The organism is Helicobacter fennelliae (genome assembly GCF_900451005.1).
Classification (GTDB): domain Bacteria; phylum Campylobacterota; class Campylobacteria; order Campylobacterales; family Helicobacteraceae; genus Helicobacter_B; species Helicobacter_B fennelliae.
The window spans coordinates 746,727-804,397 of record NZ_UGIB01000001.1; the positions used below are offsets into that span (position 1 = coordinate 746,727).

At 32.8% G+C, this 57,671-nt stretch carries 60 protein-coding genes and 2 pseudogenes (2 of these 62 cut by a window edge); 14 read left to right on the forward strand and 48 right to left on the reverse strand.

Annotated features, from left to right (window positions below):
• The 9 genes from recA to DY109_RS11115 form a co-directional block, all read left to right on the forward strand.
• Positions 1 to 93, forward strand: partial view of a recombinase RecA gene (gene recA / locus DY109_RS03570; RefSeq protein ID WP_023949193.1) — the end only. 948 nt of this gene lie to the left of the window's left edge; only the last 93 of its 1,041 coding nucleotides appear in the window; its start codon lies off the left edge, out of view; it ends in the stop codon at positions 91 to 93.
• Between the two features lie 34 nt (positions 94 to 127).
• Entirely contained in the window at positions 128 to 1,405 is a 1,278-nt protein-coding gene (gene eno, locus DY109_RS03575) for a phosphopyruvate hydratase (protein ID WP_023949191.1), read from the forward strand.
• A complete protein-coding gene (locus DY109_RS03580) occupies positions 1,402 to 1,662 on the forward strand; it encodes a hypothetical protein (protein WP_023949190.1) in 261 nt (86 codons plus the stop codon). Before eno ends, DY109_RS03580 begins: the two co-directional genes overlap by 4 nt.
• Positions 1,659 to 2,300, forward strand: a complete 642-nt coding sequence (locus tag DY109_RS03585) for an AMIN domain-containing protein (protein ID WP_023949189.1) — start codon at positions 1,659 to 1,661, stop codon at positions 2,298 to 2,300. The genes DY109_RS03580 and DY109_RS03585 overlap by 4 nt, the downstream gene beginning before the upstream one ends.
• 54 nt (positions 2,301 to 2,354) lie before the next feature.
• Positions 2,355 to 2,858, forward strand: coding sequence for a shikimate kinase (locus DY109_RS03590; protein WP_034550174.1), 504 nt, complete (start codon positions 2,355 to 2,357; stop codon positions 2,856 to 2,858).
• A gap of 183 nt (positions 2,859 to 3,041) precedes the next feature.
• Positions 3,042 to 3,443: a hypothetical protein gene (locus DY109_RS03595; protein WP_235148595.1), complete on the forward strand. Its 402-nt coding sequence runs from the start codon at positions 3,042 to 3,044 to the stop codon at positions 3,441 to 3,443.
• Between the two features lie 158 nt (positions 3,444 to 3,601).
• Entirely contained in the window at positions 3,602 to 6,373 is a 2,772-nt protein-coding gene (locus tag DY109_RS03600) for a valine--tRNA ligase (RefSeq protein ID WP_115737766.1), read from the forward strand.
• A 3-nt stretch (positions 6,374 to 6,376) separates the two neighbouring features.
• A complete protein-coding gene (locus tag DY109_RS03605; protein ID WP_034550172.1) occupies positions 6,377 to 7,243 on the forward strand; it encodes a DMT family transporter in 867 nt (288 codons plus the stop codon).
• Positions 7,244 to 7,430: 187 nt separating this feature from the next.
• Complete coding sequence (locus DY109_RS11115) at positions 7,431 to 7,742, forward strand: hypothetical protein (protein WP_023949183.1); 312 nt, start codon at positions 7,431 to 7,433, stop codon at positions 7,740 to 7,742.
• A 906-nt stretch (positions 7,743 to 8,648) separates the two neighbouring features.
• On the opposite strand, the gene DY109_RS03615 is transcribed toward DY109_RS11115, so the two are convergent.
• The 46 genes and pseudogenes from DY109_RS03615 to DY109_RS03855 form a co-directional block, all read right to left on the reverse strand.
• A complete protein-coding gene (locus DY109_RS03615) occupies positions 8,649 to 9,092 on the reverse strand; it encodes an NYN domain-containing protein (RefSeq protein ID WP_023949179.1) in 444 nt (147 codons plus the stop codon).
• Between the two features lie 189 nt (positions 9,093 to 9,281).
• Entirely contained in the window at positions 9,282 to 9,842 is a 561-nt protein-coding gene (locus DY109_RS03620; RefSeq protein WP_081714927.1) for a putative barnase/colicin E5 family endoribonuclease, read from the reverse strand.
• Positions 9,827 to 10,462: a hypothetical protein gene (locus DY109_RS03625; protein ID WP_244916631.1), complete on the reverse strand. Its 636-nt coding sequence runs from the start codon at positions 10,460 to 10,462 to the stop codon at positions 9,827 to 9,829. Before DY109_RS03625 ends, DY109_RS03620 begins: the two co-directional genes overlap by 16 nt.
• A gap of 1 nt (position 10,463) precedes the next feature.
• Positions 10,464 to 10,619 carry a hypothetical protein gene (locus tag DY109_RS03630; RefSeq protein WP_023947266.1) on the reverse strand — a complete coding sequence of 52 codons (156 nt, stop codon included), beginning with the start codon at positions 10,617 to 10,619 and terminating at the stop codon, positions 10,464 to 10,466.
• A gap of 107 nt (positions 10,620 to 10,726) precedes the next feature.
• Entirely contained in the window at positions 10,727 to 11,176 is a 450-nt protein-coding gene (locus DY109_RS03635) for a hypothetical protein (RefSeq protein WP_023947264.1), read from the reverse strand.
• Between the two features lie 184 nt (positions 11,177 to 11,360).
• Positions 11,361 to 11,864 (reverse strand): hypothetical protein, encoded by a 504-nt coding sequence (locus DY109_RS03640; protein WP_023947261.1) that lies wholly within the window; start codon positions 11,862 to 11,864, stop codon positions 11,361 to 11,363.
• Positions 11,865 to 12,113: 249 nt separating this feature from the next.
• Positions 12,114 to 12,437: a hypothetical protein gene (locus tag DY109_RS03645; RefSeq protein ID WP_023947259.1), complete on the reverse strand. Its 324-nt coding sequence runs from the start codon at positions 12,435 to 12,437 to the stop codon at positions 12,114 to 12,116.
• Between the two features lie 257 nt (positions 12,438 to 12,694).
• Complete coding sequence (locus tag DY109_RS03650) at positions 12,695 to 13,192, reverse strand: hypothetical protein (RefSeq protein ID WP_014667029.1); 498 nt, start codon at positions 13,190 to 13,192, stop codon at positions 12,695 to 12,697.
• A 36-nt stretch (positions 13,193 to 13,228) separates the two neighbouring features.
• Positions 13,229 to 13,744, reverse strand: a complete 516-nt coding sequence (locus DY109_RS03655; RefSeq protein ID WP_023947257.1) for a hypothetical protein — start codon at positions 13,742 to 13,744, stop codon at positions 13,229 to 13,231.
• Between the two features lie 66 nt (positions 13,745 to 13,810).
• Positions 13,811 to 14,344 (reverse strand): hypothetical protein, encoded by a 534-nt coding sequence (locus DY109_RS03660; protein WP_235148531.1) that lies wholly within the window; start codon positions 14,342 to 14,344, stop codon positions 13,811 to 13,813.
• Positions 14,345 to 14,353: 9 nt separating this feature from the next.
• Positions 14,354 to 15,730, reverse strand: a complete 1,377-nt coding sequence (locus DY109_RS03665) for a hypothetical protein (protein ID WP_023947254.1) — start codon at positions 15,728 to 15,730, stop codon at positions 14,354 to 14,356.
• Positions 15,731 to 15,742: 12 nt separating this feature from the next.
• Positions 15,743 to 16,294, reverse strand: a complete 552-nt coding sequence (locus DY109_RS03670; RefSeq protein WP_023947253.1) for a hypothetical protein — start codon at positions 16,292 to 16,294, stop codon at positions 15,743 to 15,745.
• 78 nt (positions 16,295 to 16,372) lie between these two features.
• A complete protein-coding gene (locus tag DY109_RS11310) occupies positions 16,373 to 16,549 on the reverse strand; it encodes a hypothetical protein (protein WP_023947251.1) in 177 nt (58 codons plus the stop codon).
• A complete protein-coding gene (locus tag DY109_RS03675; RefSeq protein ID WP_002957669.1) occupies positions 16,550 to 17,032 on the reverse strand; it encodes a hypothetical protein in 483 nt (160 codons plus the stop codon).
• A pseudogene (locus DY109_RS03680) lies at positions 17,032 to 17,349 on the reverse strand (peptidoglycan recognition protein family protein); the annotation flags it as partial. The gene DY109_RS03675 and the pseudogene DY109_RS03680, both read right to left, overlap by 1 nt.
• 141 nt (positions 17,350 to 17,490) lie before the next feature.
• Positions 17,491 to 17,619 (reverse strand): hypothetical protein, encoded by a 129-nt coding sequence (locus DY109_RS12320; protein ID WP_268743590.1) that lies wholly within the window; start codon positions 17,617 to 17,619, stop codon positions 17,491 to 17,493.
• On the reverse strand, positions 17,616 to 17,810 hold the full coding sequence (locus DY109_RS03690; protein WP_023947247.1) for a hypothetical protein: 195 nt from the start codon (positions 17,808 to 17,810) through the stop codon (positions 17,616 to 17,618). The genes DY109_RS12320 and DY109_RS03690 overlap by 4 nt, the downstream gene beginning before the upstream one ends.
• Positions 17,807 to 18,481: a hypothetical protein gene (locus DY109_RS11870; protein ID WP_023947245.1), complete on the reverse strand. Its 675-nt coding sequence runs from the start codon at positions 18,479 to 18,481 to the stop codon at positions 17,807 to 17,809. The genes DY109_RS03690 and DY109_RS11870 overlap by 4 nt, the downstream gene beginning before the upstream one ends.
• Positions 18,482 to 18,859, reverse strand: coding sequence for a hypothetical protein (locus tag DY109_RS03705; RefSeq protein WP_023947243.1), 378 nt, complete (start codon positions 18,857 to 18,859; stop codon positions 18,482 to 18,484). It abuts the gene before it with no gap.
• Positions 18,859 to 19,551 (reverse strand): hypothetical protein, encoded by a 693-nt coding sequence (locus DY109_RS03710; RefSeq protein WP_023947241.1) that lies wholly within the window; start codon positions 19,549 to 19,551, stop codon positions 18,859 to 18,861. The genes DY109_RS03705 and DY109_RS03710 overlap by 1 nt, the downstream gene beginning before the upstream one ends.
• 9 nt (positions 19,552 to 19,560) lie before the next feature.
• Positions 19,561 to 19,920 carry a hypothetical protein gene (locus tag DY109_RS03715; protein ID WP_023947239.1) on the reverse strand — a complete coding sequence of 120 codons (360 nt, stop codon included), beginning with the start codon at positions 19,918 to 19,920 and terminating at the stop codon, positions 19,561 to 19,563.
• Positions 19,917 to 20,351 (reverse strand): hypothetical protein, encoded by a 435-nt coding sequence (locus tag DY109_RS03720; RefSeq protein ID WP_015453657.1) that lies wholly within the window; start codon positions 20,349 to 20,351, stop codon positions 19,917 to 19,919. Before DY109_RS03720 ends, DY109_RS03715 begins: the two co-directional genes overlap by 4 nt.
• Positions 20,338 to 22,179: a peptidoglycan recognition protein family protein gene (locus DY109_RS11875; RefSeq protein ID WP_244916632.1), complete on the reverse strand. Its 1,842-nt coding sequence runs from the start codon at positions 22,177 to 22,179 to the stop codon at positions 20,338 to 20,340. Before DY109_RS11875 ends, DY109_RS03720 begins: the two co-directional genes overlap by 14 nt.
• Positions 22,103 to 22,300 carry a hypothetical protein gene (locus tag DY109_RS11880; RefSeq protein WP_023947236.1) on the reverse strand — a complete coding sequence of 66 codons (198 nt, stop codon included), beginning with the start codon at positions 22,298 to 22,300 and terminating at the stop codon, positions 22,103 to 22,105. Before DY109_RS11880 ends, DY109_RS11875 begins: the two co-directional genes overlap by 77 nt.
• A 79-nt stretch (positions 22,301 to 22,379) precedes the next feature.
• Positions 22,380 to 22,742 carry a hypothetical protein gene (locus DY109_RS11885; RefSeq protein ID WP_244916633.1) on the reverse strand — a complete coding sequence of 121 codons (363 nt, stop codon included), beginning with the start codon at positions 22,740 to 22,742 and terminating at the stop codon, positions 22,380 to 22,382.
• A 302-nt stretch (positions 22,743 to 23,044) separates the two neighbouring features.
• Entirely contained in the window at positions 23,045 to 23,440 is a 396-nt protein-coding gene (locus DY109_RS03740) for a hypothetical protein (RefSeq protein ID WP_181811350.1), read from the reverse strand.
• Positions 23,440 to 24,555 (reverse strand): lysozyme inhibitor LprI family protein, encoded by a 1,116-nt coding sequence (locus DY109_RS03745; protein WP_034550649.1) that lies wholly within the window; start codon positions 24,553 to 24,555, stop codon positions 23,440 to 23,442. The genes DY109_RS03740 and DY109_RS03745 overlap by 1 nt, the downstream gene beginning before the upstream one ends.
• 79 nt (positions 24,556 to 24,634) lie before the next feature.
• A complete protein-coding gene (locus tag DY109_RS11325; protein ID WP_023950129.1) occupies positions 24,635 to 25,459 on the reverse strand; it encodes a lysozyme inhibitor LprI family protein in 825 nt (274 codons plus the stop codon).
• Between the two features lie 22 nt (positions 25,460 to 25,481).
• Positions 25,482 to 26,531, reverse strand: a complete 1,050-nt coding sequence (locus DY109_RS03755) for a bacteriophage T4 gp5 trimerisation domain-containing protein (protein ID WP_244916634.1) — start codon at positions 26,529 to 26,531, stop codon at positions 25,482 to 25,484.
• Positions 26,532 to 26,712: 181 nt separating this feature from the next.
• Positions 26,713 to 27,327 carry a hypothetical protein gene (locus DY109_RS03760; protein ID WP_023950001.1) on the reverse strand — a complete coding sequence of 205 codons (615 nt, stop codon included), beginning with the start codon at positions 27,325 to 27,327 and terminating at the stop codon, positions 26,713 to 26,715.
• Positions 27,320 to 30,133, reverse strand: a complete 2,814-nt coding sequence (locus tag DY109_RS03765) for a hypothetical protein (protein ID WP_023950002.1) — start codon at positions 30,131 to 30,133, stop codon at positions 27,320 to 27,322. The genes DY109_RS03760 and DY109_RS03765 overlap by 8 nt, the downstream gene beginning before the upstream one ends.
• A gap of 21 nt (positions 30,134 to 30,154) precedes the next feature.
• Positions 30,155 to 31,318 (reverse strand): lysozyme inhibitor LprI family protein, encoded by a 1,164-nt coding sequence (locus tag DY109_RS03770; protein ID WP_015453619.1) that lies wholly within the window; start codon positions 31,316 to 31,318, stop codon positions 30,155 to 30,157.
• A gap of 79 nt (positions 31,319 to 31,397) precedes the next feature.
• On the reverse strand, positions 31,398 to 32,153 hold the full coding sequence (locus DY109_RS03775) for a lysozyme inhibitor LprI family protein (protein WP_034550602.1): 756 nt from the start codon (positions 32,151 to 32,153) through the stop codon (positions 31,398 to 31,400).
• A 47-nt stretch (positions 32,154 to 32,200) separates the two neighbouring features.
• Positions 32,201 to 33,037: a lysozyme inhibitor LprI family protein gene (locus DY109_RS03780; RefSeq protein WP_023950006.1), complete on the reverse strand. Its 837-nt coding sequence runs from the start codon at positions 33,035 to 33,037 to the stop codon at positions 32,201 to 32,203.
• A gap of 22 nt (positions 33,038 to 33,059) precedes the next feature.
• Positions 33,060 to 34,532, reverse strand: a complete 1,473-nt coding sequence (locus DY109_RS03785; protein ID WP_115737769.1) for a bacteriophage T4 gp5 trimerisation domain-containing protein — start codon at positions 34,530 to 34,532, stop codon at positions 33,060 to 33,062.
• Positions 34,529 to 35,197, reverse strand: coding sequence for a hypothetical protein (locus DY109_RS03790; RefSeq protein ID WP_002957585.1), 669 nt, complete (start codon positions 35,195 to 35,197; stop codon positions 34,529 to 34,531). Before DY109_RS03790 ends, DY109_RS03785 begins: the two co-directional genes overlap by 4 nt.
• Positions 35,194 to 37,671, reverse strand: a complete 2,478-nt coding sequence (locus DY109_RS11890; RefSeq protein WP_244916636.1) for a hypothetical protein — start codon at positions 37,669 to 37,671, stop codon at positions 35,194 to 35,196. Before DY109_RS11890 ends, DY109_RS03790 begins: the two co-directional genes overlap by 4 nt.
• A 16-nt stretch (positions 37,672 to 37,687) precedes the next feature.
• Complete coding sequence (locus DY109_RS03810; RefSeq protein ID WP_023948184.1) at positions 37,688 to 38,329, reverse strand: hypothetical protein; 642 nt, start codon at positions 38,327 to 38,329, stop codon at positions 37,688 to 37,690.
• Positions 38,330 to 38,341: 12 nt separating this feature from the next.
• Positions 38,342 to 38,743 carry a hypothetical protein gene (locus DY109_RS03815; protein WP_244916637.1) on the reverse strand — a complete coding sequence of 134 codons (402 nt, stop codon included), beginning with the start codon at positions 38,741 to 38,743 and terminating at the stop codon, positions 38,342 to 38,344.
• 159 nt (positions 38,744 to 38,902) lie between these two features.
• Positions 38,903 to 40,321: a bacteriophage T4 gp5 trimerisation domain-containing protein gene (locus DY109_RS12490; RefSeq protein WP_425323544.1), complete on the reverse strand. Its 1,419-nt coding sequence runs from the start codon at positions 40,319 to 40,321 to the stop codon at positions 38,903 to 38,905.
• Between the two features lie 369 nt (positions 40,322 to 40,690).
• Positions 40,691 to 41,863, reverse strand: a pseudogene (locus DY109_RS12495) (contractile injection system protein, VgrG/Pvc8 family); the annotation flags it as partial.
• Positions 41,864 to 42,349: 486 nt separating this feature from the next.
• Positions 42,350 to 42,742: a hypothetical protein gene (locus tag DY109_RS03825; protein WP_034550615.1), complete on the reverse strand. Its 393-nt coding sequence runs from the start codon at positions 42,740 to 42,742 to the stop codon at positions 42,350 to 42,352.
• Positions 42,743 to 43,380: 638 nt separating this feature from the next.
• Positions 43,381 to 43,569, reverse strand: coding sequence for a hypothetical protein (locus DY109_RS03835; RefSeq protein WP_002957628.1), 189 nt, complete (start codon positions 43,567 to 43,569; stop codon positions 43,381 to 43,383).
• 441 nt (positions 43,570 to 44,010) lie between these two features.
• Positions 44,011 to 46,122, reverse strand: coding sequence for a DUF6402 family protein (locus DY109_RS03845; protein ID WP_023950023.1), 2,112 nt, complete (start codon positions 46,120 to 46,122; stop codon positions 44,011 to 44,013).
• A complete protein-coding gene (locus DY109_RS03850; protein WP_115737772.1) occupies positions 46,119 to 49,079 on the reverse strand; it encodes a contractile injection system protein, VgrG/Pvc8 family in 2,961 nt (986 codons plus the stop codon). Before DY109_RS03850 ends, DY109_RS03845 begins: the two co-directional genes overlap by 4 nt.
• A gap of 242 nt (positions 49,080 to 49,321) precedes the next feature.
• Positions 49,322 to 49,837, reverse strand: a complete 516-nt coding sequence (locus DY109_RS03855) for an Hcp family type VI secretion system effector (RefSeq protein ID WP_023946014.1) — start codon at positions 49,835 to 49,837, stop codon at positions 49,322 to 49,324.
• Between the two features lie 108 nt (positions 49,838 to 49,945).
• Here DY109_RS03855 and tssM point away from each other — a divergent pair, with 108 nt between their 5' ends.
• The 3 genes from tssM to DY109_RS03870 are packed head-to-tail and all read left to right on the forward strand — an operon-like array spanning position 49,946 to position 54,619.
• Entirely contained in the window at positions 49,946 to 53,503 is a 3,558-nt protein-coding gene (gene tssM, locus DY109_RS03860) for a type VI secretion system membrane subunit TssM (RefSeq protein ID WP_023946013.1), read from the forward strand.
• A complete protein-coding gene (locus tag DY109_RS03865; RefSeq protein WP_023946012.1) occupies positions 53,493 to 54,395 on the forward strand; it encodes an FHA domain-containing protein in 903 nt (300 codons plus the stop codon). Before tssM ends, DY109_RS03865 begins: the two co-directional genes overlap by 11 nt.
• A gap of 8 nt (positions 54,396 to 54,403) precedes the next feature.
• On the forward strand, positions 54,404 to 54,619 hold the full coding sequence (locus tag DY109_RS03870; RefSeq protein ID WP_023946011.1) for a hypothetical protein: 216 nt from the start codon (positions 54,404 to 54,406) through the stop codon (positions 54,617 to 54,619).
• Positions 54,620 to 54,627: 8 nt separating this feature from the next.
• On the opposite strand, the gene DY109_RS03875 is transcribed toward DY109_RS03870, so the two are convergent.
• Complete coding sequence (locus DY109_RS03875; protein WP_023946010.1) at positions 54,628 to 55,455, reverse strand: hypothetical protein; 828 nt, start codon at positions 55,453 to 55,455, stop codon at positions 54,628 to 54,630.
• A complete protein-coding gene (locus tag DY109_RS12500) occupies positions 55,400 to 55,585 on the reverse strand; it encodes a CJH_07325 family protein (protein WP_115737874.1) in 186 nt (61 codons plus the stop codon). Before DY109_RS12500 ends, DY109_RS03875 begins: the two co-directional genes overlap by 56 nt.
• Between DY109_RS12500 and DY109_RS03885 the strand changes: the two genes are divergently transcribed.
• Together DY109_RS03885 and DY109_RS11895 are read left to right on the forward strand one after the other, a co-directional pair.
• Entirely contained in the window at positions 55,547 to 56,959 is a 1,413-nt protein-coding gene (locus DY109_RS03885; RefSeq protein WP_244916638.1) for a hypothetical protein, read from the forward strand. The two genes, DY109_RS12500 and DY109_RS03885, sit on opposite strands and share 39 nt — an antisense overlap.
• Positions 56,960 to 57,321: 362 nt before the next feature.
• Positions 57,322 to 57,671 carry the 5' end (the start) of an Eco57I restriction-modification methylase domain-containing protein gene (locus DY109_RS11895; protein WP_235148497.1) on the forward strand. Its footprint extends 817 nt past the window's final position, so 350 of the gene's 1,167 nt are visible here — the first part of the coding sequence; it begins with the start codon at positions 57,322 to 57,324; its stop codon lies off the right edge, out of view.

Below are 57,671 nucleotides of genomic sequence, written 5' to 3' on the forward strand. Positions count from 1 at the left end.
ATAGCTGATGAAATCACAGCCAAAATCAAAGAGCAAATCGGTGTGAGTGATGAGATTATGCCACTTCCAGATGAGCCAAACGAGCAAGAATAGCTACAAAACAACCAAACAACACAAGGAGCAAAACATGATTTATATAGATAATGTCTATGCGCAAGAAGTGCTAGATTCTCGAGGGAATCCAACAATCAAAGCGACAATTGTATTAAGCGATGGTGTAGTAGAATCTGCAATCGTGCCAAGTGGCGCGAGTACAGGTAAGCGAGAAGCGCTTGAGTTACGTGATGGCGACAAAAAGCGATTTTTGGGCAAAGGCGTGCTAAAAGCATGCGAAAATGTCGATACGATCATCTCTGATGCGCTGATTGGCGCGAGTCCTTATGATCAGGGCTTGATTGATTCATTGCTTAAAAATCTTGATGGGACGCATAATTATGGCAATCTCGGCGCAAATGCTACGCTTGGAGTTTCTATGGCTGTGGCAAGGGCGGCTGCGACAAGCTTAAATATTCCATTGTATCGCTATCTTGGCGGGAGCAATGCTTTGACTTTGCCTGTGCCGATGCTTAATATCATAAATGGTGGAAGCCATGCTGATAACACTGTGGATTTTCAAGAATATATGATTATGCCAATTGGGTTTGATAGCTTTCATGAGACGTTGCGAGCGAGTGCAGAAGTGTATCAGCACCTCAAAAAAATCCTCAAAGACACCAATCACATCACAAGCATTGGCGATGAGGGTGGATTTGCGCCAAATCTCAAAAACAATGCCGAGCCAATCGAGATTATTTTAAAGGCTATCGAGCAGGCAGGATACAAACCCGGTGAAGAGATTGCGATCGCTTTAGATGTAGCAAGTAGCGAGCTTGTCGATGAGAAAGGATTGTATCATTTAGCAGGAGAGAATCGCACACTAGATTCTGCGCAATTAGTTGAGTATTATGAGCAATTATGCGCGAAATATCCTATCGTCTCGATTGAAGATGGATTGAGTGAAGATGATTGGGAAGGGTGGAAGATTTTAACCCAAAAGCTTGGCAGTAAAATCCAGCTTGTGGGCGATGATTTGTTTGTTACAAATCATGAGATTTTAGCGCATGGGATAGAGCAAAATATCGCAAATGCAATTCTCATCAAGCCAAATCAAATCGGCTCTGTAAGCGAGACTATGCAGACTGTGCGCCTAGCACAGCGCAATGCGTATAAATGTATCATGAGTCATCGTAGCGGAGAGAGCGAAGATAGCTTTATAGCCGACTTTGCCATAGCACTTAATACAGGTGAGATAAAAACCGGCTCCACAGCTAGAAGTGAACGTATGAGTAAATACAATCGCTTGCTTCAAATCGAAAAAGAAATCGCTAATCCATATTATTTAGGCAAAGAGCTATTTAAACAATGACGCAATTTATAAAATCCTTATTGAATCAGAATCTATGGTATTGGATTTATACAAAGCGCATTTTTATTGTCGGATTTATAGGGGTTGTAGGATTTGGAATCTATATTGGGTTTTTGCTTTTTGGAGAAAATTCACTTGAAGTGCTTTTAAATAATATCTCGCTCAAAAACGAGCTTTTGCGCGAGGTGAATGATTTGCAAGCCCAAAATGCAAAATTACAAAAAGATTTATTTGAGCTTAAAGGGCTAGAGCCATGAAGAGTATAGATATTGTAAAAATAATGCGATCATTGCTTGTTTTGGGGGCGAGTGTTGGGGTGATTATCGGAATGATCGTTGGCATAGGCTATGGGAGAGATAATCCTTTTGAGCCGATGATTAAGCCTCAAGAAGACAACATCGCATCAAATAAAGCCAAAGATTATTTTATGGATTTTGACTTCAAGCTCCCAAGCACAGCCAGAATCTTAAAAGAGATCACTATCACTTACCAAAACATCGATGGCTCCATACAGACACAAACATTTCCTATCGATAAAAGTATCGATTGGCATTATCCGCTTTTGCTTACGCAAAAAAGCGCAATAATCAGCGAGGATACGCAATATTTTGTGATAAAGCCTTTTGAGTTTTATACACAAGGAAGCAAGCTCTATTTGCATACTACGCAAGATATTGTCCGATCATTTATCCTGCCTACGCCATATCGTATCGTGCTTGATGTCAAGCGCACAGACAAGGAGGTAAGCGGTTTTGTGGATATTGGGCGTAAATATTTCTCCAAAGTTTCTGTGGGGACGCATAAGGATTTTTATCGTTTTGTGATTACGCTTGATGGGCAATACACTTACAGCATCAATAAAGATGATGAATACTACATTATTTCCGTGCAGTGAGCTTTTTCTAAGCCAAAGGCGGTTGCCTTTTTGTCAAGTGAGAAATGGTGCATAATGGCGTCAAATATCGTTCTAATCGGATTTATGGGAAGTGGCAAAAGCACCATAGCAGGCGAGCTTGCGGGGTTGCTTGATACTTTTGCGCTTGATACAGATTCTATAATCCAAAATAGCACAAATCTTAAAATCAGCGAAATATTTGCCAAATATGGTGAAAAAGCATTCCGAGCGCACGAATCACACCTTATCCATTGGCTCTCACTCAATGTCTCAAATGCTATCATTGCCACAGGCGGAGGAATGCCTATTTTTAATGATGTGCGCCCAATGGGAAAGATTGTGTATCTTTGTATCGGGTTTGAAGAGATCACAAAGCGACTCACACCAAAAGAAAGAGCCAAGCGTCCGCTTTTTGGTGATAAAGCTAAGGCTTTAGAGCTTTTTCACACACGAGAATCTATCTACAAAAAAACCGCAGACATTATCATCAATGCAAGCAAATCACCACAAGAAGTATGCGATGAGATTCTGCATTCCTTCAAGCCACAAATACGCTAAATAACCACTCTATTATTTTTAGATTCTGCTATATTTTGACATTGACTTTTTGTTTATGAGCCAAAAAATCACAAATAAAATCATATCTAAATCACATTAAATTTAAGCTATTCTTAAGTGGGGGGGGGGGGCAAAATATCACCTTCAAAGCTTTTGCTTTGGTATTTTAATCAAAGGATTACAATGGAAAAATTGGAAAAATTGGAAAAGGTCGTGCGCAAAAAAGCTATTTGGAATAAGCTTATGGGTGCTGGGTTGCTAGGCTTGGTATTTATTTTTGCAGGTTGTAGCCAGAATCTAGCGCGTTTTTCTGTCGCTACTACGAGCAATCTACCGATGACAGATTTGACAAAAGGCGAGTATGTCAAGGGCAAAGATTGTATTTTTACATTTTTGTGGTGGGGATTTGGCAATACAAGCAATCGTGTAAGTGGAGCTGTGGCTAAAGCTTTGGAAGTTTCTGCCAAAAAAGGTGGTCCATCTGATGCGCTTGTCAATGTCGATATTAGCGAGTCTTCTTGGCAGTTTATCATCGGCAGAAATTGTATTTGGGCAAAAGGTCAAGCTATCGAGTTGAATAAATAACTCACACAAATAACGCTAGTCTGCTCTTTGCGATTGCAAAAGGGCGGGCTAGTGGGCTCATGCATAATTCTTACTTTCACTTCACTTACTAAAGCATTTTTTATATATTCTAAGCTAGAATGCGTATCTAAAACTACAATCTAACATAAGGCTATATAATGCAAGGCTACAACCCAAAAGAAATAGAGCAGAGAATCTACCAAATATGCAAGCAGAGAGGGTATTTTGAAATCACAGGCAATCAAAAAACCCAAAAAACAAAAAACAACGACACACAGCATCAACACGCAGAATCTCAAGCACAAAGCCCAAACACCCAAACCCACCTAGCAGACAAATCAATACACAAATACACACGCAAATCCACACATAACCCCGCGCAAACACCCAAAACTTTTTGTATTATGATGCCCCCGCCAAATGTAACAGGAGTTTTGCATATCGGGCATGCGCTCACCTTTACACTCCAAGACATTATCACGCGCTATAAGCGAATGGACGGATATATCACGCTCTATCAGCCCGGGCTTGATCACGCCGGCATAGCGACACAAAACATAGTCGAAAAACAACTCCTCGCGCAAGGAATCAAAAAAGAAGACATCGGCAGGGAAGCATTTATAAAAAAAGTTTGGGAATGGAAAGAAGAATCCGGAGGGAAAATCCTCACGCAAATGGAAGCTCTAGGGATTACGTCGGCGTGGTCGCGCACGCGATTTACTATGGATTTGGGGCTAAAATCAGCCGTGCGAGAGGCGTTTGTGCGATGGTATGACAAAGGGCTTATCATTCAGGGCGATTATATGGTGAATTGGTGCACTCATGATGGCGCGCTCTCTGATATTGAGGTCGAGTATGAGGAGCAGCACACTTTTTTGTATCATTTGCGCTACAAAATCCAAGGAAGCGATGAGGTTTTAGTCGTGGCGACAACGCGCCCGGAGACATTTTTTGGCGATACTGCGGTGATGGTGCATACTCAAGATTCTCGTTATAAGCATTTGATAGGAAAAAATGTCATATTGCCATTGCTTGATAAGGAGATTCCAATCATCGGCGATGATAGCGTGGATATGGAGTTTGGGACAGGGGTTGTGAAAGTTACGCCCGCACATGATATCAATGACTATGAAGTAGGCAAAAGACATCATTTGCCAAGTGTGGTTGTGTTTGACTCTCGCGGAATCTTAAATGAACTCACAGGCGAATTTCAAGGGCAAGAGCGACTAAAGGCGCGTGAGCATATCATAAAAAAGCTCCAATCTCTCAATGCCATAGAAAAAATCGAACCCTATGTCAATCAAGTCGGCAAATGCTATCGTTGTGGCAATATCATCGAGCCTTATATCTCAAAGCAATGGTTTGTCAAGCCAGAGATTGCAAAAGGTGCGATTGAGCGCGTCAATAATGCAGAATCTAGATTCTACCCCGCACAATGGCTCAATAACTTCAATGCGTGGATGAGAGAATTGCGCCCTTGGTGCATCTCTCGTCAGCTTTGGTGGGGGCATAGGATTCCGGTGTGGAGCTGTGAATGCGGGCATACCTTTGCTTCAAAAAACGAAGTAGAGAGCATCTGCCCCAAATGCCAAAGCCAAAATCTCACTCAAGATCCCGATGTGCTTGATACTTGGTTTAGCTCGGGGCTTTGGGCGTTTAGCACTCTTGGCTGGGGCAATGGTGGCTTAGAATCTGATAAATATAATCCAGATGATTTGGAGTTGTTTTACCCAAATTCACTGCTTATCACAGGATTTGATATTTTGTTTTTTTGGGTCTCAAGAATGCTTTTTAGCGGAGAATCGCTCATCGGAGAATTGCCATTTAAAGATATTTATTTGCATGCTTTGGTGCGCGATGAATCAGGACAAAAAATGAGTAAATCCAAAGGAAATGTCATCGATCCAATCGAGATGATAAATCAGTATGGAGCGGATTCTCTGCGGTTTTGCCTCGCGTATCTTTGTGCGCAAGGGCGAGATATACGACTCTCAAGCGCACAGCTTGAACTAAGTCGGAATTTTGCAAACAAACTTTTTAACGCGACACAATTTTTGATGATGTATCTTCAGCAGCTCGGTGGCAAAGAATCATTAAAGTATGGATTTGAGGATAAAGAAGAACTTATGGCTTACACAACACCTCTAGGGAGATTTGCCAAATCAAGATTAAATCTTGCGACAAAAGAGCTGCGCGAAGCACTTGATTCGTATCGATTTAATGACGGCGCAAGCGTGTTATACAGGTTTTTGTGGGGTGAATTTTGTGATTGGTGCATAGAGTTTGCAAAAGCCCAAAAAGAGGCGATTTTTGAGCTTGGAAGTGTGCTAAAAACCGCACTAAAACTTCTGCACCCTTATATGCCATTTATCAGCGAGGAGCTTTATCACAAGCTCAATGCCTCAGACCTTGAGAACACAGAATCTATCATGATCGCACCATTTCCTAATGACATAGCGCAGGATTTAGATCTTGAGAGAGAATTTGAGGTGATTAAGGATTGTGTGGTTTCACTGCGCCGTTTAAAAGCACTTGTTGATCTTGCAAATAAACCGATCAAAAAAGCCTATATCAACCCAAAATCTGCGCTTAAAAGTTACGCGCTAGGCTTTATCCAAAAGCTTGCTCGGATTGAATGCGTAGAGATTCAAGATTCTAGAGTGGCAAACTGCGTTGTCGATGTGAGCGATAATGTCGAGAGCTATTTGCCAATTAATGAAATCGATGTGGAGGCTATCACAAAGCGACTTACCACACAAGAAGCTAAAATCCAAAAAGAAATCACCAAACTAGAATCTATGCTAGGCAATAAAAAATTTGTCGATAATGCCCCGCAAGAAGTGCTACACAATACGCAAAACGCGCTTAATGAAGCAAAGCAAAAAATCCAAAAAATCCAAAATGAGATAAGTATCTTTCGTGCAGTGTGAGATATGCGTCTCTTAATGATTCTTGCGATGATGGGTTGGGGGCTTGTGTGGCCCCTCTCTAAATTTATGATTAATTTTGGTACTCCACAGCAGATTGCGTGTTTGCGGTTTTTGATCGTGAGTGTTTGCTTTGTGCCATTGCTTGTGTATTTGAAGATTCCATTCAAAATTCCCAAAAATGTGCTTATGCCTACATTTCTTACAGGCATTTTGAATGCGATATATTCGTATCTGATGTATGTGGGAATGCAATATGGAGACGCTGGAAGTGCTGGAGTCATCACAGAAGTGCTAGCACCGATTATGGCGGCGTTTTTGTGGGTGGCTATCAAGCATCAGAGTTTGAGTAAAAACGAAAAATGGGGATTGTTTTTGGGGGTGGTATCAGGAACGTTTTTGATTGATATTTTTCATAATGTTTATGCGTTGCTCTCGTTGTTTAATGTGATTTATTTGCTCGCGGCACTTGATTGGGCGTTTTTGATGATTGCTTCTCGATACGCGACAGAATCCATAAACGCCATAAGCCTTAATTTTTATGCGTCATTGATTACATTTGTGCTGTTTTGTCCGCATTTGCTTGATGTGGAGCAGATGAATGTGTTTAGGGCTGGGTGGGAATTCTGGCTTGCACTTATCGTTTCTTGCGTGTTTTGCACGGTGTTTTCTACGACTATTTTTTATAAGGCTTTGTTTGTGCTAGGCGTTACAAAAGGCGGTATGTATGCGCTGTTGGTGCCACTATTTGCGCTATTTTTCTCTTGGGTGCTTTTGGGGGAGATTCCAAGATGGCATACCATTATCGGTGGGATTTTAGCAATCTTAGCGATATATATTATTAATCATTTGAAGCTATCTAAATTTGCATAGAATCTAGATTCTATTTTTGCTAAATGCGCATCATTTGAAGCCCGTATTTTGCGTCATCGATTTTTGACTTTAAGCTTGATTTTCAGCTGTTTGGCACAGATTTTGACACACTTCATTTTGTAAAGAACATTTTGCTTTTGCAAATCGCGTTCATTATAGCAAATTTTTTGCAAATTCCGCAAAAATTTTGCATTCACACAGAAAAAGCTCTTATTTACGACATTTCACGCCTATAATCGATGCAAATCCAAAGCCAAACCAAATCCAATTCTCAAGCCAAGCAAACCACTTGCAAACCTCTGCAAACACGGCAAAGCCCGCATTTATCGACACTTCAAAGATTAACGCTCTAATTCCAAATGATAAGACTCTCCAAATCCCGCTTTTTTGCATTTTTGCACCACGTGCGCAAATCCAAACTCTCCCGCGCAAAAATACCACCAAATCCACGCAAAGCTTGTCATTTATAAGCCTTGACTCTCCACTGCTCGTTTTGTGATGTGGGCGTGCGGGCGAAATGGTGTGGGTGAAATCGGTTTAAAAAGGTTGCGACAAAGAAATTAGCACACAAGAATGCGGTGCAAACACAAAGTCGCAAGCAAAAATTAGCACAAATATCACCACTTACGCGCAAGCAAAACAGCTAACAACTCTACCTTTAAAAAAGATTAGAGAAGCAAACGGATTAGACAAAGATAGATTTTTCTCAAGGTGGTATCAACATCCTAAAGTATTAGAAACAATCAAGGTAAAAACAAAGGATAATAAAGAGGTAGAAGTGCTTAAGATCTTGCATAAAGATGGCAGTATAAAGTATCATTAGCCTTTAAGCCTCCTTAAGCCTTTGTGGCACATTTTTGTCTTTCTTTTATTTTCTCTCAAATGCTCCGTATTTCACAAGCCAAGCCAAAGCCAAGTATCAAGTATAATGATAAGTCCAAAATCTAAAGTCATTTTTACTCCTTTATTGGATAATTTATGGGACAATTTGTAGGACAATAAGTTGATAAAAAGCTATTTTATACTTAATTTTACTTATTTGCTTGCCGCTCTCATCATTCTTTTTGATTGCGGTGTAGCCTTGAGATTATAAACCATTGCACCTTTGGCAAGTCTCTTAATCTATCAAAAATAGGCAAGTTCCCTTTGAAACTTCTCTAAGCAATACATTCTAAACCTTTTTTGCTTGATATTGCTAAAATCTAGGGATTTTTTAAAAGGATTAAAAGGTGTGCTAAAGTTGAATTTGCGGATATGTATAAGGGCAGGGAAAACTTTATTGCTTGAAGTAGTGTAGGCTTGTGGTAAAACACTTTCTTGTAAATGTTTTATTTTAATTTTTGATTTCTTATCTACAAAATCATACTCATTCGCTTTTCTAGCATAAGGGATAACTATATGAATTTTAATGCCTTTTTTCTTGGGCAATTTTTAGTGGCGGGATCAAGTCGGTATCGCCGCTTATAAGTTGAATAATATCAGGCTTATGTTGATACATATCATTAACAATATGAGTAGCTATATTGACATCGGTCTGCTTTTCTTCGTGCTTTTTTATTTCCTGCTTACAATTATGACAAAAGACTCTTTTTAGCTTAAAATGCCCCATAATCACTTCCACGCCTAAATCTTGCAGGATAGCTACATAATTTTGATGTCTTATGTATGATTGCGGTTTCCACTTTGGGTATGCAGTAAAAAATTTAATCTTTATTATTTCATCGTTGCGAGATAAGAATCTAGCAGAGAGTTTGTTGATATTTTGCCACTTTAGATATTCTCTATTGCTTCCTAAATCTTTAATGGAATGATAAAGATTAAAGCCATCAATATATGTTATAACACGCAAAAATACTCCTTAATCCCCCTACGCATACGCTAATAGGGGGGCTTCATAGGATATACCTATAAAGGAAGCAAGAGAATTCTACTTGGTTTTATTAAAAATGTCAAATTTTAAGCAATATCTACTTTACAATTCAAGCACTCATATAATGTCTCTTTACTTGTTCTGTCTTCAATGAAGTCAATTCAATTCTCAATCACACTCTATGAGATGTTTATTTGCCAAGATAAATTGATGTGCCTCTTTTGCCTGCGCTTCATCGCCAAATCTCACCCCGACAAACTCCGACCATTTTTTGAAATCCTCCAAACTATCGATTGATGTTTGACTCATATCAAATATTTTTGTGGTAGAATTATCCACTAAGTCGTTAGGGCGTAGATTAGTCCCATCGTCCTTAGCAATTTGCTTACTTGGTAGAAAATCAGGAGCAGGCGACTTATCCACCTTATACGCAGTGATTATCCATTTATTTTCACCCTCACCTCTAAAGCCTTTTGAGAGCCCTAATCGATAAGTTTCGCCATCTTTATGATAAATTATACTCAGCACATTATTATCTTGTTTTACCTCGCCTTTTGCGATTATCTCACTTAACTCTTGGCTCAAATCCTTAAAATCGCCCTCGTGCTTAGCGATGATATGCTCCAATCCAAAGTCTTTATTTCCCCAAACCAAATCAATATCGCCTAAGCCTTGCTTTTCGTAAGCTCCTACGACTTGCCCGCTTTTTGTCTTTAGCAAGTGCTCCACTGCCTGCGCGCCTTTGTGGTAGAATTGCGGGTAATTCTCCCCAAACTCCGCCAAAGGAGACAAAGCAGAGTCAAAGCCCACTCTACTATATGAAGTTCTTTCCCATTAAATCTTAAAGAGAGGGGATATTCAAGTTTAAGCACTTGTTTGACTTTACTGCTCGGAACATTAATATAAGCAAAGATATGAAGATAAGTAGCTTTGTTTATATCAAAGTATTCTTTTTTTAAAGTAAGTGTGTAGTCTTCACCTATATAAGGACTATCACTTCTTTCTTGTGTAATCTTTCTGTAATCAAGTTTTTGAGGAAGAGTTTCATCTGTGCTTAAAATATATGCCCATTTCGTATTTGCTTTAGCTTCTTTGAGTTCTTCTTGTGAGAGCTTTGTATTATTATAGTGAGCTTGAAATGTAAGAGTATCATTGGCTTTATAATGTATATACTTCTTGTCTTTAAAACTTACACTTTGTACAAGAACTTTGCTCTTGTTTTGTAAGGGAGGCTTTTTTGTGCTCAGTTTTGCATCTGTAATGATATAGCGTTGAGAGAGTTTTGCTTGTCTGTTGATTTGAAAGTTTGGATTAGTTGTTGTGGTTTGGTGTATAGGAGAATAACTCATTTTAAAAGCCTTCACACTGAGAGCTTACCTGACTCTCGTGGATTACTCCATAGATTGCTTTACTTGTATCTTTTACTTCTGGTGGGATATAAGCTACTTTTAGCCATTTGGGATTGGTAGGGTCTTTGCCTAAATTTAAAATGAAACCCTGCTTCACTTTTGAAGTTTTCTCTATTTGCACCCAAAGATGAATGTGGAATATCCACTACATTTACAATGTTAAAATCTGCACAATGTTTTGATACATTAGAAGCACCAACTTCATTAATTGTGTTTGTCATTGCTTGTGATATTAAAATAAGTATTGATTTCATCTTCTGGAGCCGAAATGTCCATAAGTATATAAGGCTTTTTATCTTTTTGATAAAGAATAAAAATATAGGGGCTATCAATTTTGCTTATTTCTAAAGAATAGCTTTGGAAGGTTAATGCCTTACATTCCTCTACAGGTATGGCATAGAAATTGGTTTCAATCCCATTAGCACGCAAATAATTCCCTACCGAATCAAGATAATATGCCCAATCATCCATTGCAGTATAAAAATCATCTTCATCGTTGCTAGAAAGTTTAAGATTTTTAAAGTAGCCTTCTGTTTGTGTCGCGTAAAATCCACATTTCTCACATAATATCCTGCAATCTTTATGGACAATTTTTATATCATTGCCATAAAGACTAAAAATCACACTAACAAAAACAATACAATATTTAAGCATTATTTTTCCTCCTAAGGTTGCGTAATTTCAATATGGTAGCAAGACGCTTGATTTCTTCGTTCATCAATAATATGAAAACCTTGATGAATATTTTTGTATTCTTCAGCAGCCCTAAAAAACTCCTTCTGGTTTTTGAGGCTACGCACCGAAACATCAAAGGTATTTTTTATATTATGCTCATTATCTATTTTACACTATATTCTTTAAGAATCTCTAGTATCTTTTCATAATTTGCTATGGCTTTAGAATCTCCTTTAGCTTTAACTTCTTGGAGTTTTTGATTGGCAAGTTGTTTATATTTTATTGTTAGGTGCAATTCTTTTAGGATAAGTTCATTTTCAAGTAAAAAACTCACAACCAAAGGATTTATATTCTCTTGTAAGATATTATCAAGATAACTTCCCTCTGCATTTTGTAGAGTGATTATCTCGTTTTTTCCGAGATAGTTGAGCATTTGCTTTAAACCCATTATATCACAAGTTTGCATCATATCTTTAACAACCCCATTTGTCTCTACAATATAGTATTGATTAATTTGTGCATTATCTCCCCACTCATACTCTCCCCAATCCAATTTCCATTGCTGAAAAAGAGAAGATTTATCATTGATATTACATAAAGAATTAGCATATACGCTAATACCAACCAAAAATATTAATGCCATTGAATATGTAACTATTTTTTTCATTTCAATATCCTTTTGTGTTAATATAATTCTTATATTTTTCTTGAGTATCCTTTAAAGCCTCTATCATTTTTTCTGCACCATAGTGTGCTTTATTGCCTCCTATATTTTCATAAAAGGATTGTTAGCCATTATACTCGTTGGCAGGATATTTGCTAAACTCATCTGCGTTTAGTGCAATGAAACATAATAGTGTTAAAAGTAGTTTTTTTATTTTGTTTGTTCTCCTTTCTTAAAAATGATTTTTGCAAATCATTGTCCGCTTTTATATTTTTCTAAAATTTCAATAATCTTTTCATAATTTCGCACAGTATTAGAATCATTGCTAGATTTTGCCTCATTTAGCTTTTGATGGGCAAATTGCAATGGTGCTTTCTTAACATAATTTTTATTATAATACACTTCATCTATGACAAATTCCTCATACTGTGCCACATTATCTTTATATGTGAGTTTATTTTCTAGCAGAAATTGGACAGATTCTACCTTCGCAGATTCAATAGCAGCAATCAAAAAAATCATTCCTCCACTTGCTTGCATAGAGGTAAATTCCCGCTTCCCAAGCTCATCAAGCATTAGTCTCAAGCCCTTTATGTCGCATTGTTTAAGCATATTTATTATCGCATAAGGTGTGCCTGAATTATAATAATATACATCATCTTCCTGTCCTTTCCAATCTTTTGCCCACTCATTATAGAGAGCGGATTCTCTTATGAAGTTGCATTCTTGTGAATCTTGCGTTTGTAATTCTCCTGAATCTTTGGAATCACCACACGCATTTATCTAAAATGCCACAAGCAAAATCCATAAAATTTTTACCAACTTTGTCATTTTTACTCCTTACTAACCCTATAAAAAATTTTATTTTTTAGCACAATACCTTTAAGCGACACACAATCGCTTAAATTTCCACTGATTTTTAGTCTTTGTTCTTTATCGTTTTCATCTATGGGCTCATCTTGGATTCTAATCGACAAAGCGCATTTGCCTTTATCATAGCCCTCATTCCAAAATTCTACCGCGTCATAACCAACGCCATTTTCCGCAGTATCACTCTCACCGCCAAGATAGCTATTTGGATGGACATTTGCCCTGTCTTTGAGAAGCAATTTTCCATTGTGGATTATCTCAAAATCTATCACCCTAAACATAAAATAATCGCTCATTTCTGCAATCCACTTTTTTGTGCCTTGCAACTCTTGAATCTTGATTGTTATGCCATCATTTTGTTTGGATTTAAAAGTGTGAATCTGTGCTTGATTTGTGGCTAGATTCTCCGCACCAAACGCTACACTACACGTTAAAAATATAAATGCTAGTAGTTTTTTCATCTTTTGCGCTCCTTTCTTAAAAATGATTTTTGCAAATCATTGTCCGCTTTTATATTTTTCTAAAATTTCAATAATCTTTTCATAATTTTGAACAGCATTAGAATCACCATTAGATTTTGCCTCATTTAGCTTTTCATTAGCGTGGTCGCACAAACTCTCTATATCATCGTCTATTATATGATTTTTAAGCAAAAATTTAAGTGCCTTTGCATTTGCCAAATCTATGGCTTGCTGCTCAAAAGTAGGCGCACCGATAATGCCATTTAAAAACGCCATATTATGCTCTTTGTCCTTTTCTAATGCTTTGTATATAAGCTCTAACCCAGCAATATCATCTGCCTTAATCATATCAATGATAATATACGCGCTCTCAAAAGCATAAGATTTATTTGTAGCGGCAGGGTTGCTAGATTTATTGTCCCATTTATGATTTCCCCATTGCTTAAACCACTCACTATAAAAAGCGGACTCGGTGTTTTGTGTGCTTTGCATGTGCGCTGAATCTTGCGCATGGCCAAAAATCAACATAAAAGCAAGGATTAGTTTTTTCATTTCATTTTTACTCCTTTCTATCTTGATTCCATTATTATGGATTTGTCTTGCTTTGTGTGTTAAGAATTACCAATCTATACTCCATTGATAGATTACTTCAATATAATCTTTTGTTTGTCTATAAATCGTAATGCTACCACTATCATATCCCATACCAATTACCCAAAATTTCCCTTTAATATCGTGTATGTAATATGTTCCTACTTCGTCATCTTTATTAGATTCTGATTCGCCATAATCATATAAGTTTTTATCGGGCAGTGTTTTCATTTCGTGTTTTTGTCTAAATAAAATATAGGCTTCTTTAATATCTTTAGCTTTTATAAAATATTTTCTTATACCTATATCCTCTCCATTTACATTTCCACAAGGGAATTCATAGCCACTTGTTCTATATTTACACAAATCAATAAAAACAAGATTATTTTGAGAATCCTTTTGTATTTTAGTTTCATCATATTGCACTAAAAATACTTCTGAAAAAAATTTTTCTCTTTCATCTATCATTGTTATTGCTTGAGTGTCATCGATTTTTATTATCGCCCCATATAAACTACCACAAAACAACACGATAAATACGGCATATTTTTTCACAATCATATCCTTTATTTAAAATTTATCTACCATATTTTGAGATTTATCAAACTCCGCATAACTGCTACCATCATAACTTATTTTAAATTCTGTCCCCCTATTCCATTTAGGCGTCTTTAATGCAATATGTAACCAGCCAATTTTGCTACTTGAGAATTTTTCTAAAATCACTTGAGAAAAAACTTGATTATTTAAGTTTGGAATTATATTGTTATGTATTGCTAAATAAACTTTTTTCAAATCATCTTTACTATTAAAACCCAAATCTAAAGCCTCGCACTTTGTGTGTTGGCTTTTTCCTTTTTTGGACGAATTTGGCAAATTTTCATTCACAATATCAACCCTAACACCGCTATTCACTCTAGGTTTATATCCAATCCAATCTACTATCTTGTCGCATTCTTTGGCAAGAGATTGTAGTTTTTTATAGTTTTCAACAATCATAGCCTCTTTTCTATTGAATTCTGTAAGTTGTTCTTTTGTAAATTGTGAAGTTTTTTGGTTTGTTTTCACAACCTCAGTAAGTGTAAAATATTTACTTAATTGTTCATCTACACTCTCATACCCCACCTCCAACCTTACTCTCTCTATCTCATATTGTGATTGTATAGTATCTATCTTTTGTTTGAGATTCAATATAAAGTCTTTATAAGTTCTGCTTCCTTTGAGACATATTTTTACTTTTTTATCTGTATAATGTGTAGGTATTGGAGTATTAGGAGCTATGATAAAAGTAGTGCCTTTGGGATAAGGGATATTATCTAATGGATTACTATGATAAGAGATTTTATATTGATTGTTTGTATCTATGGTATAGATATTAAGGGCTTTATATCCTCTTGCTCTATAGAGATAGTCTGTTTGAATTTTTAGAGATTGCTCTATATCTTTAGTATAAAGATAGTAGCTTCCTTTGGGTAGAGAAGTATCTTGCTTCATAGAAACTATAATATCTTGTTCTTTGAGATGATTGGATTGATAATATTTTTCTGTATCTAGAATATCATATGTAAGAGAGTAAGATGAAAACAATTTAGGAATATCTTGTTTATCTATAACATCATAGTCTTTAGAGTAGATTCTATAATATGCTTTATTTTCATTATTGCCCTTATCAAATATATTAGAATCTAGCTTATCCCTTTTTACCTCTCCCCATTCTAATATTTGAAGTTCTTTACCATTAAATTGAAGTGATAAAGGAGGTTTATAATCTAGTTTGGTATGGGTGGTATAATTCCTCGCTTTATAGGCTGGGGAGCGTAGATAAGCAAAGATAACTAAAGTATAATCTCCCTGTGTGAGGTATTGGAGTTGTTGGGAATAGTTGGGAGGATTGGTGGGGTTTACCTTAAGTGTAGAATTAATATTGTTATATGGTAATTCTGACATTATGCTCATTATCTATTTTACACTATATTCTTTAAGAATCTCTAGTATCTTTTCATAATTTGCTATGGCTTTAGAATCTCCTTTAGCTTTAACTTCTTGGAGTTTTTGATTGGCAAGTTGAAGTGGAGTGAGTCCCTCGATAGTCTCTTCTATCATTTGTTCTTCATAAATATCTTTATTATCTTTTTGCGTAAGCTTATGCTCTAAGAGAAATTGGACAGATTGTGGATACGCAGATTCTATGGCAACCATTAAAAAAATCATACCACCACTTGCTTGATGAAATATAAATTCCCTTTTGTCAATATCATTTAGCATAAGTGTAAGTCCTAGTATATCACATTGTTCTAACATATCCTTTATAGCATAAGGTGTGCCTACTTGATGATAGTATATATCTGTCTCATATTTACCCTTCCATTGTTCTACCCACTCTTGATAAAGCTTAGATTCGCCTGTGATATTGCACTCTTGCTGATTGTTTTGCGTGGTATGCGAGGTGGCTTGTAGTTGCACCACACATATCAATAAAGCAATCAATACCCCTTTAATCAATTGTTTCATTTTAGTATCCTCCTTGTTGCCTAGTATCTTTAAGTGCTTGGATAATTTTTTCGTAAGTAATTAGCATCTTATTGCCTCCTATGTCCTCATAATAAGATTGTTTGCCATTGGATATTCTCTTTGTCCCCTTTGGCTTTGTATATCATCACTCTCTCCTATGACTATACCTAGAGTGCTACTAGGAGCTTTAGGCTTAGGCTTTAGGGTAGGCGTAAAGATAAGGGATTTTGGTAGGAGGGTAAGGGTATATCGCATTTACTTTCTTATACAATATTCTGTCTTGTATCTTTCCAGCCATTTTGTATCATTACTTTCTAAGGCATCATAATAGACATCTATAACGGCACAAGGATAGCAATCTTTGCGATTGCATATGGTGATATTGGCAGTTGTATCATTATGTATATATCCCACACCACCATAATCAAGCCTAAAATCATAAGACTGATTATGAGCTAAAAACTTTCCTGCAATCTCGCATTGATAATGCGGATAATCTCTAACCCCAACAGGGGATTTTTCATCGTATATTTCTGCATTTTGAAAATATGAAGCTATGGCTTCTTTACTCAAAACAAAGAAAGCCCTATCATCAATCTCACATTTCTTGGGATAAGTAATCTCTAAAATATGAATATCTATATCCTTAAAGCTTTTATCCAAAGGCTCGTTTATATCCGCTGCTTGTGAGCAATGTATAAAAGCACACATTATAAACACCAAGTATCGCTTCAGCATTATTTCTCTCCTTTTATATAAAGATTCGCACCCTCACCAGCTGTTTTATTTGCTATTTTATCATGTTCATAAATGTCATTTTCAGTAAGATTGTAATGCTTAAGCAGTATTTTTATTATTTTTCGTAATGCTATCTTTTGTTCTCTTGTAGCCTCATCCCATTTGTGAGTCTTATCGTCATACCAAGCCACCACTTCAATACCTATACTTGTATTATTAGTTATGGTTATCCCCTTTTTTCTTGCCCCAACATGCCAAGTTGTCTTATATAAAGTTGCACATTGATATATTGTGCCATCTTTGTCTATCATAAAATGAGTGCCAGCTCCTTTAGCTTTATGGTTTTACCACCAAATCTATGCGCTCCATAGGAGTATAAACTATTATAGTTCTACTTTCTCTATCAAATTGTAAGCCCTGCTCTTTGAACTATTCTTCATTGCTGCAAGTTTTTGCTATTAGTGATTTATTTGTTTGATAAGAGACAAATTTTTGTCCCAAAAACTCCTGCCGTTAGAATCTACTATATCCAAATTATTTGCATATAACCCGCATAGGTAGATACAGAGTAAAACCATTGTTTTCATCGTATATTCCTTCTAATTTGAGTTACGACATAAAAATGTTTTGAAGGAATTTGTGATCGCCCTCTTAAAGAACAATCATTTTGTAAATATAAACGATTATAGTCATTTGAGCCAGCCTTATCTTGTGTGTTAAACTCTTTTATTTTATTATGTTTAGCTTTTTGTGTGAAAGGGAGAGGAGAAATACTCATTGGGAATTTTCTTTTATTATGAGTTTGCCTGTTTTATCGATTAAGTTATTAAAATATAATGCACCGAGAATTAAATAATAATCTGCTTCTTTGTTTTGCAGTATTATTTTATATTCTTCAGTGTGTTTGTGAAATATCTTTGCGAAAAGATTTGCTTGATGGCGTAAGACAAAATGAGTTAATTGCATGATAGATTCTTCATAGTGTTTTGATATGATACTCCCTATCTCTTCTTGCCAAGTCAAATTTAAAGCACTTCTTTTTTCTACCCATTCTTCGTAAGCATATTTTTCTTTATTTTTCCTTGTTATTTCTTTGTCTCTTTGCTCAACTTCTTTATTTCTTTTATTTATCATTTCTTTTGCTATTTTTTTAACTTTTGATTTTTTATCATTGGGAATACCTTGCATTATGTTATGATAGTAACTTGTGTAGAAATTATCTAAAAACATATTGTATTTCCATCTACCAAAACAGATTAAAGTTTCTGCCGTGTTGGTATCTTTATCACAAGAAAAGCTTGGTGATGGTTCATTATTATATTGATACACGAGTGCATAACTAGCTGCCTGTATTTTGTTTTTTGGGGCAATTTTAGCAAAAGCATCTTCTAAAGTTTGCCCCATACATATGCTAATAAACAACAATAAAGTTAAAATAGCTTTTTTCATTCAAATTATTTTCCTTTTGTCTAAAAATTCTTCAAAAATCTTACTAGATTGTATTTTATGAAATACTTGCTGCCTATCAGATAAAGCATTTTCACCACCATTAACTTTTTTAGTTATTTGTTTCACTATTTCATTCGTATTATTTTCATTTTGCGTGTCTGCAATTTTGTATAATTCCTTACTATTCCAAAAATATACTGCACTAAGCAAAGCAAATTTACCATCTGTGGTAATGCTATCAGGATTATTTACAAAGTAGTCATCTGTATCTATCCAATTTTTATTTTTGGCGTATTTACTGAATTTTGTATAATGCTCTCTTCCTGTAAGTTGTTTTATTCCTCTACCTCTAAATTTGTAGCCATCACCTTGTCTCATCACTTAGAATCCACCTTTACAATCAATTTGCCTGTTTTGTCGATTAGGTTGTCTTGGTAGAGGGCAGTAAGTAGGATTATAAATTTTTCCCCATCTATTAATGTTCCATTTCTTTCTTTTTCTCTTTCTGTGAGCAATTCATCTTGCTCACGATTAAAGAGGTCGTTATATTTCTTTTTATTTATAAAAATTCGCATAAATAGTTCATTATTATTATCTAATAAATATTGTGTTAATTCTAGTGTTCCTTGCATATATACTTGTTCTATGTCATACAATATCCCCAAATATGGGTCTTCCAAGCCCCTGCCATAAACATTTAATATATTATTTGCTTCCTCATCGCCATTATCAGCCTGTTTCTCAATCTCACTAATATATTTATCAATGGATTGTATCACTAGCCCTATTTTATTTCTGTTATCCATAGTTTGTTGTATTATTGCTTGAACTTTTGGCTTATCGCTATCCTTTATATTTTGCATTATCAGAGTATAATAACTCATAAAGAAATTATCAGAATAGGCATTATATTCTTGCTCACACATAAATGATTCCACCCTGTTAGTTGCCATATTGCAATCAAAGCTTGGTCTTACGCATTCATTATCTACATTATCGCAATACCTAGAAAAGTCAGCACCACTGCATATATATGTCATCAGTATTGACACAAGGATAATATTTCTCATAGTGCCTCCTTAAAAATCCCTAAAGATTCCATTGCTTATATTGGCAGTATTGCTACTTCCAAAGCGTATTCTTTTAGAGGCTTTTTGTCTTTCATCTAAACCATTATAGCCACCATTGACTTTTTTGGTTATTTGCTTGACTATTTCATTGGCATTATTGCTAGTTTGTTTATCTGCAATCTTATAACACCCTGTGTGATTCCAAAACCACACTGCACTAAGCAAAGCAAATTTACCATCTGTGGTAATGCTATCAGGATTATTTACAAAGTAGTCATCTGTATCTATCCAATTTTTATTTTTGGCGTATAAACCTGCTCTGCATAAGCAAATCTTGCCAATGCAAAATATTGACAAAAATGATTTCATTCTTCATCACTCCAAGCTCGTGGGCGACATCTCGCAGATTCGCATACCAAATATATATCCTCATTTCTGTGTGAGAGTCTAGTTTTGCCGCCAACGCTGACAAAATCCCATATTTTCCCAACAAATTTCACTTTACCACGATATACACACCCATCACCACTATAATAATGTAAATTCCATACGATGATATGTTGTTTCAAATATTGTTCCATTTGCTTTAAATCTTTTGGTAAAGATTGCGTATTTTTGCAATGTTCCAATGCCTTCTCATCACTTATACCACTATTTTCCCAATTTATTTCCATATCTATTGCTAACACTTCTAATGTTTCTTTTTTAAATTCTTCTGCATAGGGTGGCAATGGTATTGTATAATTTTCATTAGCAAAAAGACTATACATAAGTAAAATAATTACACTACTCTTTTTCATACAAATCCTTTGCCTCCCCTCTAGTCTTTTGAGGCGAAATATCATCGTGTTCGTAAATATCATTTTCAGTAAGATTATACTCAGTTTTCAAAATTTCTACTAAATTCTTTATAGAATCTTTTTGGGTTTGGTCGGTTTGCTCGGAAGTATCCCAAGTAGCAGCATAAAAAGTAATTTGTGGATATTTATTGTCAATAGGTAATTTTCTTAAGTCTGTAGCCTTTCCCACCACTTCTATGCCAATAGATTCATTATTAATGGGATAGCGATTTGGATATGCGAAATTCTTTTCCTCCTCTTTTCTTACATTATCGTGGATTTGTTTTGGTATTTTGCCTTGATAATAACCTAAAATCTTTTTTGTATAACTTTCATCACAGGTATCATTATCGTAGCATTTAGAGCCTATTTTTCCTATATGCTGTGTGTATTTATACAAACTTGCACATTGATAAATTGTGCCATCTGTATCAATCAAAAAATGTGTTCCTACTCCCCTTAAAAATCCATTAATAGCTTGAAGTGAAGTATCAGTATCTGTTCTATGTAAAACAATAGCTTTGATTTGTTGTTTTGTTAAGTTACCTTTTTCAAGTGCTGTTGCTAATTGTTTTGTTTGGTCAGCGTGTTTTACTTTTTGCCATATTTCCTTTGCTCTTTTTATTTTATCTTCTCCATTCGCTTCCCAATGCAAATATCCCTCATCATCAATATAATAAGGTTTCCCCACCTCTACCCACACTTGCATACTTTGATAGTTTTGTTGTTTTCTAAGTTCAAGTAGAGTTTGTAGTTCTTCAAAGTCTTTACTCGCTTTAAGAAAGAGAGAATCTGTATTAGTTTGTTGTGTGTTTGATGTTTGAGTATTGTTTGGATTTTGATTATTTTGTGTTGGATTACTTTCTTGTGTATTTCCTAGTGAGCTTTGTGCTATATTGTTTGAAGTATCTTTATACATTTTATAAAGCTTATTGCTCTCTGATTTGAGTGTTATATAATCTTCTGTCTTGTTATAACCTAACTCATATTGTTTGTCTTCTTTAAAATCTTTTATAAGATGAGACATTATGCTATTGTTTATTTGAAAAGATTGCTGAGTATTTTTATGCAAAAGAGTAAGAGTATTATAAGTTATTTCTATTATTGGTAGTGCATTAATAGTAAGTATAGTATGTGTTTGTCCATTGCTTGTTTCATAAGCTGGATTATTCTTGTATGCAAAGAGAACTAGCTGTTGCTTTTCTTTAAGATAATCTTCTACTTCCTTCTGTGTCTCATCTTCTTTTATAGTGTATTGAAACTTTGCATTTATATCAAAGCTTACTTGTGTATTGTGTTTGGCTTTTGATGTGAAAGTAAGAGGTTCTAGATTTTCTTTCTTTATTTTGCTTTTTTCCCATAAAGGTTCGTTTTTATATTTCACATAATAAGCCCATTGAATATCTTTTTTTAACGCTTTCCCACTTGTGAGATGGGTTTCTAATGCAATGAGGTTTTGATTTTCTTGTAATGGAGTTTGGGAAGTATTTGTATCATCTGCGCTAGTTTGTTGTGTAGTTGTATCCTCTCTTTTTTCTACCTGTGTGGTGTAGATGTCTATTTGTTCTTTTTCATTTGAATTGGGTTTGTCTTGTTCTTTATATATTCTAATATGTTTAATACTTGCCTCATCATCTTTATTAAGTATAAGGCAAAATGTGTTGTCTTTAGTTCTATGGGCTATGGCATTGCATTGTCCTGTTCCTACAATACTATAATTCTTCACCTTCAAGGGTAATAGGAAAAGATTTATGTTTGTCTCTCTCTTGTAACTCACAATCAAAGACAACCTCTCCATTTTCATCTATGGTTTTGGAGTTTCCCATAAGAGTGAGTGTTTTTCCTGTAAGCTCATTTAACTTTTTGCCAGATATTTTGATATGGCATTGAAATTTGATTGTTTCGCTCATTACTTATTCTTTTATGCTATTTTTGGGTCATTAAAGAGTAGGTCAGAAGAGGTTTGATTTATTCCTTTTCTTCTTCCCCTCACTCCGCCCTTACCTCCCCACCTTTAACTATAAGTCCTTTAGAATCTATGACTACTTCTACTCCACCAGCTTTAATAATGATAGAGTTGCCTTTTGCGACAATAGAGGTATCTTTAACTTGAATAGTCGCTTCAGTATTAGCATTAAGAGTATAATTAGAATCTGCTATCATTGTTACATTATCAGCAACCATTATAGCAGCAGTTTCAGATTCTAAACTTAAAGATTGTGGTGAGGATAGATGAATATTTTCATTGGAGTGGATAGCTATTTCGCCTTGTGTTTGGATATTAAGTTTTTTATTAATGACTATATCATTATCCCCCTCTATGATTGTCTCACTATTGCCTTTAATAATCATCTGTGAATCTTTCTCAATAGTAGTGTTGTTATTCCCCCCTATCTCTACCCTTTTATCTTCCCCTACACTCTCACTACTATCCTTACCTACTCTTAGTGTGTTATCTCCTCCTACATTAAGGCTATTACTTAATCCTACTAAAGTATCTTTAGAGAGTGTTACATTAGTTAGGTATTCTCCTCCTACTTTGACACTCTTAGTGAGAGTGATATTTTGACTATGGGTTTTGTGGATAGATTCTGTATAGTTACCTAATGTGATAGAATCTTTGTTATTGTGAATAGTTTGAGAGAAGTTATTATTTATAGATTGTGTATAGTCTTTGTTAAAGAGAATAGTCTATAAGCATTATCTTGTGTCTTTAAATCCAGACTAAGCGTTGCTAAATTTTTAATTGCTTCAAGTGCCTGAGTGGTTGTAATTTTATTAGCTCGCAATTTTTCTAAGATATCCTTTTCTTCATTGGATATTTGCCAATCATTTCCAAAAATTTTTTTGTATAGGTTTGTGATGGTGGTTAGAGAATTGACCTTCAAATCCAATCCAAAACCAATAGCTATACTTTTACCGCCATCACCATAGGGCTTTAAGAAGTCATCGCTCTGAAATAAAGAGCTTTTTATATCTACTTCAAGATTACATATCAAAATCCCTAAAAGTGTCGCATAAGTTTCATCATCTAACGCCCTAAATTTCATCATTGCTCCTTGATAAACTCCATAGTCCAATCTGGATTAGTCCCCGCACCACAAGATTCAAAAATAGATAAACCTGTATTGCAAGATTCTATGGCATTCAAAGGATTTTCTACTCTAAAGCCCTTTTGTGTTTTTTGCAAGGTTAGCTCACATATTTTTTCTACATTATGTCCATCTTTGATTTTTAATCGCAAAATGGCTTCTTTTGGGGAAAGTATCTTTAGGGATAATATTCTATCATCTTTGCGTATTTCACAAGTGGCATATTTATACAAAGATTCATATTCAGCCAAGCAACCTTCATTATTGCAATCCAAAAAGCGGAAAATTTGTTGCCTACTTTTTGATAAATCTATGTTTTGTGAATCTACATTTTCAGAAAAATTATATGTGCCACTCCATTCTTGCACTTCCTTTTTATACATATCTCCCCACTCAAATATCGTTTGGTTGCCACACATTGTGCTACAAAAAGAATCAGGCGAATCAAAGGCTTTCTCATCTCTTGTAAATACAATGCCTTGTGGATTTTTCTTGATATAGATTTTACAATTTATAAAATCCTCATCATCGAAATAGGCTATGGCTTCTTGTTGTGATTTTATCTGCAACTTCAAACTTATATCACATTGGTGCATATCATTAAACTCACTTTTGTGTAGCAAGGCAAAGTATGAGGCTTCACAAGTATTATTTTTACATTTTTGTATTGTAAAACTCCCTGTATAAAGATTTTCTTGTAAGCTATAAGTTCCAAGCCACGCATTGCTTGTATGTGGCGTGTAGCTTTGTAGTTCTTTGATTCTACTCTGTAAAGATTCTTTTAGGCATTCTTTAGATTCGCACCTCTCTCGTGTCTTAAGCCAAGATTTTTGAGAATCTAATAATGCTTTTTTGGCATTCTTATCAAGCTTTGCCTTTGTGTCTTGGTAGCTTTGAGAGATTTGCCTATCTAGATTCTGTAATTCCCCGCTAGAATCTTCACATATCATCTTTTCTACTTTTGTAGTAGCCTTAGCACAATCAAAGCTAGGCTTTGCTTCTTGTGGGCTTTGGGCATTGACACTAATACTTAACATTAAGAAAACCCCTAAGACTATTAGAATTTTTTGCATAAAACCTCCTAGTTTATCTCTCCATATCGGATATATATTCAAACTCCTCATAACTTAAATTCGTTGTTTTGATTGGCATTTAGTTTCCTAATAATTTATTTTTGTTATTTTTAACGACTAAAGAAATATCATCAATGATATTTTCCATATATTCCACTTCATATTCGCAGTTAATTCGAAAACAAATAGAAATATGATTCAAATCCCTTAAATCCTTTGAAATATCATATTCATAGTTTATATACAAATTATATCGATGAATACGCTCACAGTAACCTGTATAAAAATTTATAATTCGCTCCTTATCTTCATCTTGGAAAAATTGATTATAAAGATTGTATTTTTGCAACCCTCTAATATAAAACATATCTTTGACCCTAAGAGGCAATAAACCACCGTATATTTTATTTTTTAATTTTTGATTCAGTGTTTCTTGATTAATTGTGCTGTAAGCTAAGAGGGCTATGGCAGTAAGATAATTTCGCTTGATACATCTTGTTTCTAATTCTACTCCACTAAATTGATTATGCAACTCATAAGGTGGAGTGCTTAAAGGCACTTCCTTTTGTGCCTCTTCTTGGGCTTCTGTATCTACAGCCAAATAAGGGCATATTTGTCTATCTCTATATGTCATCATAAATATATTAAATGCTTTTAGGTTCTCTCTTGTCTCCCACCCTTGTTTTGTGTCCTTTGGGATACTCTTTAGGATTGAAAAATAGAGTTTAGAATATAGCCTATCCAAATTCTGTAATTCCCCACTAGAATCTTCACATATCATCTTTTCTACTTTTGTAGTAGCCTTAGCACAATCAAAGCTAGGTTTTGCTTCTTTTGCACTTTCTGCATAAGCTAAATTCACACATAGGCTTAACATTGTGAAAATTATCATAGAGTATTTCATAGAGTTTTCCTTATTTGCAATTTCACTCCGCCTTTATCTCCCCACCTTTAACTATAAGTCCTTTAGAATCTATGACTACTTCTACTCCACCAGCTTTAATAATAACACAATCTCCCTTAGCAGTAATAGAAGTATCTCCTACTTGGTGAATTATAGTGTTACCAGCTTGTATGGCACAATCAGATTTTAATTCCAATGTAGCATTGTCTGCTTGAAGTGAATATTGTTCTTCTATATTATCTTGCATAGATTTTGCATTAGTAGATAAGTTTTCTTTAACATTAGTAGAGTAATTTTCATAAACATTAATAAACATTTCTTTTTCTACATTCTTCGTTAAACTCCCCTCTATATGTGTTTGCACTTCTCCTTTAATCTCTTCGTGTTTATCTCCCTTTATCTCTTCTTTTACACTTCCCCCTATCTCCACCTCCTTATCCTCTCCTACATACTCACTACTATCCTTAGCTACTCTAAGTTTATTACTTGCTCCTACATTTAAAGTATGACTTAATCCTACAATGGTATCTTTAGATAAAGCCACATTTGTATTATATTCTCCTCCAATACTTACAATCTTTGCTAAATCTATGGTTTGCGTATGAATCTTTTTAATCCTTTCATTATATGCTCCCTCTACTATGGAATCTTTATTATTCTGTATCTTTTGAGTGAAGTTATGTTTAATGAGTTCTTCATAATCTCTTTGTGCTTGAAGATAGATTTGTTCTTTCTCTTTTATATTAGAGAGCGTGATTTCATTTAATCCAGATTCTACTATAGAAGAGTTTGTATCCTCTGTCTCTTTTGTATTATTAAGAGTTCTTGCACTTAAACTTGTTTGATGAGCATTTAAAGGCAAAGGAGGCAAGGCAGGATTACTTTGGTTATACAGACTAGCACTGATATAAGGCTTATCTATATCCTCATCAAAGAAACTTACAATCACTTCATCTCCCACTCTTGGAGTATGATACAAACCTGAACTTATACTTGCAATAGGAGAGCTTACTCTAAGATAAGGAGAGTAATGATAAGAGTAGGCTTTCATTTGTGAATTGTTACTATCCACATCATTGTTTGTTGTGTGATTTTCTTGTGAGTGTATATTCTCCTCTGTCTGTGTTGTATTGCTTTCTTGTGTATTTCCTAGTGAGCTTTGTGCTATATTATTTGAATTATCTTTATAAATCTTATAAATCTTATTATTTGATTTGAGGCGTTGTTAGATTCTAAGAATCTCTGTTGTGCGACTAACCCACCACTTTAACAATCCACACAATAAACACTAATATGAATGCTATACAACAAACAGCATACATATATTTATCATATTGCGTAGGGAAATGTATGGAGTTATCTTGCTTTAATAATTGCTTTTGCTTCTCTAAAGAGTGCTGTGTAAAGCCAAACACACAACACGCAATCTTATAATGGTATTTTGTTCTAAATGCTATGTATTTTCTATGAAAATATGATATGTCCTTTATCTTTATAATCCCTTGCATAAACTCCACTTTATCCCAACCCTCCTCCATAGCCCAAACCTCAAGTGCATCATAAAAAAGCGGAGTCTTCATACAATACAAAGCTACAATGGGGAATAATCTCTCTAAGTCTTTTTGAATAAAATCGCTCTTTATAGTCTTAATCTCTCTTGCCACTTGTTTATATTTTCGTCTCACTCTAAAAAGTGCAAAGCATTCCTCTTTGCCGACTAAATAGGCATATTCTGGAAAGAATCCATTTTTATAAAATTCTAGATCGTACTCTATATGGCCTAATATTTCAGCATAAGAAGTATAATAGTTAAAAATCCTACTTAAAATATAGCAAATTTCTAATTCTTGTTGTGATAATCTAATCAAGATTATATTCCTTTAGTAACACATTAATTTCATCATCAAACCATTCATTTACGATTTTATCCCCTAAATATCCCCCACCACCCACACCCAAACCACCACCCACAAACCCACCTCCAATAGTTGCACTATGTGAAATTATAACTCTAGCCTTATTTTCACTTACATACAAATCATATATCAAATAACCTATGCTAAAAACAATAATTCCCCTAGCAAAATTCTTAACCATTGATATTTTAGCATTGACTTTTTCATTAGATTTCCCAGAAGATTTAATAATTTCTTCAAATACTTTTGTTTGTTCCTGTTTTGTAAGTTGCTCAAAAGGTTTATTGTAACTTAAATCTTTTATTTTTTTCTCTATCATTTCTTCAAAGGTTTTACCCCTGCTTTTTATTCTCTCTGCACGGACTCTACCCCAAGTAGTGCTTTTAGCACGCATATCATTCATTATTTCATTGCGAAATTTATTGGCATCTTGAGCTAATTGTTTTGCTAAAATCTTGCGTTTATGTATGTCTTGTTCTTTTTCTACTTCTTTCAATAATTGATTAGACATTTCTTTAATGCTTTTGTTATAGCTTTCTCTTACATAGGCGTTTTGAAATGCCTCTTTAGCAAAAAATGCCACTTCAGCTTCAATAAGATATAATTCATCTTTTAATATTACAAACCAATCCTTTTCTCTACTCCCCTCATAAGCTAAGCTATCAAGACTAGCTAAATATTCCTTTCTTGCGTTTATTATTTGAGATTCAAATTCTTGTGCAGAAACTTTCTTTGTAAAAGTATAATTCCCACCCTTTTTGTCGGCAGAGCTTAGAGATACTACCGCTACATTACCTTTAGTGTGAATTTCACTTGTGCTAAAATCATTACTTAGATTCTGTGTTGCTATAATGAGCTTGGTTGTTCTTTTAAAAAAGTTTGAGTCCTCATCTTGTATGAGGTCAAAGCTGAAATTTACACGATAAGTATCATCTGTGTTTTTTTGGATAGAAGTATTCTCATATATTATTCTATTTTCACAATTATGTAGATAGAGGGTATAATCCTCTGCTATATCAAGATTCTTTCCATTTTTATCTAAAAGTGTAAGGTTATTGATTGTTAGAGCAAAGTTACCATTGTGGGAAGTGGGTAGTTCTTTATTATCTTGCAATTTTAGCTGAATATCTAGTATTTGTGAATGAGATTCTTTTAAGATTTTATATTTATTTTCTTTAGCAAAATTATAGAGTTCTATAACTTCCTCTCTATTCTGCCCTAATGCCACTCTTAGCACCCCTTCATTTTTAGAGATGTAATATATAATACCATTATGTATAACTTCATAAAGATTTGAATCTTTAGTCGTTAGAGTTAATTCAGAATCTGTTTTTAATGCTGTGATTTTTGGATTCTCTGTGCTTTCTTCTTGATTTTCATCATATTGGAGGTAATGGATTTCACATTTATCTAAGAGAAGTTTAGAACAATCTAACTTGGCATTTTTACCAACCACTAGTGTAAGAAATGTATTTTCTGGTTGAATGATTTGGATAGGCAAAGGAGTAGCTTTAGGATAAAGGATTAAAATTTGTGTGGGATTTTCGTTTGTGCTTTGGGCTGGATTTGCTTGTGCGGTAGAATCTTGTGTAGTGGGTTGTGGTTGCTTAGAGTTATTAGAGAATCTTTGGCTTAAGATTTTATTGATACTTGCGACATTGTCAAGTTTATGAGCTCCTAATACTCCATAAAAGCTTTGGATACAATAGATATTCTCTAGACTAAAAGTTTTTTGTGTGAGGGTGTTTAGGTAGTCAAGATAGGGGGAGAGGATGTTGTCTTTGTCTGGAGTAATTCCTTGTATATTACTAAAGTTTTCAGTAAGATTATTTGTTTTTGCATCGGCATTATAAAATTCTTGCCAAGTTTGATTTTTATCTTTTTTAGCATAAAGCAACTTGTCTTCATAATTTACAATCCAATCTAAATATGTTTGATTCAAACTCTCTTTAAAATTTTTAATAAAATTATCGTTATAGTTTTTTAGTATAAATCTAGGTTTATATTTGAAATTTAATATTTTAAAGATTCCTATTGCAGTCTTAAAAGCATTGTTACCATTGTATTCAAATCCAAAAAGTTGAGATTCCCAAAATCGTCTTTTAGCTATGCCAAATTTAGCATTATCATTGTTTAAAAGAAAATTCACTCCATATCGTAAGGTAAAAAATGACAAGAAACGATTATCCTTATCTTTGTTGCATATATCAAAGAAATATTTCCTAGAATCATTTCCGACATTAAAAGCATAAGATAAAATTCCTGCATATTCATTAGTTTCTTTATCCATTTTTAAAGTTTTATCATTGATCCTAGAAGTATAGTCAAATATAGAATCAGATGCTATTTTTTTGATTTTTATAGCCTGTTCTTTATTTAGTTTAAAACTACTTTGTCCGGTATATTTTTTTAATAAATCATTAAGCTGTGTGCGTATGGTGCTTATATTATCATTTGTTACAATTTGTTTTGTAATATTATAAAACTCATCAATCTTAGCTTTATTAGCTTTATTATCTAAAGCTTCTATATCTTCTTTAGTTTTTAAATCTTTTACACTCCCAAATAATCCCAATTCATTTAACACAGCAATTAGCCAATTCCTCTCTTGCAAATTAATGCCATAACCTATGGTTAAATACCCGCTATCATCTTCTTTTGCTTTGTCGTTATAGGGAAGTTTTCTAAAGCCTTCAACCACCTTAAGCAATTCAAGGGTATCTTCCAAATACTTTGTATTTTTTGTTGTTTCAAACATTTCAATCCTATAAATTTTATTTTAATAAGTGCATTTTAGCTCTCTTTTATTGCCCTCTAAGAGATAGATTCTCTTAGGATATTTTGTTGGTTTCTCTCCCCAAAAGCGATTGCTACTTAAACGAATATAATTTTTCCCTTGAAACTCCATAACACTATAAAACAATGCCGTAAATTGTGGGGCTATGTTTTGTTGTTCGCTCATTCTTGCATATTCTTTGTCATCAAAACTAAATTCTTCGCTTGCTTCAAACACTCTAAAGTTAAAGCGTCCTGATATTTTATTGCTAGGAAGTGCATAGGTATTAATAACAAATGAAATCCTCTCGCCTATTTCCATTTTGCTCCATAGATTCATAAAAGTATATTCTCCACTAAAATGCAAATCATCACCATAGATTCTATCACTTGCTTTTTCGTTGATTTGATTGCCTGTTAAGACATAAAGTGTTTGTGATGAATCCCCAGATACAAGCATTATTGTTTCCCTTTTCCCATCATTATCTATATCAAGTTTTTTGACATAAATTTGCGGCTCTATATACGAGCCTCGATCATTGATAAACTTCTGCCTCTGCGTGAGTTTACCATAGGTGCAATATTTGTAATTATAATCAGAGCCTAGACAGAATCCTAGCGTATAGAGCGGGTCATCAACTGAATATTGTATCTCTCGCCACTCATCTTGGTTATCTTTCCATTTTCTTGCATACTCACACAGCTCTTTATTGTTAGAATCTAGCACTTCGCCCAAAAGCTTAAGTAAGATTATGGTTCTTTTCTTATACATATTTTGAATAATACCTTTTTCATTACCGCCCATTCGCAGTATCAGTTCTTCATCCTCCTCATTAAATAAATCCTTATAGATACTAGCTGCATTATTTGAATTAATGTTGTTTGCACTAGTAATAAATCTTCTTTGAGATTGCAAAAGATTATCTAATCTTTGGTTTTTATCACTCAAGCTTGACTTTTTTAGCTCATTCCTTAACTGCGTATAGACTTCAGCCATATATCTATCTAGATTCTGTAATTCCCCACTAGAATCTTCACATATTATCTTTTCTACTTTTGTGCTAGCCTTAGCACAATCAAAGCTAGGTTTTGCTTCTTGTGGGCTTTGGGCATTGACACTAATACTTAACATTAAGAAAACCCCTAAGACTATTAGAATTTTTTGCATAAAACCTCCTAGTTTATCTCTCCATATCGGATACATATTCAAACTCCTCATAACTTAAATTCGTTGTTTTGATTGGCATTTAGTTTCCTAATAATTTATTAAGTTTTTTATCTTTTTTAAAAGCTTGATATAGCTTGTCATAGTATATTTTGTATTTTTCCACTGCTTCATCAAATAAATCCTCATTTGCCTCATTAATCCGAACATCTACAAGAAAGTAATTCCACTGCATAATGCTGTAAGCCATAAAATCTATAATAATGTCCTTGGTAGTGTTTTCAAAAAATTTACTAAATAGATTATAACTAGGCAAAAACTCTATGTCTGCCACATCATAGGCTCCATTAACATTTATAATTGGGACAATAAAATCTTCCATTTTTTCATTAAAGCCCCATTTTTCTCTGTTGGCTTCTGTATCTATCATTTTAAACCCTAGAGTAGCAATAGCCTCTAAATAAGTTTGTTTTATGCAATAATTGAGATAATGTTGTTCAAAGTTTTCTTGTTGTCTTGCCTTAAGTGGTGCAACAAAATAGCAACTCCATATATTTCTATGCTGCATAACGGATTTATTAAAATATTTTAGTTGTTCTCCCACCTCTTGCCCTTGTTTTGTGTCCTTCGGGATACTCTTTAGTATTGAAAAATAGAGTTTAGAATATAGCCTATCCAAATTCTGTAATTCCCCACTAGAATCTTCACATATCATCTTTTCTACTTTTGTAGTAGCCTTAGCACAATCAAAGCTAGGTTTTGCTTCTTGTGGGCTTTGGGCATTGGCACTAATGCTTAACATTAAGAAAACCCCTAAGACTATTAGAATTTTTTGCATAAAACCTCCTAGTTTATCTCTCCATATCGGATATATATTCAAACTCCTCATAACTTAAATTCGTTGTTTTGATTGGCATTTAGTTTCCTTAAATCTATATTTTGAATAAATCTATCAAGTGGTTGAATAACTCTAGTTTGCATTTCATCTAAATCAAACTCACACCCTCCATTTGTGCATATATACCCCTCATCTTCAAAAACACATACTTGAGTATAGCGACTATTTGAGCTTAATTCTTGCAATGCTTTGGAAGCCTCTATAATGGTTTCTTTATATTCTTTTGAAAAAAACTTACTATACAATTTAAAATGAGCTAAACCTTTAACAGAAAAAATATCAAGTATCATATTGCCCTCACAAGTATAAAAAGTATCTTTATCTATGAGAGAACTTGTATCTACGATAGTATTAGTACTAAGCAATAGAATCCCCATTTTATAAACCCTTGCTATACAGGGCTTATAATGATGTGGTTTAAGACCAAAATGGACTGAATTAATATTTTCGTATATTATTCCATTTTCGCGTGCTGTGCTAAATGTTTCTTCAACTTCTTTTTTATCATCGTTTTTTGCCAATAAAAAACAACGCATATTATCTCTATAATCTATAAAATTTTTAGCAAATTTTTGCATTTGTTCCCTTGTCTCCCACCCTTGTTTTGTGTCCTTCGGGATACTCTTTAGTATTGAAAAATAGAGTTTAGAATACAGCCTATCTAGATTCTGTAATTCCCCACTAGAATCCTCACATATCATCTTTTCTACTTTTGTAGTAGCCTTAGCACAATCAAAGCTAGGTTTTGCTTCTTTTGCACTTTCTGCATAAGCTAAATTCACACATAGGCTTAACATTGTAAAAATTATCATAGAGTATTTCATAGAGTTTTCCTTATTTGCAATTTCACTCCGCCTTTACCTCCCCACCTTTAACTATAAGTCCATTAGAATCTATGACTACTTCTACTCCACCAGCTTTAATAATAACACAATCTCCCTTAGCAGTAATAGAAGTATCTCCTACTTGGTGAAGGATAGTGTTACCAGCATTAACGCTATAATTGGTTTGAATCTCTGAATTTGAAGAATCAGCCTCAAGACTTAAATTTTCATTTGTTGTTAAACTCATTGCTTTAGAAGATTTTAATATCGTTTTTTCATTGCTTACGAGAGTATAGTTTTGTGTGGTATTTATATCCATATCTCCCTCTACATTTTGCATCAAAGATTTTTCTATATGTGTTTGCACTTCTCCTTTAATCTCTTCGTGTTTATCTCCCTTTATCTCTCCTTTTACACTTCCCCCTATCTCTACCCTTTTATCTTCCCCTACACTCTCACTACTATCCTTAGCTACTCTAAGTTTATTACTTGCTCCTACATTTAAAGTATGACTTAATCCTACAATGGTATCTTTAGATAAAGCCACATTTGTATTATATTCTCCTCCAATACTTACAATCTTTGCTAAATCTATGGTTTGCGTATGAATCTTTTTAATCCTTTCATTATATGCTCCCTCTACTATGGAATCTTTATTATTCTGTATCTTTTGAGTGAAGTTATGTTTAATGAGTTCTTCATAATCTCTTTGTGCTTGAAGATAGATTTGTTCTTTCTCTTTTATATTAGAGAGCGTGATTTCATTTAATCCAGATTCTACTATAGAAGAGTTTGTATCCTCTGTCTCTTTTGTATTATTAAGAGTTCTTGCACTTAAACTTGTTTGATGAGCATTTAAAGGCAAAGGAGGCAAGGCAGGATTACTTTGGTTATACAGACTAGCACTGATATAAGGCTTATCTATATCCTCATCAAAGAAACTTACAATCACTTCATCTCCCACTCTTGGAGTATGATACAAACCTGAACTTATACTTGCAATAGGAGAGCTTACTCTAAGATAAGGAGAGTAATGATAAGAATAGGCTTTCGTTTGTGAATTGTTACTATCCACATCATTGTTTGTTGTGTGATTTTCTTGTGAGTGTATATTCTCCTCTGTCTGTGTTGTATTGCTTAAAGTATCATTGGTTGTTTGTGTATGAGTGTTAGTATTTCCATTAATGTTTTGAAGAGTGCCTTGTGAATGGTTATTCTCTATATTTTTTCCTTGAACATTATTTTGTTCTTTCACTCTTGCATTATCTATAACCTCTTGAGAAGCAAAGCAATTTATTCGGACCTTTACTCTACCAAAGTTATCTGTATGAATAGTATTTCTTTCTCCATCTATATCCTCACTCTCTCCAATAACAACTCCTAAAGTGCTACTAGGAGCTTTAGGCTTACTCTTTAAAGAGGGAGTATAGCTAAAGGTAATAGGTAAAAGGGTGAGGGTATTACTATAAGAGTGAGATGTGTTTGAAGCACTCATCTATTAATCTTTCCTATCCACTTTATAATATTTCCTTTTGAATCTATTTCAACACTTAAGTCTTTGTATTTGTTATAAAATCTAGGGGCTAGGATTTCATTAAAGTATTTTGTGCCTTTCTCTGTGCGGATTACATTTATATCCCAAGAATTCCAATCTTTAGGATTATTCCAAAGTATTTTAGAATTTTCTTTTTTGTCGTTGCTATATAAATAATTTTGATATTGATAAAAAAATATTTCTTTAAAATATTTCCAAGCTTCAAACGAAGAGTTAAAAGAATGAAACAAGCTTTTTTCTTCATCTTTGCAAGTAAAATCTATCAAATTACCCAAAAAACACTCACCAATCACTCCTATATATTCACTTGCATAACTAGGTTTAGGATCATTTTCAAAAAGTGTCTTATCTAAAACATCAAATGGATAAACATCATATTGCCCCATAAATACTTCATCAATTTCAAAGTTAGACTCTGCTTCTGCCAAAATATAATGCTCAAAGTATTCTAAAATATCTATTTTTGTAATATTTGAATTGCTTAATAGTAATTTTAAATCCAATGCCTCATCACCTAAAACAGCCGCTATTTTTTTATCCATACCGATTTTATAAATAGAATCAAATATAAATTTATCAATACTTTCTAAGACCTTATACCTCATTTTCTTATCGTCTCCAAATTATGAATAATCTTTTCTTTTTTGTTTATATCTATGGCTTTACCACCTGTTTGAGAATTAGAGCGGATGCCTATAGGAGTGCCATCATCTAAAAAATATTCTAACACATTTACCTCCTCTTTTTGCCCTGTTTTTTTCACTTTTATTGTTTGTTTATGTTCTCCAATATATTTTGCATTTTTTGTAAATTTATTTACTAATTCGTCTAATTCTTTTGTGTTTCTTACAAAATGGACTCTCTTACTTCGTGTGATGCCTAATTCTTTAGCCGTTGGCAACTTATCCACCACCTCCAACACCTCTTCTCTCGTCAAACTCCTATTAAAATTTGTTGCTCCTTTATTCACCTTATTAGTTCTATTCTTTGGCTTATATCTACCTCTTGAGATTACAGCTAGTCCCAAATCTAATGCTAAATCTTTTGCAGTATCTAGCCAATCATTTTCTTGTTCTATATCATTGGTATTATTCTCTTCTTGCTCTTCAGGTAAGATAATCTCTATAAACTCATCACTCTCATCTAATGTTTCTATTCTTATAACATTATCAGGGATTGTCGCTTGATAATGCACATCTATTCCCACATCTCTATTTGCTCTCCATAAATAAGCAAAGAATCTTATTTGCTTATTCTCCCATTCTTCTTTGAAAGGAATATTGACTATTTCCCCTTTAATATTTTCTAATTCTTTAAATCTCTTAGAATAAACCAGAGGTTGTGTCTTATTGACTTGCTTTAATGTTTGCTCTATCTCTTCATCTCTATCAAATACAATGTATCCCCATTTAGTTTTATGTTTATATCTTTGTATAGATTCTTTAAGAAGACTTTGTTCATCACCTTGTATATTTTTCTTGTGAGAATCTTTAAGAACATAATGGGCTTGAAGTGTGATAGATTCTATAAGATGATGTTCTAAAGGTGAATTAAAAGAATTGTGATTGTATTCTTGTGGTATATACTCTATGGCATTAACTTTAATATTGGGCTTTATATTGTCATTGAGAGTGATAGCTTTAGGAATGTTTTTCTCAAAGCTTAATCTTTGCTCTAAAAGTTCTCCTACTTGTTTATCCTTTGGTTGGATAGTTTTAGAAGGAGAGATTTTGATATGAAAGTCTTTTTGTTCTTCATCTAAACCATACCTATTTAATACAAAATACAAATCTGAATTAGTCATCTTAGAGCTGACATAAGCATTATGAAATTCTATAAAGCCATTTTCATCACTTTTAGCCCTATCTACAAAAGAATAAAAGTTTGGAGAATACACATAAATCTCTCTATTACTTAAAGCTTCTTTTTTATGATTAAAGCATTGGGCTTTGATGTGTATAGGGAGAGCATCTTTTGGAGTAGAGAGAGAAAGAGAAGAGTTTGTGGAATCTTTAGTGGAATAAGAGTGGGTAGGATAAGCAAGATAGTTTGGAAAAGTATGGAGAAGTGTATCTATATCAAGGGCATTAGAGTTTTTGTTTAAGAGAAGTTCTATAAGGGATTGGTAGTCTTTGGAGGATAAAGTAGGATTTGGCACTAATTCATATTCTAAAGGATTAGAATCAAACATAGAAAAGAAAGATTGGAGTTTGGGTTTTAGATTATCAATAAGAGGTTGTATGAGATGTTCGGCAATTGAATCAGTTACCCATTTGCCTACTTGAGTATTAAGAAATAATCCAATGCCTACTGCGGCAAGGGCAGAGATAGCAACAGCGGGCAAGACAGGTAAAGCTGCTATACTTAGCCCCATTGATGAAGCCATTAAGGATAAACCTATCTTTGTTGCAATATATGTCCCAGCTATTTCTGCTCCAAGAGTTACCCCAGCTTTTAATAAATCCTTACCATTATTGCCATAATTATAAGTTAAACTTACTGAAGCACCCTCTGTTTGAAATAATACACTAGCCAAGATTCTGCCTTTAGTTCCAAGTCCTTTAGTTGATTCTTTGAGTGATTTATCTACCCCATATTTCTCTGCTAATGTTGCCATTGAAGCAAACACTCCACTTAATCCACTCATTAGAGTATCTGCTATGTTACCTTGATATTCTAGCAAATTTGTATTAGATTCTATGACTAAAGTTGAAGTATTATCCTTATTGATAATTTCTTTAGCTGTAATGTTAGAATCTTCATAGGTAAAGGGTTGGTTTGTATTATTTTGGTGTGCAGATTCTGTGTTGGTCGTAGATTCTATATTGTTTTGTTTGTTTAATGTTGTGGCATTTTTTAAAAACTCTTCACAATCAATATTGCACATTATAACTTCTGCAAAAGGAATACGATTATATGTATCTTTAGAATCATAAAGTTTAAGATTATTATTTGGATTATAAGTAGCATTGGGGTTAGAATCTATAATACCAGCCTTAACATCAAATCCTTTATTACTAGAGTTAGGTAAGCCTATTTTAATACCTGCTGTGTTGGATTCATTGCTATCGTGATTCATTGGTTATTTCCTTAGACTAATATATATCAAATTGTTTGTCCAAATCATAACATAAAGTATCTATATTTGCGCCCTGTGCTTTTAGAGCCTCTTTGGTTTTTTTGATAAGAAAATCGTGTAAATAACATTGTTCGGTTATTTCGTTGTAGAGTTTTGGAGATATATAAATATCCCAAGCAGTCAAAGAAATATTATAATAGGGTTTGAGTTGCCAAGAAGCAAAATATTTTTTCTTGAGATTACCTAGTGGAAAAATTATTATCAAGCTAGGCGAGGTAGCAGGAAGTGTCCCTGTGGAACCTAAAGTTCTTATCGCACCCGCTTCCCCAAACTTAAAGAATCCCTTTTGCATTCTAAACCACTTTCTACGCTCAAAGCCTATGCCATTATTTGTAACATAAAAGCGATTTTTGCGTGTGTAAAATAAACGATATGAACTAAGCAGTGTAAAGGGAATGCCAAGAATCAATGATGTGATAAGAAATGGTTTCTCTATTTCATTGAATAAAAAAGCTTCTATGCCAACATATACCATAGCAATGCCAAGAAAAAGTATCATAAAATACATCAAATAATCCCACCAAGTAGGATTATGCCTTATCTCATACAGAATCTCCTCTCCAAACTCATCAACTCTTATATCTTGTTTTTCATTCATATTCTTGCCTTATCAACACTTCGTGCTTGAAATAATAGCCAAGATTCTGCCTTTAGTTCCAAGTCCTTTAGTTGATTCTTTGAGTGATTTATCTACCCCATATTTCTCTGCTAATGTTGCCATTGCCCCAAACACTCCACTTATTCCACTCATTAGTGTATCAGTGGTATTACCTTGATATTCTAGCAAATTTGTATTAGATTCTATGACCAAAGTTGAAGTATTATCCTTATTGATAATCTCTTTAGCTGTAATGTTAGAATCTTCATAGGTAAAGGGTTGGATACTATTGCTTTGTGAAGTAGTAATGCTTATTGGAGATTTTGTATTTTCTTGAGTAGTAATATTAAAATCATCTTGCTTTATTGGTATTGAAGTATTTTGTAAAAACTCTTGACAATCAATATTACACATTATAACTTCTGCGAAAGGAATACGATTATATGTATCTTTAGAATCATAAAGTTTAATATTATTATTTGGAGCAAATAGAGTCCTATAATCTACCCCTCCCTTCTTATATGGCAATCCTTGCAGAAGCAATGGGTCAAAGTTGCTCTTAGCATCTTCCCCTCACTCCGCCTTCACCTCCCCACCTTTAACTATAAGTCCTTTAGAATCTATGACTACTTCTACTCCACCAGCTTTAATAATAACACAATCTCCCTTAGCAGTAATAGAAGTGTCTCCTACTTGGTGAATTATAGTGTTACCAGCATTAACACTATAATTGGTTTGAATCTCTGAATTTGAAGAATCAGCCTCAAGACTTAAATTTTCATTTGTTGTTAAACTCATTGCTTTAGAAGATTTTAATATCGTTTTTTCATTGCTTACGAGAGTATAGTTTTGTGTGGTATTTATATCCATATCTCCCTCTACATTTTGCATCAAAGATTTTTCTATATGTGTTTGCACTTCTCCTTTAATCTCTTCGTGTTTATCTCCCTTTATCTCTTCTTTTACACTTCCCCCTATCTCCACCTCCTTATCCTCTCCTACATACTCACTACTATCCTTAGCTACTCTAAGTTTATTACTTGCTCCTACATTTAAAGTATGACTTAATCCTACAATGGTATCTTTAGATAAAGCCACATTTGTATTATATTCTCCTCCAATACTTACAATCTTTGCTAAATCTATGGTTTGCGTATGAATCTTTTTAATCCTTTCATTATATGCTCCCTCTACTATGGAATCTTTATTATTCTGTATCTTTTGAGTGAAGTTATGTTTAATGAGTTCTTCATAATCTCTTTGTGCTTGAAGATAGATTTGTTCTTTCTCTTTTATATTAGAGAGCGTGATTTCATTTAATCCAGATTCTACTATAGAAGAGTTTGTATCCTCTGTCTCTTTTGTATTATTAAGAGTTCTTGCACTTAAACTTGTTTGATGAGCATTTAAAGGCAAAGGAGGCAAGGCAGGATTACTTTGGTTATACAGACTAGCACTGATATAAGGCTTATCTATATCCTCATCAAAGAAACTTACAATCACTTCATCTCCCACTCTTGGAGTATGATACAAACCTGAACTTATACTTGCAATAGGAGAGCTTACTCTAAGATAAGGAGAGTAATGATAAGAGTAGGCTTTCATTTGTGAATTGTTACTATCCACATCATTGTTTGTTGTATGATTTTCTTGTGAGTGTATATTCTCCTCTGTCTGTGTTGTATTGCTTAAAGTATCATTGGTTGTTTGTGTATGAGTGTTAGTATTTCCATTAATGTTTTGAAGAGTGCCTTGTGAATGGTTATTCTCTATATTTTTTCCTTGAACATTATTTTGTTCTTTCACTCTTGCATTATCTATAACCTCTTGAGAAGCAAAGCAATTTATTCGGACCTTTACTCTACCAAAGTTATCTGTATGAATAGTATTTCTTTCTCCATCTATATCCTCACTCTCTCCAATAACAACTCCTAAAGTGCTACTAGGAGCTTTAGGCTTACTCTTTAAAGAGGGAGTATAGCTAAAGGTAATAGGTAAAAGGGTGAGGGTATTACTATAAGAGTGAGATTTACCTAAAGAAGAAGGAGAAGAAAGAGATTCTAAAGCATTAGAAGTATTTTGAGTGAGGGGATTAAAGCTTTCATTCCCTTTGTTTATCTGCTCTGTATTCATTAAAGAAGTAACACTTTCTTTTAAATGTTTTGCATTCTCTTTTTTAATGGCATTATCATTAGAATTAAAGTTATTCTCTAATAAAGATTCATTAATAAGTTCTTGCTCCATTCCTATAATTATAAAATCTCTTAAACTCTCTTTGTTTTCTTTTAAACTTGAGGAGAAGTTTAAAGTAATACTTTCATTTAAAGCTAAATCATAGATATTACTCTGTGCATTGAGACTTTGTTCAATCACTCTTAATCTTTTTTCTTTTAAAGTAATGGGAGTTTTTAAATCACTGCTTTGAGTAAAGGAGGATTCATTGCTATAGTGATGCTCATTTATATGTAAAGAGTGTGTGAAATTATTCTGCTCTCCTTCTTGTAATAAGGAATCACTCTTTAGACTTAAACTTTCTAATGAAAAAGGATTGAGAGCATTCTGGCTACTTTGGCTAAAAGTATGAGCTCTTAAAGATTGAAGTTTAGAGACACTAGAGATACAAGGTTCATTTAAAGTGTTATTCACATTAGGATTAAAAGTAAGTTCTCTACTAGAGTGTCTTTGTGCGCTATCATAAAAGCATATACTCCCTCTCACATCACAAAAGTATATGCCATTATTATGGGCTAATCTTGTGATGAAGTCTAAATCACTCTCCTCATATTGAGAAATAAGTTCTAACTTTGGATAGTGTAAAGCAATCCCAGAGAAATCCAAAGGTTTGATTAAATCGTGTGTATAAAAGTTGAGTGTAGAATGTATGGCTTCTATAACACTCTTATTGGTATAGATTCTATTTGCTTTATTTAAAGACATTCTATAAAGAGAAGAGCAAAGAGTAAGCTTAAAGAAATGCTTATGATTTAAAGAGGGGGTAAGATTACCTCTATGAAACACATTTGCACTACTTTGAGTATTTAATCCTAGATACTCTACAAAGCAGAGTATGCCTTGATATTCTTTTATCCTCCCTAAAGAATCTAAAGATTCTTGAGAGTTTTTAGAATCTTTACTTGTTTGATTATGATGAGTGTCTTTGTTTTTATTCTTAGCACTCTTGATAGTATCTTTAAGAGATTCTAAAGTAGAGGGTAGGGCATTGTTTATAAAATCTAAAGTGTGAGAAGTAGAGTGTGATTGAGGATAGGGATTGCTGATTTTAAAGGTTGCTTGCTTGTTAATTAAAGCATTGGGGTGAAAGTTTAAAGTGCTCTCCTTATGTGGGAAAGAGTTAAAAGTGTTCCCTTGGTCTTTCCTTGAAGAGTTGAAAAAGTCTAAAGTAAAAGGATGCTCTTCTAAGCTTTCTATATATCCTTCACACTCAATTCTCCATAAGGATTCTAAACTCTCTTTAATATGGGCTTTAGTGATAGTAAAAGAGAGGGAATCTATACTCAGTTGTAGATAAGACATAAGGGTCCTTTAAAAGAGAAATACTACTAAGAATATTGGCTTTACTTTTAGGGAGAGGTAAGGCATAGATAATCCTTTATGTTAAGTGTAAAGGGGGAGGTAGGAGAACTCATAGGTTATCCTTTATAAGAGGAAGTGTTAAGTTTATCATAGTCTAATCTTTGTATCCCTTTTCTTTAATCTAATAAGTTATTTTATCAATATAAAACAATTTAAAAACAAACAATATATATTACTTAAATAGAGGCTAGAAATTCCTTATTTTTAATAGCATAAATACTATAACAAACAAGTATTATGCTAGAAACTATTGTGCGAGAAATAAAAGTAAATAATGCTAATGACAACATTCACAATTCCACCTTAAAATATGCTTGTGTATTCTTAGGCACTTTTAACACATAGAATCCTTTATGAATCTCACCCTTTGTTTTATCCTTAGAGAAGACTCTAAAGTTTAAGCCTTTGTTAAAGGTTTTATAGTAGTCAAAAGAATACCTGTTTATTATTGTCAAGGAAATAAAGAATGAACGCAATGGGAAAGGAAAAAATAATTGAAGATACAAATGGAATACCCATACCACACATAAAAGCAAAATTTATTCGTTGATGTTTCTTCTTTGTGTCTAAAATAACTATTTTTTGTGAACGAAAAATAGCCTTGAGTATAGAAAATACAATAGAAAGTATGAAAAGTGGTAACTCAAAAGACAAAATTCCACCCAAAAAAAATCCTACAAAAAATCCCAAGAAAAAACTTTTCCAAAAAGCAGGAGTTAAAGTAAAAGCTAAAAATTCCTTATTTTTAACAGCGTAAGCTATATAAGCAAGAATAGTTATTATAAACCAAAATGATGGCGTTAATATCAACCAAATCATATTTCCACCCTAAAATATTCTTGTGTATCTTTATCTTCAGGCACTTTTAACACATAGAATCCTTTATGAATTTTATCATTTGTTTTATCCTTAGAAAAAACTCTAAAGTTTAAGCCTTTGTTAAAGGTTTTATAGTCTCATAACTTCATAATTTTACATTACCACTTTTTACCAAGCCAATATAATAGAATAAATAACCAAATAAGAGAGAAATTGTAGAAACGAAGATAGCAAAGTTAAAACAAAAATTTTAATTGTGAAATTTTTGTTTATTGAATCTTGATAAATATATCTTATCCCCTTTTTTCTAATTGAATTAAAAAATAGAATATTTGGCAAACACGATAAAAAAATTAGAATAATTTTTATAAACCTATCCCATCTCCATCCGATTGCACTAAAACTTATTCCTAAATATATTAAAAATACCAAATTAATTGCACAAGAACTTATGATAAGCAAACTCCAATAATAGCAATTTTGACAAGAAACATAAGTATTTTGATTTAATAATATATTTTTTATTTTTAGTAATGTAAAAATATATGCGATTGAAGCTATTAGACTAATGCAAAAAATCATTTTGAACATAATCCAACCAGCTGCAGCTACTCCGTCAGCTAAACCACCCATCATTTCTACAATTCCACCTTAAAATATGTTTGTGTAGCCTTATCTTCAGGCACTTTTAGAATATAGAATCCTTTATGAATTTTATCATTTGTTTTATCCTTAGAGAAGACTCTAAAGTTTAAGCCTTTGTTAAAGGTTTTCTTGTAATTTTGGTAGTCTTGGTTGTAGAGGGGGTAGATTTGATTAATTTTCATTTAAAGCCTAACGCCAAGCGTAGTAAAGTATTGAAAATAAACCAAAAATAAACCAAAATATGGGAAGCAAAACAATATATGAGGCAAACACCAATAGAGTATTAATAAAAAAATATCTTAATCTTAATCTCTTTTTTGCAAATCCACATAATAAACGCCTTTTTCTCAAAAAATAAAACAGAAAAAATATAAAAACAACGATTGAGAACAATGTATGGAAGTATAATGCAATGATATAGCCTTGTTTATTGCTATTCATCGTCATTATCCACACAGCTTGTATAATGGGAAACAGAAAACTTCCCATAAAAGAGCTTAAATAAATATATCTACTCTTGATAAAATACTCATTATCTTTCAGAAGTTTAAAGAAACATTTTCTAATTTTTGGGATTAGAAATATAGACAAAGCACAAAGTAATATTATTATTGCAATGAGCATTATAATAATTCCACCTTAAAATATGTTTGTGTAGCCTTATCTTCAGGCACTTTTAGAATATAGAATCCTTTATGAATTTTATCATTTGTTTTATCCTTAGAGAAGACTCTAAAGTTTAAGCCTTTGTTAAAGGTTTTCTTGTAATTTTGGTAGTCTTGATTGTAGAGGGGGTAGATTTGGTTTTGTTTAAGGGTAGGGATTTCATCAATATCCATAACAATGTCAATTTCACTAATATTGCCTTCAAGAAACTTTTTCCAATTTTCCTTAAAGTTTTTAACATCGCTAAATACTCTAGCTCCACCCGATTTCACATAAGAGTTTAGCTCATTCCATTTGAAAGTGTTGTTTGTGTATTTCGCCATCTGCCTTACAGAATGATTAAAATCAAATCTCATTTCCTTATAATTCCAAGTTCCCACAGGCTGCCCTAATTCTATAATATTTTCATCTTTAGCTTCTTCATCTTTCTTATACTTATGTTCCTCATCATCAAAGTCAAAAGTATCCCAAATATAAGCATAAAGCTCTTTTATATAGACATAAGTTTTATTATGCTCTTTTTTAAGCAAAAATTTACTAGGGATATAATAGACACTAAACTTTCCTGTGCAAGCATAAAGGGATAGAGCTTGTGCTGATGTTTGCTCATCAGAGGAGGCAAGTTTCCACCCAAAATCTTCATCACTGATACCCACACCTTGTTGCATAGTGGCTTTATCTATATCATAAGGTCTTAGAGTGTCAATTCTTTTGTATTCATCGTGTATGGATAAAAATTTGTCTTTAGGATAGACACTAAAGGTAAGCTCTGTCTCTGTTTTGGCATTTTTAATGTTCTCTGTATGGACAATTAAATCAAGTTCTTCTATATCGGCAATATTTTTAAGTTGAGAGTAATATTTTAAATCTTGTTTAGTATTGCTTATGCCTGTATCATCAAGACAATTTTCTTTTGGGTTGTTTCTACAAAGCCTTTGTTGATTAAAAAGTTTTTGAATAATATGAGTTTTTACATTGTCTGAAAGATGTGGATTAAAATTAAAATATGAAAGAAAAGGCGAGGATATATCCAACAATTCCTTACTTCTCTCTTTTACCAAAGGAAATTGCAAATAAAACTCTTCCCAATCAAGTTCAACATAAAAATTGCAAGGGTCTATCTTTGGTTTTAAAACTTGCTTTATCTCAAAAGGTTTGAGTTCTATATCTAAAGCATATTGATAAATCAAACTTTTCATTTTTTCATCTTCTATACTTTGACATAATTCTATGGTATTTTTATATTTAAGCTCTGAAATTTTAGTGGCATCTTTAGGATTATCGTGCCATAGTCTTTGTAAAACATAGCTTGTAGTCCAGCCAAGTTTGGATACTTCATCTTTTGCGTTTAAAGCTTCTTGCATAGAACAATCAATGGAGATTTGTATAATATCGCCTAAGATTATTTCGGCATAAACATTTTCTAAAGGTTCTTTTGTGTAAGCAAAGACTATCATTTTAGAATCATTAATGATGTTATTGATTTCATAGTCTTTAACTTCTTTGCCTAAATAAGCTTGATTGTTTTTATCTTTAAGTGTGTAGTATTTTGCATTATTTAAACATTTTGCAGGATATTGTTTTAATTCTTCTTCATCGCCTTGTGTGAGTTTTTTATCTTGTAAAATATCTTTTAAAGCAAGATTTTTGGATATAAAAGTATAAGCCCATTTAATATCTTCTTCTTGTATATATTCTGGATAATAAGCTTTAAAATTAACTATATCTTCTTTTTGAAAGCAATATCTCCCTATTTTAGAATATAAATTTACTCTAAAAACATCTGTATATTTGTAGAATCTTAATTCTTGAATCTCATCAATGGCGTTATAAGATATTAAAAATCTGTCATACATAGGAGTAATTTTATAATTACTTTGTTCATTTAAATATACAAGGTAAAGTTGAAACTTATTTAAGCCACTTATTTTAAAATCAGCCAAGCCTTTTTCATCAGTTTTTGCAAGAAATCGTGATTTACTCCCCATTTTGAATAAAAACAATTCCAAATTCTCTATGGGTAGATTGCTAATGTTCTCTACTGCTTTAATTGTGATTGTGTCGCTCACTCCGCCTTTACCTCCCCACCTTTAACTATAAGTCCTTTAGAATCTATCACTACTTCTACTCCACCAGCTTTAATAATAACACAATCTCCCTTAGCAGTAATAGAAGTGTCTCCGACCGCGAAATTTATTTGATTACCCGCCTCTTCCTCAATATTTGTTTTAGCTTGCATAGCGATGTTGTCTGCTATTTCAGTATGGTTTTTATCGGATTCAAATCCTGTGGATTTTTGGGTAGAAAATAAAATATTATGTTGAGAAGTAACATTAATTTGCTCTTCAGAATTTATATTGCATTCTTTTATACTCTGTATGTCTAAACTCCCTTGTATGATTTCTCTCTTATTCCCCCCTACATTCCTATTCTCATCTTGCTTAATACTTGTATTGAGGTTTGCTTGTATCTCCACCTCCTTATCCTCTCCTACATACTCACTACTATCCTTAGCTACTCTAAGTTTATTACTTGCTCCTACATTTAAAGTATGACTTAATCCTACAATGGTATCTTTAGATAAAGCCACATTTGTATTATATTCTCCTCCAATACTTACAATCTTTGCTAAATCTATGGTTTGCGTATGAATCTTTTTAATCCTTTCATTATATGCTCCCTCTACTATGGAATCTTTATTATTCTGTATCTTTTGAGTGAAGTTATGTTTAATGAGTTCTTCATAATCTCTTTGTGCTTGAAGATAGATTTGTTCTTTCTCTTTTATATTAGAGAGCGTGATTTCATTTAATCCAGATTCTACTATAGAAGAGTTTGTATCCTCTGTCTCTTTTGTATTATTAAGAGTTCTTGCACTTAAACTTGTTTGATGAGCATTTAAAGGCAAAGGAGGCAAGGCAGGATTACTTTGGTTATACAGACTAGCACTGATATAAGGCTTATCTATATCCTCATCAAAGAAACTTACAATCACTTCATCTCCCACTCTTGGAGTATGATACAAACCTGAACTTATACTTGCAATAGGAGAGCTTACTCTAAGATAAGGAGAGTAATGATAAGAGTAGGCTTTCATTTGTGAATTGTTACTATCCACATCATTGTTTGTTGTATGATTTTCTTGTGAGTGTATATTCTCCTCTGTCTGTGTTGTATTGCTTAAAGTATCATTGGTTGTTTGTGTATGAGTGTTAGTATTTCCATTAATGTTTTGAAGAGTGCCTTGTGAATGGTTATTCTCTATATTTTTTCCTTGAACATTATTTTGTTCTTTCACTCTTGCATTATCTATAACCTCTTGAGAAGCAAAGCAATTTATTCGGACCTTTACTCTACCAAAGTTATCTGTATGAATAGTATTTCTTTCTCCATCTATATCCTCACTCTCTCCAATAACAACTCCTAAAGTGCTACTAGGAGCTTTAGGCTTACTCTTTAAAGAGGGAGTATAGCTAAAGGTAATAGGTAAAAGGGTGAGGGTATTACTATAAGAGTGAGATTTACCTAAAGAAGAAGGAGAAGAAAGAGATTCTAAAGCATTAGAAGTATTTTGAGTGAGGGGATTAAAGCTTTCATTCCCTTTGTTTATCTGCTCTGTATTCATTAAAGAAGTAACACTTTCTTTTAAATGTTTTGCATTCTCTTTTTTAATGGCATTATCATTAGAATTAAAGTTATTCTCTAATAAAGATTCATTAATAAGTTCTTGCTCCATTCCTATAATTATAAAATCTCTTAAACTCTCTTTGTTTTCTTTTAAACTTGAGGAGAAGTTTAAAGTAATACTTTCATTTAAAGCTAAATCATAGATATTACTCTGTGCATTGAGACTTTGTTCAATCACTCTTAATCTTTTTTCTTTTAAAGTAATGGGAGTTTTTAAATCACTGCTTTGAGTAAAGGAGGATTCATTGCTATAGTGATGCTCATTTATATGTAAAGAGTGTGTGAAATTATTCTGCTCTCCTTCTTGTAATAAGGAATCACTCTTTAGACTTAAACTTTCTAATGAAAAAGGATTGAGAGCATTCTGGCTACTTTGGCTAAAAGTATGAGCTCTTAAAGATTGAAGTTTAGAGACACTAGAGATACAAGGTTCATTTAAAGTGTTATTCACATTAGGATTAAAAGTAAGTTCTCTACTAGAGTGTCTTTGTGCGCTATCATAAAAGCATATACTCCCTCTCACATCACAAAAGTATATGCCATTATTATGGGCTAATCTTGTGATGAAGTCTAAATCACTCTCCTCATATTGAGAAATAAGTTCTAACTTTGGATAGTGTAAAGCAATCCCAGAGAAATCCAAAGGTTTGATTAAATCGTGTGTATAAAAGTTGAGTGTAGAATGTATGGCTTCTATAACACTCTTATTGGTATAGATTCTATTTGCTTTATTTAAAGACATTCTATAAAGAGAAGAGCAAAGAGTAAGCTTAAAGAAATGCTTATGATTTAAAGAGGGGGTAAGATTACCTCTATGAAACACATTTGCACTACTTTGAGTATTTAATCCTAGATACTCTACAAAGCAGAGTATGCCTTGATATTCTTTTATCCTCCCTAAAGAATCTAAAGATTCTTGAGAGTTTTTAGAATCTTTACTTGTTTGATTATGATGAGTGTCTTTGTTTTTATTCTTAGCACTCTTGATAGTATCTTTAAGAGATTCTAAAGTAGAGGGTAGGGCATTGTTTATAAAATCTAAAGTGTGAGAAGTAGAGTGTGATTGAGGATAGGGATTGCTGATTTTAAAGGTTGCTTGCTTGTTAATTAAAGCATTGGGGTGAAAGTTTAAAGTGCTCTCCTTATGTGGGAAAGAGTTAAAAGTGTTCCCTTGGTCTTTCCTTGAAGAGTTGAAAAAGTCTAAAGTAAAAGGATGCTCTTCTAAGCTTTCTATATATCCTTCACACTCAATTCTCCATAAGGATTCTAAACTCTCTTTAATATGGGCTTTAGTGATAGTAAAAGAGAGGGAATCTATACTCAGTTGTAGATAAGACATAGGGGTCCTTTAAAAGAGAAATACTACTAAGAATATTGGCTTTACTTTTAGGGAGAGGTAAGGCATAGATAATCCTTTATGTTAAGTGTAGGGATGGGAGAGTGGTCTAGCATTTATAGAAAGTTCCCCCTGATTGAAAGTTTTTGTATTCTAGACTATCCATTTTTGTAACAATTTATTGCCACTAAGAAAAACCATTCAAATGTAAAAGTAACAGCTATAAAAAGGTTTGTTGGGAAGCTTTAGACTTTAGTTTCTCTCCAATCATCACTTCCACTTGTCCCTGCGGCAATATGCTCCCAAATCACTTTTCTATAATTGAGAGAGACTTTGAAAAGCTCTGTTTTATCATTATTGCCTTGTTCCTGTGCATTGGGCATTACAAGATTAATATCTGTAATAATAGCGTCTTCTAATTTTGTTGTGAAATAATGTTCTTGCCCTCCGCTTGTAGAAGTTCTAAACCAGTGAATTTCTACACTCGTTAATCTTTCTCCACTTGTGAGCGCATTATAAAGTAGGGGAACAGCTTTATTCAAAGAACAAGTAAAAGAAAAAGGTTTATGTACCCTTTGTCCTGATGGTTGTCCGCTTTGTGGGTCTGTTGGAACGGTTACAATATGAGCAACTTCTTGTGCCATAATCTCGTCTTCGTGTCCTGCTTGGTAACGATTTCCAATACTTGCTTCTGTGGAAGCTCCACTTGAAATAAGCCCTTGAGTAGAACCTTCAATTTTTATATATGCTGGTTGTGCCATTTTTTGCCTCCTTTACTTTTATGTTTATTTTAGCATATAATTTAAAAAATGTTATAAAATTTTATTTAATTTCAGTTAAAATCAAAAAGTAGTTGGGGAAAAAACTTAATGTTTAGAAAAATTTTTAACTTTATAAAGTCCAAGTTATTTGTTGTTATATTATTGCTTATATTTTTTATTGTTTTGAGTATATTATTTTGGTTTTGGGGTTCTTCAATATCATTTAATGATATTTATATTTTTGGGAATCCATATTTAAGATTTGGAATTATATTTATACTATGGCTTATTGTTTTTTTGTTTTTCTTCCTTAAGCCAACTATTAATTTTTTTATTTCGCTCAAAAGCGAGAAAAGAGCAAAATTAAAAGCTTTGAAAAAAGAATCTAATGATTTTGTGTTTAGAGCTAAAAGAAACTTTTTTATTTCTTTGCAAGATGCTAAGACGACTTGGAAGAAGAAAATAAAGTTCAAAAAATTACCTTTAGTTATTATTATAGGGGAAGAAGGTGCTGGGAAAAGCACTTTTATCAATTATTCTAATATAGAGTATCCCTTAAGTGATAGTCTGCAATCTCATAAGAAATTTCATCAATCTACAAATAACTTTTCTTTATATGTTTCTAAAAATGGAGCTTTACTTGATACAGAGGGAAATTATTTTTCTCAAGAAAAGTTTTTTGTCCCATCAAGTAGTGATGAACTTCCAGAAGATGATTTAGATAAAAACAAAGAATTTCTGATTAAAAAGAATATTTGGAGGAATTTTTTAAACTTTTTAAATAGAAACTTTTTCCATAGTAAGCTCAATGGCATAGTTTTAGTAATAGATACAAGACTATTTTTAAGTAATCCCAAAGAGTATTCAAAAGATATTATTCGCTATCTTGTAAAAAGGGTAAATGATTGTGAAAATTATCTTAATCTTAAATTTCCTATTTATGTAGTTTTTTCTAAGATTGATTTGTTGGAGGGTATGAAAGAGTTTTTTGAAATTTTTAATGAAAGAATAGTTGATAGAGCTTTAGGTATTAGTTTTAAAGAGAAGTTAAATGATGATATTTTAGATAAAGGGTTAAAACAACTAAGTCAGTCTTTATTTTTAAATTTTACTAATAAAAATCATTTTATTCATTCTCTGGAAGACAAAAACAAGACTTATCTTTTTTTAAAGCAGTTTGATAATTTATTTGCTTTAGCAAAAAACTTTCTTTTAGAGATACAGAACGAAAACGCATTTAAAAATAATTCTTCGTTAAGAGGAGTGTATTTTGTAAGTGCCTATCAGGAAAATATTCCTAGAAACTTTTTACTTGATAGTGTGTGTGAGAAATACAATGTTAAAAAAGCATTGGCAAAAGTGAATCCTTTACACAATAAGCAGAGTTACTTTGTGAAATCTTTATTAGATGATATTATTTTTAAAGATTATTCTTTGAGCAGTATGAAAAATATTTTTAAAAAGTTTTCTTTATTGCTACTTGTATTAGTTATAAGTTTAAGCACTTATTTCTTGTCTTTTTATTTTATTTCTAAGGATAGAACAGAAAAAGAAAAGGCAGAAAGCACTTTAACCGCATTGCAGATTTTATTAAGTGATACAGACTACAAAAAGCTTAGTATAAAAGAAAGAGCAAATTTACTTGTAAATTTAAAAAATATTTTGGGCGTCTATCCTCAACTCTCAACAAATAATAATTTTATGCAATATCCAAGTTTAAATATATCATATAGAGGGTTTTTAGAGGCTCAAGAGTTTTACTATAAATTGAATGAAGACGTGCTTAAAAATACTTTGCTTAAAGAGATGGAATATATTTTACAAGCAGATAAAGATGATAAAAATAATTTAATAAAAACTTTGTATATGTATAAATCCTTATTTGAACAAGAATATTTAAATAAAAATTTGCTTAAAATTTGGATTAATGAAAATTGGCAATTATTAAGTAAGTATAATATTTCTAGGGAAAATTTCTTAAGTGGAGTTGATGATATTCAAAAAATTCATATAGAGAGTTCTAATAAAGACAAAAAAAGCATTGAATTAGCAATTAGAGCATTACAAAGAACAACAACAAGACCACAAAGGTTATATGTTTTGTTAAATTTTTTAAATAGTGATAAACGAAAAGAAATTTATAGAATTAAAGAGGAATTAGGCTTTGCTGTGAATAATATTTTTGCGGAATCAAGTAAGATAACTTCCATAGATAAAATTTATACCAAAAATGGAATGATAGGATTTTTACAAAATCTCAATCAAAATATAGATAATATGATAAATATAGAGTTGTGGATGCTTGAAAGTATTGGTGATGGATTAACAAAAGAAAATAAGAGTATGCTTTCAATGGGCATACTCAAATTGTATTTGGTGGAATATCAAAATAAATGGGAGGATTTACTTCTCTCTCTTGCACCAAAACAATATAGTTCTAAAGAATCTACACTTAATCAGCTCAATATTTTATCTAAAGAGGATAATCCTGTATCGGCTTTAATTAAAATTGTTAGCACTAATACCAAGCTAAACGATGTTTTTTTGCTTAAAGAAGCTTATAATATAGGGCTTAATGCTAATGAGATTAAAACACATTTTAGCAATATTACCCATTTTTTCAGCCCTTATCATAAAATTGCGGAACAAGATTCTATTCTAAGTTCAGGAGCTTCAGCAGTAGGTCTTAATATTAATAATGATGTTAAGATAATGGAAGTTCTTGGTTTAGACATTAAAAATATTCAAACCAAGATTATAGAGTTTAACACAAATAAAACACAAAGTATTGAAAATAAAATAGCCTATGCGCTAAATCGTGAGAAGGAACAAGATGACCCTTTTGTAGTGTTTGCTAATGATATTAAAAAGCTTCCACCAGAATTAGAAAAATATTATGCAAAATTGTATTTATATGCTTGGAATCTTGTAGAATCTCACGGAGTCTCTTTGCTTAATACTGCTTGGTTCAATGAAGTTTATACCCCCTTTATCAATGATATTGCCCCTTTTTATCCTTTTAATGATGAAAGCACACAGCAATTAAGTATAGATTCTTTCAAAGAATTCTTTGGCAGAAATGGGACTATCAATAGATTTTATGACAAATATTTAAGTTCTGTGTTAGTTAAGAAGACAAATACCTATTCTCTAAACACTCAATTTGATGTTAAAATAAATTTTTCTAAGAGTTTTTTAGATTTTATGAGAGAGAGCAAAAATCTTTCAAATTTAATGTTGACTTCAAATGATAATATAAAAGTCAATTTTACATTGCAAAGTTTAGATTTAAGTGCTGATTTCTCTTTCATAGAATTGCAATATAATTCTCATAATGTGAAGTATGACCATACTTTACATTCTACTCTACAGATTATTGGAGAGCAATTTAATGGCAATACGAATTTGAATTTAACAGCTTTTGATTACCATAATTCAAATTTAAATTATCATAAAACATATAGTGGCGAATGGGCTTGGCATAGGTTCTTGAAAGAAAATTATAAGAATGGTGCGTATAGTGTAATTTTCAATAATAATGAAAAATTATATTTTGATTTTAAACTAATTAATGGTGGTTCAGAGGCTCATCAAATCCTTAATACGCTCCAGCAGATAAAAATTGTAGCATATATTACAATGGGAGGAAATGATAATGGTAGATAATGAGGAGAAAATTGGAGTTATTATTGAAAACTTAGAAGAAATTTTAACTAGAGATAAAGCATATATTTTTGATAAAGAGGGTGGATTTATAGGAAGTGATTCCCAATGTTCTTTTTGTGTGCAAGATAGACGAAATCAAATACAAAACAAACATCTAAAAATAGGTTTTGAAGAGGGATTTTTTACCATTTCTCCTGTGGAAGATGCTGTTATTTTTTATAACGAATCTTTTTCTAAAATGCAAGGTGGTTTTGAAACTATTATTAATAAAGGTGATATTTTTAGAATTTCAAACGTTCAATTTCGTTTTGTGGATTATAAAGAAATCAATGAAGAATTTTTAAGAAATAAAGAAAAGCTTGATGACATTGAAAAGTGCGATGAAATAAATGAAGGGCTTTTAACGCCTAGAGGTAAGATTCAATTTGATTTTAAAGAAAAGGAAAATATAAAAGAGATTGTTGAGAGCAAGACCGATTACGCTTTTATAGAGGAAAAAATAGATAATAGTTTTTTAAATCAAAGTGATAAAAAGAATCCTTTGGAATTTGAATATCAAAACATTTTAAAAACCATTGATAAAACTTTAAGAGAATTGCAAATGAATCAAAAAAGTGCAAAATTGAACGAGCAATATGGGAAATTAGATATTAGAGATTTAGAAAAGATTATTGCCAATATTCCACTTATAAAATCTACAACACTCATTAATCTTTTAGCCTTAAGTTTGATTAGTAAAGAATTATATAGCCCTATTTTTGAAGAAATGGAAGAAAATATGTTTATAAAATATCTCCAAGTCGCCATTCAGGGCAATATCAAGGAAGAGAAAGCCTTATTTGAGAATTTAACTATCAAAGCTTTGGAAAAATATAAAAATAAATATTCATAGGCTATCTAATGTATTTTGATGGCTTTCATACAAATTTTATAACAGGAGCTATAACAGGACTTTTAATGATTTTTGGCACACTTGCTTCAGGTTATATTATGTGGAAACTCATTGTTTCAGGACCTGCTTGGACACTCTCTTTAGTTGGAATTGATGGCAAGCAAGATGATGTCATAGCAAGTGGTATAGAATCTAATTTAGCAAAAAGAGCCTTTGTGGCTTAGGGAATGTCCTAAAATATAATTTTTACCAATTCTTTATAGGCAGTAACAATCGGTAATTTTCGTGTATTTTTCTCTATTGGACAAAGATAATCAATTCTTTTATCAATAAAGCTTTCTCCTAGCAATAAGAATTCTTGTTCTCTCATAGAATGAAACGATTTTAATATATTTTCTTTATTATCCTGTAGATTAGGAATTGTAAAGCGTAGAATCATTTTATAGTTGTCCAAAGTTGCCCTATAAATGTGATTTTGAGCTTTTTTGACATTTTGTAATTTATCATCTTTGTCGCCATTGTAGATAAAAATGGTTAAATGTGAAAGAGCATTATTAAATTCAAGTAAGGGCTGCGCAAATGAATGTTTAATACTGCTTACGGATCGTTGGGCGTTAGAAATCAAATCTTTAAAATCATTTTGATTAATAAGCTGGCTTTCACAAGCTTGAGAAAACTTGATATTTGAATTGTATAATTCACAGCACATTTGCCTTAAATTATCATTTTGTTTAATACATTCTATCAATTCTTGTTTATTTTTAATATTTATTTGCTTGATATTAAGTGTATCTAGTGTCTCGCAATATTTAGCAATTGCTTTTCTTAAGAAATCCAAATCTTGCACTATTTTATCACTTTTGGCATACTCTGGATTATAGAAGGCGAGAAATATATCTCTAAATGGGACTAGAAAATTAATATTTTTTGAATATTTTGTTTTGTTGATTAAAGAATTTGCTAAATCAACATTTAAGTAACGGATATATTGGAGAAATAGTTCTTCAAGATGTTTGATGTGCAAAATACTCATCCATATTAAATTTTTTATAACTTTCATCCAAAGAATCACTTAGCTCTTGCAGGGCTTTATCTAGTTCTTCATTTTCTTCTTTTCCGCATTGAATATCGGCAACACTTCCTGTATTGAATTGTGGGACATTGATAAAGCAAGAGGAGACAAAGGGGATTCAAATCAACAAATTAAAAGAGAATCTTCACAGACTTACACAAGAAGTGTTGAAAGCGGAGGGCAAAATGACACAGGAGATTTACGCAATAATGGATTTGCCCAAGAAGATTCTACAAAAGAGAATATCTTTAAAGACGCTAGAAAGGATTACGAGAAATTTACTCCCAAAGAGAACATTACAAATGAGCAATCTTTTGGAGAAAATGGACGATTTGAGAGTAGAGATGGGCAAAATGGAGAATATCTTAAGCGAAGCGGAAGTAACGCAAGAGATGATAGGCAAAATAAGCAAGGAGTGGAAAGAAGCGAACGAAAATCTCAAAACACTCAAAGCAGAACAAATGAACGAACCAATGAAGAGATTAAAGAGTTTAGCAACATTTCATCACGAAATAAACCTGTTATCACAGAATCTCAAACTATCACAAGAGCAAGAGAATATCAGCAAAGGGTTAGCACTTTACTGCAATCCCAACTTACAAATGGTATTATTCAAAGAACTTTGGAATCTTTACGCAGTGCAAAAAGAGAACAAAATCCTAGGGAAAGCACAAATAGACTTGAAAAGAAAGCAACACAAAATTATCACACAAATCCTAGATTTAATGGAGGAGAAGCAAGAAGTGCTTTTGGAAATGAAAGACAAGGTGGAGAGCTTGAATCTGCAGGAGGATTTCAACAGCTTGATAGGAACAATATACAGCCAAATGGAGAACAACAGCAAGGAAAGAGAGATTTGCTTCAAAGTCAAAAGAGATTTCAACTTCCAAGACCGATAGAGGACCATATAGAAACAATAATGCAGGAGACAAGCGAGGAGATTATGCGACAACTAGAGATGATGGACAACAATCAAACGAATTTTCAAGTTCTCAAGTTAAGCAAGCAGGCAAACAAAATAGCGAAACAAATCCTACAAGTAAAGATGAATTTGCCGATAAGCTTTCAGATTCTAAAGACATTAGCGATTTACCTAGCAATGAAACAATCCAAAAAGAATTTAATCAAGCAAATATTCCACAAGAACCTAGAAGAGCAAATGATGCTATTTTTAATACAGATACATCAGAATCTCAAAATGCAAATAATGACAATAGAACAGAACGAGCAAATAGGGAGGAAATGGGAAGTGCTGACCAACAAGTCAAACAAGATTTGGAGTTTAATTTATTTGCTGATGATAGAGAGCAAACTTTACACAAACAAGATATTAATAAACAAGAAATCTTGCAAGATGCACAAAGCGGAGGAGTTAGAGAATCTCAAGCAGAAGATAGAAACAATGGACCAAGAGAATTTGAAATTGATAGTAGATTCTTACAAGAACAGGGAAGCAATAGATTTAGAGTATTTACTGAATACGAATTTCTAAAAAGATATGAACAAGAAGGCTTCAAAGGACAATATGACTTTAAATTTTCCAAAAAGCAAAGGATAGAAGCAAATTTAAAAGCCTTAAGGCTTACACAAGTTCTTTTTATGCGTATGGAATTACTCAAAGCAAAAGATGAAATAAATCAAGTGGCGATTGAAAAAAAATTTCAGCATCTAAATATTACAAAAGAAGAATTAAATCTCAAAGAATTTCAAAATTTTTCCTTTAGCACTTTAGCAATAAAAGAAGAAGAGCAAGCATTGCTTGCTCAATATAGTGGATTTGGGGGGCTTAGAGATTTATTTTTTAATGAGGAATTTAAAGAGTTAGAGAATGAGCTTAAAGATTTAATAGGAGAGATGTATTATAAAGAAATTAGAGAATCTAGTTTTAATGCCTATTATACTCCAAAAGATGTGATTGAAAGTATTTATTTGGGTTTGCAAAATTTAGGAGTGCCAAAGGATAAAAGAATCTTAGCTTTAGAGCCAAGTTGTGGCACAGGGCGTTTTATTGCACTTGCTCCAAGTAATTATGAATTTCAAGCGGTAGAAAAAGATACGCTTTCAGCTACGATTGCTAAGTTCTTGCACCCACAAGTAAGAATCTATAATCAAGGTTTAGAAGAAGTAAAATTTAATAATGAATTTGATGTTATTGTGGGCAATCCTCCTTTTGATAATCAAGTGAAAATAAGGGATTATAGTTC

Bases quoted from the DNA above. Each gene is read 5' to 3' on its own strand.
- DY109_RS11885 (WP_244916633.1), bottom strand. From the start codon at position 22,742: ATGATTATTAAAGGCAATAGTGAGACAATCATAGAGGGGGATAATGAT.
- DY109_RS03665 (WP_023947254.1), bottom strand. From the start codon at position 15,730: ATGTCAGAATTACCATATAACAATATTAATTCTACACTTAAGGTAAAC.
- DY109_RS03825 (WP_034550615.1), bottom strand. From the start codon at position 42,742: ATGATTTGGTTGATATTAACGCCATCATTTTGGTTTATAATAACTATT.
- DY109_RS03690 (WP_023947247.1), bottom strand. From the start codon at position 17,810: ATGAGTATTTCTCCTCTCCCTTTCACACAAAAAGCTAAACATAATAAA.
- tssM (WP_023946013.1), top strand. From the start codon at position 49,946: ATGTTTAGAAAAATTTTTAACTTTATAAAGTCCAAGTTATTTGTTGTT.
- DY109_RS03740 (WP_181811350.1), bottom strand. From the start codon at position 23,440: ATGAAATTTAGGGCGTTAGATGATGAAACTTATGCGACACTTTTAGGG.
- DY109_RS03765 (WP_023950002.1), bottom strand. From the start codon at position 30,133: ATGTTTGAAACAACAAAAAATACAAAGTATTTGGAAGATACCCTTGAA.
- eno (WP_023949191.1), top strand. From the start codon at position 128: ATGATTTATATAGATAATGTCTATGCGCAAGAAGTGCTAGATTCTCGA.
- DY109_RS03875 (WP_023946010.1), bottom strand. From the start codon at position 55,455: ATGAAAGTTATAAAAAATTTAATATGGATGAGTATTTTGCACATCAAA.
- DY109_RS03815 (WP_244916637.1), bottom strand. From the start codon at position 38,743: ATGTGTAATATTGATTGTCAAGAGTTTTTACAAAATACTTCAATACCA.
- DY109_RS03635 (WP_023947264.1), bottom strand. From the start codon at position 11,176: ATGCTTAAATATTGTATTGTTTTTGTTAGTGTGATTTTTAGTCTTTAT.
- DY109_RS11890 (WP_244916636.1), bottom strand. From the start codon at position 37,671: ATGAATCACGATAGCAATGAATCCAACACAGCAGGTATTAAAATAGGC.
- DY109_RS03720 (WP_015453657.1), bottom strand. From the start codon at position 20,351: ATGAAAAAGAGTAGTGTAATTATTTTACTTATGTATAGTCTTTTTGCT.
- DY109_RS11310 (WP_023947251.1), bottom strand. From the start codon at position 16,549: ATGCGATATACCCTTACCCTCCTACCAAAATCCCTTATCTTTACGCCT.
- DY109_RS03745 (WP_034550649.1), bottom strand. From the start codon at position 24,555: ATGCAAAAAATTCTAATAGTCTTAGGGGTTTTCTTAATGTTAAGTATT.
- DY109_RS03645 (WP_023947259.1), bottom strand. From the start codon at position 12,437: ATGCTTGATGAGCTTGGGAAGCGGGAATTTACCTCTATGCAAGCAAGT.
- DY109_RS03770 (WP_015453619.1), bottom strand. From the start codon at position 31,318: ATGCAAAAAATTCTAATAGTCTTAGGGGTTTTCTTAATGTTAAGTATT.
- DY109_RS03585 (WP_023949189.1), top strand. From the start codon at position 1,659: ATGAAGAGTATAGATATTGTAAAAATAATGCGATCATTGCTTGTTTTG.
- DY109_RS11325 (WP_023950129.1), bottom strand. From the start codon at position 25,459: ATGAAATACTCTATGATAATTTTCACAATGTTAAGCCTATGTGTGAAT.
- DY109_RS03655 (WP_023947257.1), bottom strand. From the start codon at position 13,744: ATGAAAAAACTAATCCTTGCTTTTATGTTGATTTTTGGCCATGCGCAA.
- DY109_RS03780 (WP_023950006.1), bottom strand. From the start codon at position 33,037: ATGAAATACTCTATGATAATTTTTACAATGTTAAGCCTATGTGTGAAT.
- DY109_RS03670 (WP_023947253.1), bottom strand. From the start codon at position 16,294: ATGAAACAATTGATTAAAGGGGTATTGATTGCTTTATTGATATGTGTG.
- DY109_RS03600 (WP_115737766.1), top strand. From the start codon at position 3,602: ATGCAAGGCTACAACCCAAAAGAAATAGAGCAGAGAATCTACCAAATA.
- DY109_RS03595 (WP_235148595.1), top strand. From the start codon at position 3,042: ATGGAAAAATTGGAAAAATTGGAAAAGGTCGTGCGCAAAAAAGCTATT.
- DY109_RS11870 (WP_023947245.1), bottom strand. From the start codon at position 18,481: ATGAAAAAAGCTATTTTAACTTTATTGTTGTTTATTAGCATATGTATG.
- DY109_RS03855 (WP_023946014.1), bottom strand. From the start codon at position 49,837: ATGGCACAACCAGCATATATAAAAATTGAAGGTTCTACTCAAGGGCTT.
- DY109_RS03675 (WP_002957669.1), bottom strand. From the start codon at position 17,032: ATGCTGAAGCGATACTTGGTGTTTATAATGTGTGCTTTTATACATTGC.
- DY109_RS03785 (WP_115737769.1), bottom strand. From the start codon at position 34,532: ATGAGTGCTTCAAACACATCTCACTCTTATAGTAATACCCTCACCCTT.
- DY109_RS03650 (WP_014667029.1), bottom strand. From the start codon at position 13,192: ATGAAAAAACTACTAGCATTTATATTTTTAACGTGTAGTGTAGCGTTT.
- DY109_RS03775 (WP_034550602.1), bottom strand. From the start codon at position 32,153: ATGCAAAAAATTCTAATAGTCTTAGGGGTTTTCTTAATGTTAAGCATT.
- DY109_RS03605 (WP_034550172.1), top strand. From the start codon at position 6,377: ATGCGTCTCTTAATGATTCTTGCGATGATGGGTTGGGGGCTTGTGTGG.
- DY109_RS03625 (WP_244916631.1), bottom strand. From the start codon at position 10,462: ATGAGTTATTCTCCTATACACCAAACCACAACAACTAATCCAAACTTT.
- DY109_RS03790 (WP_002957585.1), bottom strand. From the start codon at position 35,197: ATGAGGTATAAGGTCTTAGAAAGTATTGATAAATTTATATTTGATTCT.
- DY109_RS03810 (WP_023948184.1), bottom strand. From the start codon at position 38,329: ATGAATGAAAAACAAGATATAAGAGTTGATGAGTTTGGAGAGGAGATT.
- DY109_RS03850 (WP_115737772.1), bottom strand. From the start codon at position 49,079: ATGTCTTATCTACAACTGAGTATAGATTCCCTCTCTTTTACTATCACT.
- DY109_RS03580 (WP_023949190.1), top strand. From the start codon at position 1,402: ATGACGCAATTTATAAAATCCTTATTGAATCAGAATCTATGGTATTGG.
- DY109_RS03640 (WP_023947261.1), bottom strand. From the start codon at position 11,864: ATGAAAAAAATAGTTACATATTCAATGGCATTAATATTTTTGGTTGGT.
- DY109_RS03865 (WP_023946012.1), top strand. From the start codon at position 53,493: ATGGTAGATAATGAGGAGAAAATTGGAGTTATTATTGAAAACTTAGAA.
- DY109_RS03660 (WP_235148531.1), bottom strand. From the start codon at position 14,344: ATGATTGTGAAAAAATATGCCGTATTTATCGTGTTGTTTTGTGGTAGT.
- DY109_RS12320 (WP_268743590.1), bottom strand. From the start codon at position 17,619: ATGAAAACAATGGTTTTACTCTGTATCTACCTATGCGGGTTATATGCA.
- DY109_RS03705 (WP_023947243.1), bottom strand. From the start codon at position 18,859: ATGAGACAAGGTGATGGCTACAAATTTAGAGGTAGAGGAATAAAACAA.
- DY109_RS03835 (WP_002957628.1), bottom strand. From the start codon at position 43,569: ATGAAAATTAATCAAATCTACCCCCTCTACAACCAAGACTACCAAAAT.
- DY109_RS11880 (WP_023947236.1), bottom strand. From the start codon at position 22,300: ATGAGCGAAACAATCAAATTTCAATGCCATATCAAAATATCTGGCAAA.
- DY109_RS03590 (WP_034550174.1), top strand. From the start codon at position 2,355: ATGGCGTCAAATATCGTTCTAATCGGATTTATGGGAAGTGGCAAAAGC.
- DY109_RS03715 (WP_023947239.1), bottom strand. From the start codon at position 19,920: ATGAAATCATTTTTGTCAATATTTTGCATTGGCAAGATTTGCTTATGC.
- DY109_RS03870 (WP_023946011.1), top strand. From the start codon at position 54,404: ATGTATTTTGATGGCTTTCATACAAATTTTATAACAGGAGCTATAACA.
- DY109_RS03710 (WP_023947241.1), bottom strand. From the start codon at position 19,551: ATGAGAAATATTATCCTTGTGTCAATACTGATGACATATATATGCAGT.